General features: G+C 40.5%; 48 protein-coding genes and 1 other annotated feature (1 of these 49 running past the window's edge). Of the genes, 5 read left to right on the forward strand and 43 right to left on the reverse strand.

The window, feature by feature from the left end:
• Nucleotides 1-218: 218 nt before the first annotated feature.
• The 5 genes from M1G14_RS06245 to xerS all read left to right on the forward strand — a co-directional run bounded on the left by M1G14_RS06245 (nucleotide 219) and on the right by xerS (nucleotide 7341).
• On the forward strand, nucleotides 219-1766 hold the full coding sequence (locus tag M1G14_RS06245) for a hypothetical protein (RefSeq protein ID WP_006151426.1): 1548 nt from the start codon (nucleotides 219-221) through the stop codon (nucleotides 1764-1766).
• Nucleotides 1763-3433, forward strand: a complete 1671-nt coding sequence (locus M1G14_RS06250) for a hypothetical protein (protein ID WP_049498825.1) — start codon at nucleotides 1763-1765, stop codon at nucleotides 3431-3433. The genes M1G14_RS06245 and M1G14_RS06250 overlap by 4 nt, the downstream gene beginning before the upstream one ends.
• Nucleotides 3426-4139 carry a hypothetical protein gene (locus M1G14_RS06255; protein ID WP_118228166.1) on the forward strand — a complete coding sequence of 238 codons (714 nt, stop codon included), beginning with the start codon at nucleotides 3426-3428 and terminating at the stop codon, nucleotides 4137-4139. Before M1G14_RS06250 ends, M1G14_RS06255 begins: the two co-directional genes overlap by 8 nt.
• Nucleotides 4140-4147: 8 nt before the next feature.
• Nucleotides 4148-5995, forward strand: coding sequence for a zinc-ribbon domain-containing protein (locus M1G14_RS06260; RefSeq protein ID WP_075228591.1), 1848 nt, complete (start codon nucleotides 4148-4150; stop codon nucleotides 5993-5995).
• 275 nt (nucleotides 5996-6270) lie between these two features.
• On the forward strand, nucleotides 6271-7341 hold the full coding sequence (gene xerS / locus M1G14_RS06265; RefSeq protein ID WP_070465915.1) for a tyrosine recombinase XerS: 1071 nt from the start codon (nucleotides 6271-6273) through the stop codon (nucleotides 7339-7341).
• Nucleotides 7342-7426: 85 nt separating this feature from the next.
• Here the strand turns inward: xerS and M1G14_RS06270 are convergent, their stop codons facing one another.
• From M1G14_RS06270 to M1G14_RS06475, 43 genes are all read right to left on the reverse strand, one after another.
• Nucleotides 7427-8068 carry a hypothetical protein gene (locus M1G14_RS06270; RefSeq protein WP_070465916.1) on the reverse strand — a complete coding sequence of 214 codons (642 nt, stop codon included), beginning with the start codon at nucleotides 8066-8068 and terminating at the stop codon, nucleotides 7427-7429.
• Nucleotides 8069-8277: 209 nt separating this feature from the next.
• Nucleotides 8278-8904, reverse strand: a complete 627-nt coding sequence (locus M1G14_RS06275) for a putative bacteriocin export ABC transporter (RefSeq protein WP_070465918.1) — start codon at nucleotides 8902-8904, stop codon at nucleotides 8278-8280.
• A 1-nt stretch (nucleotide 8905) separates the two neighbouring features.
• On the reverse strand, nucleotides 8906-10915 hold the full coding sequence (locus M1G14_RS06280; RefSeq protein WP_247926400.1) for a DUF1430 domain-containing protein: 2010 nt from the start codon (nucleotides 10913-10915) through the stop codon (nucleotides 8906-8908).
• 219 nt (nucleotides 10916-11134) lie between these two features.
• On the reverse strand, nucleotides 11135-12124 hold the full coding sequence (gene lplA / locus M1G14_RS06285; RefSeq protein ID WP_247926401.1) for a lipoate--protein ligase: 990 nt from the start codon (nucleotides 12122-12124) through the stop codon (nucleotides 11135-11137).
• Between the two features lie 68 nt (nucleotides 12125-12192).
• Nucleotides 12193-13896, reverse strand: coding sequence for a dihydrolipoyl dehydrogenase (lpdA, locus tag M1G14_RS06290; protein WP_049507787.1), 1704 nt, complete (start codon nucleotides 13894-13896; stop codon nucleotides 12193-12195).
• A 41-nt stretch (nucleotides 13897-13937) separates the two neighbouring features.
• Nucleotides 13938-14981 (reverse strand): dihydrolipoamide acetyltransferase, encoded by a 1044-nt coding sequence (locus tag M1G14_RS06295; protein WP_048789010.1) that lies wholly within the window; start codon nucleotides 14979-14981, stop codon nucleotides 13938-13940.
• Nucleotides 14982-15237: 256 nt separating this feature from the next.
• Complete coding sequence (locus M1G14_RS06300) at nucleotides 15238-16230, reverse strand: alpha-ketoacid dehydrogenase subunit beta (RefSeq protein ID WP_247926402.1); 993 nt, start codon at nucleotides 16228-16230, stop codon at nucleotides 15238-15240.
• Nucleotides 16231-16246: 16 nt separating this feature from the next.
• A complete protein-coding gene (locus tag M1G14_RS06305) occupies nucleotides 16247-17215 on the reverse strand; it encodes a thiamine pyrophosphate-dependent dehydrogenase E1 component subunit alpha (protein WP_049507842.1) in 969 nt (322 codons plus the stop codon).
• Nucleotides 17216-17435: 220 nt separating this feature from the next.
• Nucleotides 17436-18602 (reverse strand): ATP-grasp domain-containing protein, encoded by a 1167-nt coding sequence (locus M1G14_RS06310; RefSeq protein ID WP_049507790.1) that lies wholly within the window; start codon nucleotides 18600-18602, stop codon nucleotides 17436-17438.
• A 21-nt stretch (nucleotides 18603-18623) separates the two neighbouring features.
• Nucleotides 18624-19364 carry an esterase family protein gene (locus tag M1G14_RS06315; RefSeq protein WP_049507792.1) on the reverse strand — a complete coding sequence of 247 codons (741 nt, stop codon included), beginning with the start codon at nucleotides 19362-19364 and terminating at the stop codon, nucleotides 18624-18626.
• A 39-nt stretch (nucleotides 19365-19403) separates the two neighbouring features.
• On the reverse strand, nucleotides 19404-20231 hold the full coding sequence (locus M1G14_RS06320) for an alpha/beta hydrolase (protein WP_049492865.1): 828 nt from the start codon (nucleotides 20229-20231) through the stop codon (nucleotides 19404-19406).
• Nucleotides 20232-20324: 93 nt separating this feature from the next.
• Complete coding sequence (gene trmFO, locus M1G14_RS06325; RefSeq protein WP_247926403.1) at nucleotides 20325-21659, reverse strand: methylenetetrahydrofolate--tRNA-(uracil(54)-C(5))-methyltransferase (FADH(2)-oxidizing) TrmFO; 1335 nt, start codon at nucleotides 21657-21659, stop codon at nucleotides 20325-20327.
• Nucleotides 21660-21813: 154 nt separating this feature from the next.
• Complete coding sequence (locus M1G14_RS06330; protein ID WP_247926404.1) at nucleotides 21814-22518, reverse strand: DUF3307 domain-containing protein; 705 nt, start codon at nucleotides 22516-22518, stop codon at nucleotides 21814-21816.
• Complete coding sequence (locus M1G14_RS06335) at nucleotides 22502-23179, reverse strand: SatD family protein (protein ID WP_247926405.1); 678 nt, start codon at nucleotides 23177-23179, stop codon at nucleotides 22502-22504. Before M1G14_RS06335 ends, M1G14_RS06330 begins: the two co-directional genes overlap by 17 nt.
• Before the next feature lie 106 nt (nucleotides 23180-23285).
• Nucleotides 23286-25373 (reverse strand): type I DNA topoisomerase, encoded by a 2088-nt coding sequence (gene topA, locus M1G14_RS06340; protein WP_049507798.1) that lies wholly within the window; start codon nucleotides 25371-25373, stop codon nucleotides 23286-23288.
• An 86-nt stretch (nucleotides 25374-25459) separates the two neighbouring features.
• On the reverse strand, nucleotides 25460-26308 hold the full coding sequence (gene dprA, locus M1G14_RS06345) for a DNA-processing protein DprA (protein WP_049483558.1): 849 nt from the start codon (nucleotides 26306-26308) through the stop codon (nucleotides 25460-25462).
• A gap of 60 nt (nucleotides 26309-26368) precedes the next feature.
• Nucleotides 26369-27298, reverse strand: coding sequence for an ROK family protein (locus M1G14_RS06350; RefSeq protein WP_049483557.1), 930 nt, complete (start codon nucleotides 27296-27298; stop codon nucleotides 26369-26371).
• A gap of 3 nt (nucleotides 27299-27301) precedes the next feature.
• Nucleotides 27302-28069 carry a ribonuclease HII gene (locus M1G14_RS06355; protein WP_021153235.1) on the reverse strand — a complete coding sequence of 256 codons (768 nt, stop codon included), beginning with the start codon at nucleotides 28067-28069 and terminating at the stop codon, nucleotides 27302-27304.
• On the reverse strand, nucleotides 28056-28907 hold the full coding sequence (ylqF, locus tag M1G14_RS06360) for a ribosome biogenesis GTPase YlqF (RefSeq protein WP_155199620.1): 852 nt from the start codon (nucleotides 28905-28907) through the stop codon (nucleotides 28056-28058). The genes M1G14_RS06355 and ylqF overlap by 14 nt, the downstream gene beginning before the upstream one ends.
• 115 nt (nucleotides 28908-29022) lie before the next feature.
• Nucleotides 29023-29361: an ATP cone domain-containing protein gene (locus tag M1G14_RS06365; RefSeq protein ID WP_006597242.1), complete on the reverse strand. Its 339-nt coding sequence runs from the start codon at nucleotides 29359-29361 to the stop codon at nucleotides 29023-29025.
• A 71-nt stretch (nucleotides 29362-29432) separates the two neighbouring features.
• Nucleotides 29433-30368 (reverse strand): 4-hydroxy-tetrahydrodipicolinate synthase, encoded by a 936-nt coding sequence (gene dapA / locus M1G14_RS06370; protein ID WP_031573180.1) that lies wholly within the window; start codon nucleotides 30366-30368, stop codon nucleotides 29433-29435.
• A gap of 140 nt (nucleotides 30369-30508) precedes the next feature.
• Nucleotides 30509-31585 (reverse strand): aspartate-semialdehyde dehydrogenase, encoded by a 1077-nt coding sequence (locus tag M1G14_RS06375; protein WP_031573177.1) that lies wholly within the window; start codon nucleotides 31583-31585, stop codon nucleotides 30509-30511.
• 145 nt (nucleotides 31586-31730) lie between these two features.
• Nucleotides 31731-32285 carry a LemA family protein gene (locus M1G14_RS06380; RefSeq protein WP_247926406.1) on the reverse strand — a complete coding sequence of 185 codons (555 nt, stop codon included), beginning with the start codon at nucleotides 32283-32285 and terminating at the stop codon, nucleotides 31731-31733.
• A complete protein-coding gene (locus tag M1G14_RS06385; RefSeq protein ID WP_045759476.1) occupies nucleotides 32282-33283 on the reverse strand; it encodes a DUF3137 domain-containing protein in 1002 nt (333 codons plus the stop codon). The genes M1G14_RS06380 and M1G14_RS06385 overlap by 4 nt, the downstream gene beginning before the upstream one ends.
• 283 nt (nucleotides 33284-33566) lie before the next feature.
• Nucleotides 33567-34226 (reverse strand): DNA alkylation repair protein, encoded by a 660-nt coding sequence (locus tag M1G14_RS06390; protein ID WP_247926407.1) that lies wholly within the window; start codon nucleotides 34224-34226, stop codon nucleotides 33567-33569.
• A 15-nt stretch (nucleotides 34227-34241) separates the two neighbouring features.
• A complete protein-coding gene (cls, locus tag M1G14_RS06395) occupies nucleotides 34242-35816 on the reverse strand; it encodes a cardiolipin synthase (protein ID WP_247926408.1) in 1575 nt (524 codons plus the stop codon).
• A 129-nt stretch (nucleotides 35817-35945) separates the two neighbouring features.
• Nucleotides 35946-36455 carry a GNAT family N-acetyltransferase gene (locus M1G14_RS06400; RefSeq protein ID WP_031573164.1) on the reverse strand — a complete coding sequence of 170 codons (510 nt, stop codon included), beginning with the start codon at nucleotides 36453-36455 and terminating at the stop codon, nucleotides 35946-35948.
• 145 nt (nucleotides 36456-36600) lie between these two features.
• Nucleotides 36601-38379 carry an ABC transporter ATP-binding protein gene (locus M1G14_RS06405; protein WP_247926409.1) on the reverse strand — a complete coding sequence of 593 codons (1779 nt, stop codon included), beginning with the start codon at nucleotides 38377-38379 and terminating at the stop codon, nucleotides 36601-36603.
• A gap of 13 nt (nucleotides 38380-38392) precedes the next feature.
• Complete coding sequence (locus tag M1G14_RS06410; protein WP_247926410.1) at nucleotides 38393-40129, reverse strand: ABC transporter ATP-binding protein; 1737 nt, start codon at nucleotides 40127-40129, stop codon at nucleotides 38393-38395.
• Between the two features lie 332 nt (nucleotides 40130-40461).
• On the reverse strand, nucleotides 40462-40911 hold the full coding sequence (locus M1G14_RS06415) for a hypothetical protein (RefSeq protein WP_247926411.1): 450 nt from the start codon (nucleotides 40909-40911) through the stop codon (nucleotides 40462-40464).
• Nucleotides 40912-41019: 108 nt separating this feature from the next.
• Entirely contained in the window at nucleotides 41020-41472 is a 453-nt protein-coding gene (locus M1G14_RS06420; RefSeq protein WP_021153252.1) for a hypothetical protein, read from the reverse strand.
• Between the two features lie 149 nt (nucleotides 41473-41621).
• Entirely contained in the window at nucleotides 41622-42065 is a 444-nt protein-coding gene (locus M1G14_RS06425; protein WP_049522719.1) for a hypothetical protein, read from the reverse strand.
• Between the two features lie 159 nt (nucleotides 42066-42224).
• Nucleotides 42225-42593, reverse strand: a complete 369-nt coding sequence (rplL, locus tag M1G14_RS06430; protein WP_003001622.1) for a 50S ribosomal protein L7/L12 — start codon at nucleotides 42591-42593, stop codon at nucleotides 42225-42227.
• A gap of 75 nt (nucleotides 42594-42668) precedes the next feature.
• Complete coding sequence (gene rplJ, locus M1G14_RS06435; protein ID WP_003001722.1) at nucleotides 42669-43169, reverse strand: 50S ribosomal protein L10; 501 nt, start codon at nucleotides 43167-43169, stop codon at nucleotides 42669-42671.
• A gap of 38 nt (nucleotides 43170-43207) precedes the next feature.
• Nucleotides 43208-43342, reverse strand: a sequence feature (ribosomal protein L10 leader region).
• Between the two features lie 61 nt (nucleotides 43343-43403).
• Nucleotides 43404-44201 carry a formate/nitrite transporter family protein gene (locus M1G14_RS06440; RefSeq protein WP_049522720.1) on the reverse strand — a complete coding sequence of 266 codons (798 nt, stop codon included), beginning with the start codon at nucleotides 44199-44201 and terminating at the stop codon, nucleotides 43404-43406.
• A gap of 159 nt (nucleotides 44202-44360) precedes the next feature.
• A complete protein-coding gene (locus tag M1G14_RS06445) occupies nucleotides 44361-45065 on the reverse strand; it encodes a glucosaminidase domain-containing protein (RefSeq protein ID WP_049522721.1) in 705 nt (234 codons plus the stop codon).
• 148 nt (nucleotides 45066-45213) lie between these two features.
• The gene (gene yihA / locus M1G14_RS06450) at nucleotides 45214-45816 is read right to left on the reverse strand and encodes a ribosome biogenesis GTP-binding protein YihA/YsxC (RefSeq protein WP_003016353.1); all 603 of its coding nucleotides are present in this window, start codon (nucleotides 45814-45816) and stop codon (nucleotides 45214-45216) included.
• 11 nt (nucleotides 45817-45827) lie between these two features.
• The gene (gene clpX, locus M1G14_RS06455) at nucleotides 45828-47060 is read right to left on the reverse strand and encodes an ATP-dependent Clp protease ATP-binding subunit ClpX (protein WP_003001797.1); all 1233 of its coding nucleotides are present in this window, start codon (nucleotides 47058-47060) and stop codon (nucleotides 45828-45830) included.
• Nucleotides 47061-47268: 208 nt separating this feature from the next.
• Nucleotides 47269-47778 carry a dihydrofolate reductase gene (locus M1G14_RS06460; RefSeq protein WP_049522722.1) on the reverse strand — a complete coding sequence of 170 codons (510 nt, stop codon included), beginning with the start codon at nucleotides 47776-47778 and terminating at the stop codon, nucleotides 47269-47271.
• Between the two features lie 147 nt (nucleotides 47779-47925).
• Nucleotides 47926-55287: a GEVED domain-containing protein gene (locus M1G14_RS06465; protein ID WP_487007258.1), complete on the reverse strand. Its 7362-nt coding sequence runs from the start codon at nucleotides 55285-55287 to the stop codon at nucleotides 47926-47928.
• Nucleotides 55288-55962, reverse strand: coding sequence for a YSIRK-type signal peptide-containing protein (locus M1G14_RS10985; protein ID WP_425608335.1), 675 nt, complete (start codon nucleotides 55960-55962; stop codon nucleotides 55288-55290).
• A 203-nt stretch (nucleotides 55963-56165) separates the two neighbouring features.
• Nucleotides 56166-57005, reverse strand: coding sequence for a thymidylate synthase (locus tag M1G14_RS06470; protein ID WP_247926412.1), 840 nt, complete (start codon nucleotides 57003-57005; stop codon nucleotides 56166-56168).
• A 90-nt stretch (nucleotides 57006-57095) separates the two neighbouring features.
• Nucleotides 57096-57671, reverse strand: partial view of an ROK family glucokinase gene (locus tag M1G14_RS06475; RefSeq protein WP_247926413.1) — the 3' portion only. 384 nt of this gene lie beyond the right edge of the window; the window shows 576 of its 960 coding nt (coding positions 385-960); its start codon lies beyond the right edge, outside the window; the stop codon is at nucleotides 57096-57098.

The raw sequence follows: 57671 nt of genomic DNA on the forward strand, positions 1-57671 counted from the left end.
ACATACAAAAAGAGAAGACCTATCAGGTCCTCTCTAGATGTTAGCTTTTCGTCACCCACTACAGTTGACAAAGAACCTTATTAATAGAAAAAATAACCAATTATCTTCTTGGACCAACTGGTTTAGCAGGAATTCAGCCTATATTTAAACAAAAATTCCCATTAACTTACAAATATTTTCAGCAATACTCAGAAGATAGCAACTTATCTAAGGAAAACATGTTTTATGTTCAAGATTTTCTTGCTTTTTATCTTAAAAGAGATTTATTTCTCTGTAATGATAATGAGATTGAATTGTTGGTTGAAGAAGCAGTATATGCACTTGAAAAGCAAAAAGGCGAAGTTTTTATTGATTTTTTAAAGTGGTTAATGAATAAAATGAGATGTAACTATCACAAAAGATATGAATTTACACCTCGATACACATTAGAACAGGAGACTAACGCTTATGAGTTAGACGAATATTTAGAATTACTGTATTTTCTTTTTAATGACAATTACATTAGAAAAGAAGATATGCTTTATAAAGCAGCAATCTCAAAAGACTACGCAGATACCTGGCTATTTCTAGCACTTCATTTTATATGTGCGCTACGTGGAACAGATTTAGAACAACTTGGACATCCACAACTTCCTAGAACACCGAAAGAAGTTCTAAAATCAGTTAGAAGTGGTAATTGGAGTAGCAGTGAGGCAAGAAGAACTCTTTTAAGTATTACAACTCGTTTAACTTATTTAAATATTACTCCAAACAAAACAAAGCGAACTAAAAATATTAGTCAGATTAAATTTCAGGTCCCTGAGAGTTGTCAGGTATTGATTGGAACGTTGTTGGCTATCTGTGAAGCTCATTATCAGTTGAATAAAGATAATAATGATGAACCTTTAATTCGACAAATAAAAGAATATAAACGAATTAATCGATATATGGGGAAAGAAATTGGAGACTTATTTCTTGAAAGGAATTTTAGTTCTAGATCTGCAAATAAATCCTATCTTCAAACTGTTGCCATGTTAGCAGATGATGTTTTGCAAGAAAAATCTGAGTTAAATATTAAAGGCTATTTTTTAGCCGCATTAGCCCGTAGCCATAAAGGTTCATTCGATGAATTTGCACAAACTACAACAACGTACCTAAAAGATGCCCAACTAAGCCAGCTTAAACCAGAAATGGTTGCGAGAGAACTATTTGAACGAGGTGTTTTATCTATGATTCCATCAATGATCCTGACGATTGTAACTAGAGGAAAGTATAAAGAATTAAGTCCTAGTCAACAGACTCAGATGATTAAACAGTTAGATTTGACACCAAATGAGATTGAAAAAACATTGGCTTTAAGCATTCAGGCAGAAGTGAAATCGCAAAAGGCATTAAAGATTTTGGTAGAAGAAGAAGCAGAGCCTAATCAACTTCTTACTATTTGTCATCGTATAGGAAACGGTGAAGCCTTCTCAAAACAAGGTGAAAGCATGTGTCTTTTATCTGCGCTTGGAAAGATTTGTCCATATGACGATAGGCAACATTGCATCGGTTGTCATTATGAATTACAAACGAAATCTACTTTATTGTTATTAGTAGGAGAATTCAATCGTTTGAACAAACAATACTCTAGAGTTCGAACTGATTTAGAAAAAGGTAAAATTCGGAGTATTTTAGAAGAACAAATAAAACCTTGTTTAACTGAAATGTTGCAAGCTTTATGCGAGCAATATGGAGATGACGTGTTACATGATTACGAAGAAATAATAAAGGAGTTAATAAATTGAACAATCAAGCTAAACTTTTTAAAATTGAAAATTATTTTGAAACTTTTGACCGTGATTGTGTTCTGCGAGCAAAAGAAGTTTTCGATGACTATTTTGATAAAGGAATTATTCTAAGTTACGATTTTGATCATAAGAAATGGGAAACTACAAATGAATATGCCAATATTAGCCTGTTTTTTAACATTTCTGAATTTCAATATAGGAGATTTTATCAATCAATTTTTCAGTTGCCTTATAAGGAATTTATCGATTACTTAAAAAGTTTTATTGTTTTCTCAATGAAACAACATGTTTTAAAAACTTTACAGCTATTTCTAATGGATATTAAACAAATTATTAAAAATACAACCAAAGATACGTTTTTAGATTTAGAAAATATTTCTGTAAAATTTCCTGGTTTATGTATTGACTTTTTCTCAAATCTTCCCTGTTCAGATGATAGTCAACTAAATCAACTATTGGAGCAATTAGATAATAAATTAACTATCAACCTTCAAAAAAAGCAGAGGTCAAAACAGCAAAGACAATTAGCGCAATTTCAATCCTATTTTACTTTTAATGACATTTTAAATGATTATTGGTCTCAAACATTATCTAAGAAAGAACGTCTATTTTATTATCCATTGTATCTCTGGTGGCAGATTACAGCAATTTTACCTTTAAGGCCAAGAGAATTTCTTTTAATACAAAGAAACTGTTTAACCGAGAAAGATGGAAAATATTTTCTTACATTAAGGAGAAATATAATCAAAGGAAGGGATCGACTTGTTGCACATAAAATTTCTGAAGATTATACTTTGAATACTTATGAAATTACTAATTCATTAGCTTCTGAAATAAAGACTTACCTCAAACTTACGGAAAATGATAATTCTACTAAATTAGATACATTATTTGTGACTGATCCTCATTATAACCGTTGGGGTCGTCGAACAGGTGTTAATAACCGATTTTTAACTTACACTAATCTCAATACTATTTTGAGGTATTTTTTTAATGAGATTATTTCTCAAAAATACGGTTATCAAGTTAATTATTTTAGTTTTCCAGCTAGATTAGATGAAAACGAGATTAATTTGATTCATATTGGGGATACGAGACACATTGCAATGATCAATTTAATTGCAGAAGGGGCTAGTCCTGTTACAGCTATGCTTTTAGCTGGTCATGAAGATGTGACAACTTCATCTCACTATTTTTCAAATTTAAGCCAATTTATTGAATGTCGTAGTTATCAAATGTATCGTAAACTAACGAGTAAGAATACGAATTACACCATAAGTAAGAGACAGCCATTTTATACAGCACAAGGACAATACATCACTTTAGAAAATAAAGGACGGTGTTACTCACCCCGCTTTGCGAAAGGTGATTATTCAGATTGTCTGAAAGTTATTAGTGAGCATGCAGAACTAGGTGCTTGTACGAGCTGCCCTTTTTACCGTAAAGCAGGTAAAGATTATTTTTCAATGGATAAAACATTTAAAAAGTCAGTTGATGAAAAAGCTATGGTTGTAGATGAAGCGATTAGAAAAGTTAGGCAAGGGAAAGGTCATATTGAAGATATTGGAGAAGCTTTGTTGAAATTAAAAACAGTTAGCAATACCTATCAAGATTACTTAAATGCTAAACAACTATCTTTAGAGGAGAATAAGTCTAATGGCTAGAAAGAAATCAATTTCTGATGATGAATTGATTCATTTGTTTGAACAGTATTTAATTTCCCAGTGTTCCTGTGATTTAAGCTTGGTAAAAATCCCTCGGTTTGGTGACTATGTTAGGAATAATGGCTATCAAAATGTTGCGGATACAACCATTAGACGTAATAAAAGATTCAGGGATTTTTTAAAAGAAAGTGAAATTAAATACCAAGATGAAAATTATGAAGCTGTAATTACTTATAAGACCATAGATCCTGACAATTTTATGGCAAAAAATCGTGCTCCAGGTGCTATGAAAAGAGCATTGGTGGAAATTAGCCAATACTACAAGAAAATAGCAAACATTGCGGCCAGCTATAAACAAGAAGCAGATAAGTTACGTAGTTTAAATTCTGAACTACAGTCAACTAATGAAGATTTAAAACAGAAGCTACAAAGAGAAAATGAGTTAAGTGATGAGAATCAAAAACTATTACAAATAATCAAAACAAGTGTCTATCCAGAAATTGCGAATGAGCTTTTAAAAGAAGAAGGATTGTTAAAATATTCTCAAAAGGTTATCAGTGAGGATTTCCTAGCAGACAATATCATCACCGCTGATTCAGAAATAGATTTTCATTCTGGTGGTCTTATTGAACAAGAAAATCCTCAAAAATTAACTAAAGTGGTTTCTATTAAAAACTTACTAGACAGCAAAACTAATTATAAATGAGGAAAGAAATGAACAAGAAAGTTAAAGATAATCCAGCTATTTACATGTACTGGGATCAAAAACGAAATGTTCTTGACCCCAAAAAATTATCGTCAAATAGTTTAAAATATGCCTATTGGTCTTGCCCTTATTGTCAACACCATTGGGAAGCGAAAATCATTGATGTGCAGCTTGACAGTTATGAATATCTTAGGTGTTGCCCCCATTGTGGATTAGGTGAACGTTCCATTGATGAAAATGAGAGCGTCCTTCAGGTTTATCCCGATTTCAGAAATTATATAAACTACAGCATTGAGCAAGATGAAGAATTAGATGAGAAACTTCTTACCTTGCCGTTCAATAGTAAAAGAAAATTCAATTTTAAATGTCCGACGTGTCAATTAAGTTGGAAAGATTCTGCGACAAATAAGAGGTTATTTCAACTAACAAGTGGGGATTTATTTCATTTTGGCTGCAATGAAACTTCCTATCATTGCGATTACAAATCAATTTATCCAAATTTAGCTAAAATCTATAGCGAACATTTAAACAAATTTAAATTTAACGAACTGAAGCTGAGTTACAATATAACAGTACCTATCCATTGGGAATGTGATAAGTGTCATTGCAAATTTGAATTATCTATTGATAGATTATTGAACCGAATTAAAAGAAGTGGTCATTACTGTTTGGAGTGTCATTCTTCATTTGAAGAGTTATTGGATAAAGATTTTGATGTTTCTCCTCTATCTTTTTTAAATTCTTCCATGCTCAAGGAGTGGTCTAAAAGGAACAATATTACACCTAATCAAGTTGATGTATTATCTAATGTTCATGTGTTATGGGAATGTACGAATTGTCACGGAGAGTATTCATGCTCACTATTTGAAAAAACAGATAGGTCTTGTCCATTTTGTTCAAATAGAGAAAAACTTCAGGATTTTAATACACTAAATGAAACACATCCCTATTTGAGGGAATTTTGGGACCTCAGTAATGAAAGGGATTTTTCCGAATATTGGTTTAAGTCAAATAATGTAGTTAGTTGGGTTTGTCCTTGTTGTAAAATCAACTTTCAATGTAGCCCAGCCGAAATGATCAGTCGAACCGATTTAGAAAATCAAAACTTTCAAACATGTCCCAATCAATGTGACTGGAGGACTGAGGTATTTAAAAATAATATTTTCCTTAAAGAACCAAAACTCATCAAAGAATGGAGCGATAAAAATAAAATTCCTATTCATTTATCTCAGACAACAATAGAAACGAAAAAATATTGGTGGGATTGTTCAAAGTGTCATGGGACATATTTATGTTCTATCCCAATTCGAAGAGAAGTTTCTCAGTGTTGTCCTTTCTGTAACAACGATAAGCCTCTGAATGGGTATAATACATTTGATTATTTGTACCCTGAACTAGCAAAATTGTGGGCACCAAATAATAAAGTCTCAATAGATAGTTTTGTTCCATTATTAACTGAAAAAAGGTTTTATTTATGGCGCTGCAAAGAATGTAACTTCGAATTTCATGAGCGCTTCAGCATTATATTAAATAAGTATTTAAATTCCGAGACAAAAGATCTTAAAGAAATGTGTCCATTTTGTGCAGAATTAAAAGAAAGACAAGATAATATCTCATTTGAAGATTTGATGAACGAGTGGGACTATCTTAACAATCTTATTCTAGGGGATCCAGAAAGAATCCCAAATAATACGCAATTAAGATTTTGGTGGATTTGTAAGAATAATCCAGAGCATCGTTATAGAATGGCTATTGTAGATAAGATTGCAAATGTAAAACGATCTATCGAGCCATGCATATTTTGTAAAGGGCGTAGACGAAAAAGAGAACATTTTGTTCCTTATAGGAAAATTTAAAAAACAGGTTCAAATTTGAACTTGTTTTTTATCATAGATTTTTATAAAGTACATTATTTTAAAAGATTGTATTTTTAGTTTTCAAGTAGATAGTGTACAGAATTTTAGTATGCGAAAGATTTAGTTTTCACGGGAATAAAGTACATTTTTTGCTCAAAAATTTTTTTCGGTTAACTGAAATAGCCCCTATAACATCTTTCCGAAAAACTATAATTTTCTTGAAAAATATATCTGGCTATGCTATACTACTAGTATAGCAAGATTTGGAGAAAAACATGAAACGCGAGATCTTATTAGAACGGATTGATAAACTCAAACAAGTCATGCCTTGGTACGTCTTAGAATATTACCAATCAAAACTGGCCGTTCCATACAGTTTTACAACCTTATACGAATACTTAAAGGAATACGATCGATTTTTCACCTGGGTCTTGGAATCTGGTATATCGGATGCTGACACTATGGCCAATATTCCCTTAGACGTTCTGGAGCACATGACCAAGAAAGACATGGAATCATTTATCCTTTACTTACGTGAACGTCCTCTGCTCAATGCCAATACGACGAAAAACGGGGTTTCTCAAACAACCATTAACCGTACCCTTTCGGCACTTTCTAGTCTATATAAATATTTGACTGAGGAAGTTGAAAATGAGCAAGGGGAACCTTATTTCTACCGCAATGTCATGAAGAAGGTTGCGACCAAGAAAAAGAAAGAAACCTTGGCGGCCCGAGCTGAAAATATCAAGCAAAAACTCTTTTTAGGTGACGAGACAGAAGGTTTCCTTAACTATATCGACCAGGAATACCCTCAAACACTCTCCAATCGCGCCTTATCTTCATTCAATAAGAATAAAGAGCGAGATTTAGCCATTATCGCACTCCTTCTTGCCTCTGGTGTCCGTTTATCTGAGGCCGTCAACCTCGATCTTCGAGACCTCAATCTTAAGATGATGGTGATTGACGTTACTCGAAAAGGTGGAAAACGAGACTCAGTCAATGTTGCTGCCTTTGCTAAGCCTTATTTAGAGCAATATCTTGCTATTCGAGACAAACGTTATAAGACAGAAAAGACTGATACAGCCCTCTTCTTAACCTTGTATCGAGGTGTTCCAAACCGGATTGATGCTTCTAGTGTTGAAAAGATGGTGGCCAAGTATTCTGAAGACTTCAAAGTCCGCGTAACCCCCCACAAACTGCGCCATACTCTTGCAACCCGTCTCTATGATGCAACCAAATCTCAAGTTTTGGTCAGCCACCAACTGGGACATGCTAGTACACAAGTTACCGACTTGTATACGCATATCGTTAATGATGAACAGAAAAATGCCTTGGATAGTTTATAAGACACATAATATAAATTATGTAATATTTTAGTGTTAGAAAAAGAGCGTAAGATTTTTTATGGTATCTTACGCTCTTTTATTCTTTCTATAAAAATTCGATCCAATAATTACGGTGTGGCTCAATAATGACTGGTTTTCCCCAGAATGATTTTAGATAGGCCAAGTTTGCAGGAGTGACCGGTCTTTTTTCACCATTGAACTTCTCTGCACTCTCTTCTGTTAGAAAGCATTTAACTGCTTCATATGGTGTGCCATCGCTCGCTATTCGATCAATTCCTAAATACGCAATTTCATCACCGGCTTTTGGAAAATCTGTAAATAGTTTACCAATAAAATAAACCGTCTTATCTTTCATTAATTCATAAGCCTTACTATTTTCCAGTCTGTTATTCGCTGCAGCGTACATAATACAAAAACTGTCCACAATATCTTTCAAAGGCATTAATTCTTCTTTGCTGACTATAATTTCGTCGGGAGCAAGTCCACCAATGATTAAATTTTGATAATGAGGTTGCTGGATGACATTATCTAAAGCCATTCCTAATGGTAGCTTGACAGCTTGATAGCCTAATGGTTCTAGCTCTTGCTTTTTCTGGTCAAGGTGTTCTTGTGTAATACTGATATTCAAATCATATGGACTTGAAGGTTGTTGCTTTCTAAAAAAAGCCACTACTATACGATCTAACTGTTCAAATAGACCAAGTTTTTCAACTGGAATTTTCATCATCGAATATGATCCCCTTTTTGTTCAGATTTCCTCTATATTCTACTCTCATTATTTTTGAATATCAAGAAAAGAAGCCGTGTCATGAACTAACTTTTGATGATAAATCTTAAAAATTTTTGTTTGACATGTTTCTCTTCATCAGCTCTTACCTCATGAATAGCTAACTATAAAAGATAATACAGAAGATCCTACCATTCTTCAGCCATGGACTAGTTGAGTTTTATCACTTCGTCAGCTTTTTCCCAAATTACTGGATTATGGGTTGCGATAATGATTATACGCTCTTGATTCTTTAACATTAAGAGCAAGTCCATCACCTCTTGTGAGGTTTCTGGATCCAGTGCTGCAGTTAGTTCATCTGCCAAAATTAAAGGTGGATCTTTTAAAATGACTTTAGCTAATGCGACACGTTGCGCCTCTCCCCCAGATAATTCATAAATCTTTTGATCCAGAGCAAGGTAAGCCAATCCTACTTTTTTGAGCACTTCTTCTTCTTGCTGCTTCTTCTCTTTTTTCGTTAATTTTTGCCCAATCAATCCCAAATCTAAATTTGTAGCGATAGTCTCGTTTTCAAGCAGGCCAAAGTTTTGAAAGAGATAACCTAATTCACGCTTAAAGAAGTGATGCTGTTTGATTTGTTTCAGTTCTTGCCCTTTATAGCTTATACTCCCTTTTTCATAAGGCTCTATCTTCGCCAAGATATTAAGCAAGGTTGTTTTACCACACCCACTATTTCCGATCAGAGCATAGACCTTACCTTCTGTAAATTGCAAGCTCAAATCTTGAAAGACCGTTCGTTGGCCAAATGATTTGGTTAAATGTTCTATGCTAATCATATTAGGCTCCTTTCAGTACAGTGGCTAACAAGTGGTCTTCTTTATGAGACCGGTACAGGAGAATGAACCAAGCATTAGTAATAAATAGCAAGAGAGTGACAAGAGCAATCCACCATTCCGAAGTGAGAATGAATACCAGGAGGCTTCCTAATAGTAAGAGGCCACTTTCTGAGAGCAAAATCATTTGGTGAATGTTTACAAATCCCAGACCTGCAATCTTCTTCAAGAAGATTTGTTTTCTAAACTCTTCAAAATATAGGAAATTCATAGTGTTAAAAAGAAGAACAGAGGTTGCTATACCAAAGACTCCTCCTGCAATCGCCATGAGATTTTCTATTTGTATGTTTTGGGCCATTTGCTGGTAAACGTCCACTGCATAGTCGTACTGACTAACACTTTTTTCAAGATTATACTCAGCGATTAGCTTCTTACTATTCTGAAGTCCATTAAAATAAAGGTAGGGATTTAGATGGGTGAAATATGGATTCACATAGCCTCCAAAACTTTCAGGTTGAATAACCACTAAAACAGGATCTGTAAAGAATTGTTTATAGCTGATTGGTGTGTTGTTGTAGATAAAGCGTTTTTGATGATTCGGAATATACGTTACATGCGCCTTCATTGATAAGGTGATATTTCCTTGATCATCTCGAGGAGATAGATAATCTTCATATCGTTTGATCATCTCATCTTCTCGACCTTTTAATTTTTCCGGAAGCAAGAGACCAAATTCTCCTGCTTGTAAGTGATTTAAGTAATCTTTTTCTTCAGGAGATACTGGAACATCTTGGATTTCTAGGTAATTTGGAGTTACATAGAGAGTTCGTGCAAGTGGATCGTAATCTGTGATTGAAAACTCTTTACCTGTACTAGGATCCGTCATAACTCCTTTTGAACTAAAAAATACGAGATTATGATAAGCTAAAAGACCACCATTTTCAATACCAGACTCGATGAGCTTGGACCATTTCTCCACATCCTCCTTCAGACCCTCTTTACTGATATTCTGATAGAAATATTCTCGATTTGTACCAATTTGGACCCAGTTCGACTGTTTAGACCAAGCCTCACTTCCCTCTTGGTAAGTTTGCCAGACGGATCCATAAATACTGATTCGATGAACTGCAAGACCAATTAGTGTGACAGCGAGAAATTGACAAATAAAGAGGAAAACCAAAATGCGCTTTAATGGAACTTTCCCTTTTAGAAGGGTGACTAAATGCATTGTTTGAATACTATATGCAAAGAGGAAGGATAAGATAGCAGATAAAATAAGTAACATCCCATTGTAAATGATACTACTCGAAATGATGATGGAATAGGAAAAGGGTGTCAATTGAAAAAAATAAATCAGAACCGCACCCATTATACTTGTGACAATACATCCAAAAAGCAACTCTATACTATCATCTTTTAAGGAATGTCCAAAAAGTTGCAAGCGTCTCATTCCTGAGATATATCGAATCCCAGAGCTTCTCATTTCAAGTGTTTTCTGGATAATCGTCAAAGCGCTAAAACTAATGATAAAAATAACCAAGGCAAGTGATTGTGAACCGGAGCCAAAAAAGGCAATAAAGGTCTGCAGAGGATTTGGTTTCTCTATAAAAGTTTGTGAGAAACCAAGAGTATGAAGCGTTTGATCCAGCTTTTCAGTTTCTAATTCACCTGATAATACATAATAATTCGTTAGCAGGCTTTCTTTGGCAGCCAGTTCTTTCTTCTCTTTTTTAATTCCAGAAGGAAGTTTTCCCTCTCCGAAGATATCATAGGTGAAAACAACTTGCCCTTTAGAATCTGTTCTTTGTATCTGACCGGCAATTATACTATGATTTTCCCTTGCCAAACGGTCTAAACTGGAAGATAAGTCTTCATATGTGACGCTCTTTTCTTGTCTCTGCACACTTACTACCGGAAGACTGCGGTGGATAAGCGTATTTGGAGAAATAAAGGCAATCCAAATCAAAAAGCTAGAGATGAAAAGGTTTGATAAAATAATAAAGACACGTTTCATATCATCACACTTTCTAAAGCAGAAAAGGAAAGTAATACCTAGCTAGTCAATTAATTTCGTTGTTTAATAATTACTGAGTTTTACAAATTACAGTTACATTCTTTGTAAGCGAATACACTTTTCCACCTTTACTATACCACAAAATCCTTAGTAAAACAATAATTTCTATGTGAAACTAGTTTCAAAAAAGAGATCCGCTTCTGCGAATCTCTTTTGACTTTATTCCACCACAGCTTCAGCAATTTCTTCTGCAGTGATTCCTGCGAAGTAACGGCCTAGGTTAATGGTTTGTAGGGCTTTAAGAACATCTTCGCGTTCGTATTTTACACCACGAAGGACATCTTCTACTGCTGCAACATCTTCGATACCAAAGAAGTCTCCATAAATCTTGATGTCTTGGATCTTTGACTCGATAACGTTAGCAAAGATTTCAACCTTACCGCTTGGGAATTTTGTTCCACGACGGACGTTATACTCTGGTGATTTACCATAGTTCCAATCCCATGTCCCAAACTTAGTATCTTTAATACGGTTGATTTCAGCCAATTCTTCATCTGAAAATACATATTCTGTCATTTCAGGATATTCTTTTTTCATGTAGTCCAAAAGTAGGTCACGGAACTCTTCAACAGTGATCTTTTCTGGCAACTCATCGATGATATTGGTCACACGAGCACGGACTGATTTAACCCCTTTAGACTCAAACTTATCTTTAGACACTTTAAGTGCGTTAGCTAGGACTGACAAATCCACGTCAAAGAGAAGACAACCGTGGTGCATGATGCGTCCGTTGATGTAGGCTTGGGCATTTCCACAGAATTTCTTACCATCAATCTCTAAGTCATTACGACCCGTGAATTCAGCCTTAACCCCAAGTTGAGCCAAGGTGTTGATCACGGGAGTCGATAAGCTCTTGAAATCAAAGGCCTTGTTTTCATCTTCTTTTGAAATGATGGTGTAGTTGAGGTTGTTCAAATCGTGATAAACAGCCCCACCACCACTGATCCGGCGAATCACTTCAATCCCATGCTCCCGAACGTAGTCACGGTTGATTTCTTCGATGGTATTTTGGTGGCGACCAACGATAATAGATGGTTTATTAATCCAAAGTAGGAAGATTTGATCTTCATCTAAAAGGTGTTTAAAGGCATATTCTTCCAAAGCAATATTAAAAGCAGTATCATTTGAATAATTAATAATGTATTTCATAAGATTCCTTTATATACGATAGAGACTGGTCCAGCATTTGCTGTCCAGCCATTCTATCATTTCAAATATTATTTCTTCTTAGGTGAGTGAACAGCCAAGCCGAGTACATCCGCAAAGGCTTCGTACATCACTTCTGAGAAGGTTGGGTGACCATGAATAGTCTTGAGCATTTCTTCCACAGTGATTTCCATCTCAATGATAGTAGAAGCTTCGTTGATCAATTCAGCAGCAGCTGGACCAATGATATGCACTCCAAGAACTTCACCGTATTTCTTGTCTGCAATGACTTTAACGAATCCTTGAGCCGCATCTGATGCAATGGCACGACCGTTCGCCGCAAAGTTAAACTTACCGATTTGAACATCATATTTCTCACGAGCTTGTTCTTCTGTCAAACCAACAGCTGCAACTTCTGGAAGTGTGTAGATGGCCGCAGGAGTCAAGTTCAATTTGGCAACAGCATGATTTCCTTTAAGAGCATTTTCGGCCGCTACTTCACCCATACGGAAGGCAGCGTGAGCCAACATCTTAGTACCGTTGATGTCACCTGGTGCATAGATACCTGGAACAGACGTTTCCATGTATTCATTAACCTTGATCCGTCCACGATCCAATTCAAATTCAACATCTCCGATACCTTCAAGGTCTGGAACACGACCGATTGAGAGAAGAGCTTTGTTGGCGATGATATCATCTTTGCCTTCAACCTTGATACGGAGTTTACCATCTTCTTCAATGATTTCTTGCAATTTCGTATCCGTCAAGATGGTCATACCTTTACGTTCAAGGATCAAGCGAAGGTTCTTAGATACTTCCGCATCCATAGCTGGAACAATACGGTCCATCATTTCGATAACCGTAACCTTAGAACCGAAGGTCATGAAGGCTTGTCCAAGTTCGATTCCGACAACCCCGCCACCAATGATCACGAGGCTTTCTGGAACTTCATTCATTTCAAGGATGTCGTCACTTGTCATGACTAGTGGAGATTCCATTCCTGGAACGTTAACCTTGCTGACTTTGGAACCACCAGCAAGGATGATTTTCTTCGTTTCAAGCAATTCAGAACCATTGACTAGGACGTTCTTATCCTTAGTGATAGTACCGATACCCTTATGAACATCCACTCCGTAGCTGCGAAGAAGCCCTGCAACGCCACCAACCAAGGTATTTACGACCTTGTTCTTGGTTTCAAGTACCTTATCCATATCTACTGAGAAACTTGGATTTTCAATGATAATACCACGGTTGGCTGCATGTCCGATATTTTCGATAATTTCAGCGTTGTGGAGGTAAGTCTTAGTTGGGATACATCCGCGGTTCAAGCACGTTCCACCAAGTTCAGATTTCTCAACAAGAGCAACCTTACCACCTAGTTGAGCTGCCTTAATAGCAGATACGTAACCAGCAGGACCCCCACCGATCACTACGATATCATAAGCATCATCGCTCTTATTGTCATCGTTTGAAGCACTTGCTGCAGCTGGTGCTGGACTCGCTTCTGGTGCTGCTCCAGCGGTTGGGATGTTTTCCCCTTCTTCACCAAGATAACCGATTACTTCTGTTACAGGAACCGTTTCTCCGTCCCCTTTCAAGATAGCGATCAAGTAGCCGTCTTCTTCCGCTTCCAACTCCATGCTGACTTTGTCTGTCATGATTTCAAGGAGCACTTCTCCTTCTTTTACAAATTCGCCGACTTTTTTATTCCACTGAACGATTTGTCCTTCGGTCATATCTACGCCGGCTTTTGGCATAATTACTTCTAAGGCCATTTTATTTCCCTCTTTTTCTTGTTTCTATTCTCTCTCGTTGATTAGACCAACATTGAAATCGGGTCTTCAATCAAGGCTTTCAAGTCTTTCATGAATTTGGCACCGGCCATTCCATCGACGACGCGGTGGTCAATGGTCAAGCCCAAGCTCATGATTGGACGAATAACGATTTCACCATTCACAACCACTGGTTTTTCAACCGTTGCACTAACTCCAAGGATGGCAGAGTTTGGTTGGTTGATAATCGGTCCAAATGATTGAACGCCAAACATTCCTAAGTTACTGATGGTAAAAGTTGAGTTTTGCAATTCACTTGGCGCAAGCTTACCATCCAAAGTACGTCCGATAACGTCCTTGAAGGCTACCACCAACTCTGACAAGGTCATCTTTTCAGCATTGTAGACAACTGGAGTCATCAAGCCATTGTCCATCCCAACTGCCATCGCTAAGTTGACATAATTGTGAGTGATGATGGTTTTGCCATCTTCTGTCAATGACGCATTGATGTATGGGTGTTTCATCAAGGTCTTAACCACTGCTAGAGAAAGCAAATCTGTTACAGTGACTTTCTTGCCAGTGGCCTCCATAATTGGATCCAATACCTTCTTACGAAGGGCCAACATTTGAGACATATCAACGTCATAGTTCAAAGTAAAGGTTGGTGCTGTCAAGTAAGATTCCACCATCCGTTGAGCAATCACCTTCCGCATTGGTGTCATCGGAATCCGCTCGATCTCACCATAAGGTGTCACATTATCAGGAACTTCTTCGACTTTTTCAATTTGAGCAGGTGACTTAATGGTCTCATTCTCAATATTTTCAGGAAGGAAAGCAAGGACGTCCTTCTTCATAATCTTACCACGATGACCAGTTCCTTGGATTTCTTGCCAAGCAATATTGTGTTCTAAAGCAATTCGTTTTGCAAGTGGTGAAATGCGAACCACATTTGTGTCTTTATAGGTTTCCACGTCTTCTTTGTGGACACGACCGTTTGCGCCTGAACCAGAAACATCATAGAGGTTGATCCCAAGATCATCCGCTAATTTTCTAGCCGCAGGAGTCGCTCTTAGCTTATCATCAGCCATGACCTCTCCTATTCTATTATAAGATATTAAGGACGTAGAGGACAAAGAAAAAATAGGAGATTGACGCTGTGTTCGATGAACACAAGGAAATCTATCTTTTTTTCACGGTCCTCCGTCCGGATTCAGTTACAATGATGCAAGAGCTTTTAGCCCGTGCTCTAATCTAAGATATTAAGGACGCAGAGAACTTTGTACCTTAAAAGATACAAAGTTTCCTCGTCTAATTCATTGGTTGTTACATAATTTATGTTATGTATTATTCTTTATTATACGTTTTACGAATGGCTTCTTTGATGCTTTCAACTGTTGGAATCATTGCATTCTCAAGGTTTTGTGCGTAAGGCATTGGCACATCTTCCCCCGCACAACGGCGGATTGGTGCATCCAAGTAATCAAATGCTTCTGATTCAGAAATAATAGCTGAAATTTCACCAATATAGCCACTTGTTTTGTGGGCATCATTGACAAGGACTACTTTTCCTGTTTTCTTGACAGAATTAATGATGATCTCTTTATCGAGTGGGACCAAGGTCCGTGGGTCTACTACTTCTACTGAGATGCCTTCTTCTGCCAATTCTTCAGCAGCTTGCATCACGCGACGAAGCATTTTCCCGTAGGTTACAACAGTGACATCTGTACCTTCGCGTTTGATTTCTCCGACACCAAGCGGAATCGTGTAGTCCGGATCAACAGGCACTTCCCCTTTTTGGTTGAATTCTGATTTGTATTCCAGAATGATAACGGGGTTGTTATCACGGATAGATGACTTGAGAAGTCCCTTCATATCCGCTGGCGTACCAGGAGCAACAATTTTCAAACCAGGAATATGAGTAAACCATGATTCCAAAGATTGGGAGTGTTGAGCTGCAGATCCAACTCCATTCCCAGCAGCACAGCGAATGGTCATCGGTACTTGACCTTTCCCGCCAAACATGTAGCGAGTCTTAGCAGCTTGGTTGACAATAGCATCCATGGCAATTACTGAGAAATCCATGAAGGTCATATCAACGATTGGGCGAAGTCCAGTCATGGCTGCACCAGCTGCTGCACCTGAAATTGCAGCCTCAGAAATCGGACAGTCACGGACACGTTCTGGACCAAACTCTTCCAGCATCCCTACAGAAGTCCCGAAGTCTCCACCGAACACTCCGACATCTTCTCCCATCAACAATACATTTTCGTCGCGACGCATTTCCTCATACATAGCAAGGATAATGGTATCGCGGAAAGACATTAATTTAGTTTCCATAATTCTCTACTCCCCCTTAGTCTGCGTAAATATCTTCGAAAGCTGATTCGAGTGGAGGGAATGGGCTTTCTTCCGCAAATTTCACTGAAGCTTCAACTGCTTCTTTTACTTCTTCTTGGATCTGATCCAATTCTTCTGCGCTCGCAATCTCATTTTCAAGGAGATACTTGCGAAGGTTTTCGATTGGATCTTTCTTCTTCCACTCTTCGACTTCTTCACGGGTCCGGTATTTACCAGGGTCTGAAGATGAGTGACCAAGCCAACGATAGGTGACACTCTCGATCAAGACAGGGCCTTTACCAGAGCGGACGTGATCGACTGCCTTCTTAAATCCTTCATAGACATCAATAACGTTGTTCCCATCAGGAATAAACATTCCAGGAATGCCGTAAGCAGCACTACGCTCGTGGATATGCTGGATATTGGTCATTTTCTTGATATCAGCAGAGATTCCGTAACCGTTATTGATACAGTAGAAAATAACTGGCAGATTCCAGATAGAAGCCATATTGACCGCTTCGTGGAAGACACCTTCGTTGGTTGCGCCGTCCCCAAAGAAGCAGACGACAATCTTACCAGTCTTTTTCATTTGTTGAGTAAGGGCAGCACCTACTGCAATTCCCATACCACCACCAACGATCCCGTTAGCACCAAGGTTACCAGCATCGAGGTCAGCGATATGCATGGAGCCACCCTTCCCTTTACAAGTACCCGTATATTTCCCCAGGATTTCAGCCATCATGCCATTCAAATCGATTCCTTTAGCAATGGCTTGTCCGTGTCCACGGTGGTTAGATGTCAGCAAATCATCGTCGTTTAAAGCCAACATAGCTCCAACGTTAGCCGCTTCTTCCCCAACAGAAAAGTGCGTCATACCAGGCACTTTCCCTTTTTTTACTAACTGTGCAATTTTTAAGTCCATGCGACGGATTTCTTCCATTTTACGGAACATTTCCAATAAGAGACTTTTATCTAATGTTGCCATCATTTCGCCTTTCTTAGCATTTATTCATTCATTTTTATTCTAGCCAAATATGAAAGCACTGTCAAAAATAATGCTCAAATGATTTCACAAACTATATACCTTGGAGGGAGGTTTTATAAGCATTTTCAACTTCAAATAAACCATTTCACAAACTTTTCTTTCATAAGATTACATTAAAATATAAAAAAACCGATAGGATCCTATCCTACCGGTCGTTATCTTATGATTGGCGTTGGCCAAAGTCATGAATCATTTGTTCCAATTCTTCACGACTAGGTGTAGTAAGCATATAGAGGTAATCTCCCTGAAGTTCCGCAAAGGCCGCTGGCATGTCTTTCTTGACACGGAATTGATCATGGTATTTAGCCAAAACTTCTTCCTCTGACAGAGCATAAGCTGCATTGGCACGACGAGAGGTTGCCAAGCAATAAAGAGGCTCAAACTCAGAAGCTGGGAAAGGTTCTCCTGCTACAATGGCGGCATAGCCACGGTACAAATCAATCGAGTGAGCGTAGTTGTAGACATCGATGGTAAAGCCACCTGCAGGGCGATTATTGTACTCTATCGCAATATAGTCATCCCCATCGCGGAAGAACTCAATGTGGAAGAAACGTTCCTTCATGCCAAAAGCTTTGACAATGGCTTCCCCGTATTGACGCAATATTGGATCCATCTCTTTGAGGACATAATAAGAATTGTCCATCTTGTAGAGCATCAAATCGAGTGGCGTATAGGCATAGTCAAAAGTAGTCGAGAAGACAATATTACCATCGCGATCGACCAGACCATCAAAGGTACAAATCTCACTAGAAGTGACGAATTTCTCAAAGAAATACTCCGTATGTCCATCCCATTCTGCCTTGAAATGATCTACATCTTCTGGTGTTTCAAGTTTAAAGGTCGCCGCTGCTCCTACTCCATTGTCAGGTTTGGCAATCAATGGCAACCCAATCTTCTTCACGGCCTTATCAATGTCTTTTTCTGTTTTAACCACAGCACCCGGAACGACTGGGACTCCAGCCTTCTTGAAGAGTTTCTTCATTTCGGATTTGAACTTGGTTTTCTTCAGATCTTTTGGCTTAGCCCCGAAGACATTGAATTGCTCCCGAAGCGCCGCATCCAATTCCAACCAGTATTCATTGTGGGATTCGATACGGTCGATTGGACCATGTTTGTAAAAGAGAAAGGCTACCGCACGCTTCACTTCATCCAGATTTTCCAAATTTTCAACACGGAAATATTCTGTTAAGCTGTTGCGCAAAGGCTCATCTAACTGTTCATATGGCTCTTGACCAATTCCCAAGACAGTAATCCCTTTATTAGCCAATTCAATTGTAAATTGTTGGAAGTTTTGTGGGTAATATGGTGAAATAACGATATAATTCATTGAGGTCTCCTCCCTTTTTACTTAAAGATGCATTTGGCCTAGGAAGTATGGCATTTGTTTGCGCCACCATTCCCAATCGTGGGCAACATCATGTCCCCATTCAGCGAACCATGCAGGAATATTTTTGTGATCAAAGGCTTCTTTCAGTTTGTAGAAAGATGGAAGTCCATCTTGTTCCCAAGCTCCTAAACCAGTACAAATAACGATTTCGGCCTGACGGTAACGATCGATAAACCAGCCATCATTTTGGTTCCAAATATAATCAGATGGAGAATTTTGGTAAATGGCTTCATCGCCTCCAAAATCACCAACAAAGAAACGAGCGTCATAGACACCACTCAAGGCAATCACTTTGTTGAAGACATCTGGATGTTGCAAGAAGAAATTGAGCGCGTGGTAGGCTCCCATAGAGCAACCAGTTGTCATCATCGGATTAAACCAGCCTGTTTTGTGTTTGATAAAAGGAATGGCTTCTTCAATCACATAGCGTTCATAAGCTCGGTGCATTTCTGCTCGATCGTGAGGATTCTTCCAATTACAAAGCCAGCTATCACTATCCACACTCGAAAGGGTAAAGAATTGAACCCGTCCTTCTTCGATAAACTGAGCACAAGCATCAATCATACCAAAGTCATAGTACTCGTTATGGCTTCCACCTGATGAAGCAAAGACTACAACAGGAATCCCTGCGTGTCCATAGCGATTCAAATACATTTCACGGTTGAGTTGGCCACTCCAGTGGCTTAAATGTTCAATATTCATAAGTTCCCTCTTTCTCTATAATTCTTTATTTACAGGCTATTAATCCCATTTTTCTGCCAAAAAACGAAGGCATTCTGGTAAATGTTCAGCCCAAGCTTCTTCATGGTGAATAGCACCGGATTGAATCCGAATGGCAATATGATTGAGATCGACTCCTTGTTGAATGACATCGTGATAGTAACGAAGGGATGAGTCAATATAGGCTTGCTTGATATTCCCCGCCATCAGCGTTTTATCTGTATCATCCGCCTCTTCAGTCCCCACATAGATGTAGATCCGTTGGTCTGAATATAATTTTTTGCGTTCAATATAATGATTGAAGGCATCTTGGTGCAGCCAGTTAGCGGATGAAAAGATACCTAAACAACCAATTTGATCTTGGTACTCTAAGCCCAAGAATTGGGTAATATTCCCACCCAAGGAAGAACCAATCATGGCCGTATGTTCTCGATCAGCAAGAGTCCGATATTCTTGGTCAATGAAAGGTTTCACCACCTCCATAACAAATTCGCCGTACTCAACTCCCTTGCCACCAAATTGCATGCCAGGAATATTAGATTCCTTGTACTTCCAGGCAGAGTATTCGTTCATGCGTTGGAAACCATCATTATCGATCGCAACGACAATCATGCGACTAATATCTGGATTCCGCTTAATGGCTGGAATGACTTTCCAGGAATGACCCGCATAAGCTTCCTTGCTGTACAAAACGTTTTGTCCATCGTGGAAATAAACCACAGGGTAACGTCTATCTGTATCCGTTTCATAATTCTTAGGTAATAAGACTCGCACACGACGGAGTTTTCCGGTATAAGGCACTTTCAACTCGTGTGTCTTCATATCTAAATAAAAATAGGATTTGTTCATTGTCAGAAAACTCTCTATATTCTAAATTTTATTCATTATACCATTTTTAGAAGAAAAAGTCTGGATTTTCTCAAAACTTTTTCCTTTCTTGGGTTATTTTTCCATAAACTGAGCCAAATCTTGTAAAGAACGTTCGGCAATTTTCTCATAACGTTCCTTTTTATCCCGAATGCGTGGTCCTTCTAGCTCTTTGATAATCCCGAAGTTGACATTCATGGGTTGGAAATGCTTGCTATCTGCATGGGTGATATAGTGAGCCAGGCTTCCGATAGCTGTCGTTTTAGGGAAAATCGCTGCTTCTTCTCCTTTGAAAAGGCGAGCGGCATTGATTCCAGCTACCAAACCTGAGGCCGCTGACTCAACATAGCCTTCTACACCTGTCATTTGACCTGCAAAGAAGAGATTTGGTTGTTTCTTCGAGCGGTAGGTTTGTTCCAGCAGATTTGGAGAATCCATGTAGGAATTGCGGTGCATGACGCCGTATCTGACAAACTCCGCATGTTCCAAACCTGGAATCATTTGGAAGACCCGTTTTTGTTCGCCCCATTTAAGGTGAGTTTGGAAGCCGACGATATTGTAGAGGCTGGCAGCCGCATTGTCTTGGCGCAACTGAACGACTGCGTAGGGTGTCTTAAACTCCCCATCACGTGGCCCTTTGTAATCATCTGGATACTCGAGTCCAACTGGTTTCATAGGGCCATAGAGCATGGTTTTGATACCACGTTTGGCCATGACTTCAATGGGCATACAGCCTTCGAAATACTTTTCTTTTTCAAAAGAGTTGAGCGGGGCTTCTTCAGCATTGACCAAGGCCTCGTGGAAGTCCATAAACTCTTGCTTGGTCATTGGGCAGTTGAGATAAGCTGCTTCTCCCTTGTCATAGCGTGACTTGAGATAGACCTTGTTCATATCGACAGTATTGACATCGATGATTGGAGCTGCTGCATCATAAAAATAGAAACCATCACCACCATTGAGCGCGTGGATCTTTTCTGCCAAGGCATCGCTGGTTAGAGGCCCTGTTGCGACCACTGTGATGGCATCTGTCGGCAATTCCGTAATTTCATCGCGAATCACTTCAATGAGAGGGTGTTGGGACACCTTCTCCGTCACCCGGCTAGCAAAGCCTTCTCGGTCCACAGCCAGCGCTCCACCGGCTGGTACACGAGTCGCTTCCGCTGCTTCAAGGATGACAGAACCCAGACGACGCATTTCTTCTTTGAGGAGACCGACAGCATTGGTGAGAGAATCCCCACGAAGAGAGTTGGAACACACTAACTCAGCAAAGTTGTCTGTTTTGTGTTGCGGAGTGGATTTGACGCCACGCATTTCATAAAGCTTGACCGGAATTCCCTGTTGGGCAATCTGGTAAGCTGCTTCCGAGCCTGCAAGGCCCGCACCGATCACATTGATATAAGATTGAGACATGACACTAATACCTCTTTGGGTATCAAACCACCTCACTGAACTGTTAGACACCCACAAATCTTTCTAATTTTCTACTTGGTCCATTATACCAAAAAGCCAAGTAAAAAGACAGGGAGGCTTTTCCTTCCTGTCTTAGACTTTACTATTTATTTTCTTATAGACACAACCAAGCTGCTAAGAGGGCAGATAGGATACTGAACAAGGACCCGATCAAGTAATACTCCGCAAAGGCTGGATCCTCCGAAATTTTATTGTAGCGAGCGATGGACTTGGCAGTAAAGACTAGGCCGATAGAAGCAAATTGCCCATAGATGAGACAGGCACCAATCACCAAACGCTCTAAAAAGCCAATCATGGAACCAGCCCCAGTGATCGTATCCATTTTCTTCTTGCTGGTGGGTTGATACTTGGCAAACAGAATTTTAAAGGCAATATTGCTTGGTTTCCCAACTAGGAGAACATAAAAAATTAGATTTAAAGTGTCCAGAGGCAGATAGGTCGAACCATTCTTCGCTTCTAAAAGGACTAGACAGCTAATGATGCTGACATGCAAGACTTGATCCAAGGCAAAGGTCCAGGCGGTTGGTAATTTCAATTGCTTCTGCACGATCGGTTTTAAGAAATCTATTCCAGCATGAGTTAGTAGAATGACCAAACAAATCCACCACAAGTCTATATGACAGAGAGAAACCACTATCAGAGGCAGTGCTACATATAGAATGTGAAGCCCGAGCACCTTCTTATCCTGATCCTTGCGATCCGCCATCTTTTGACTTTGAAAATAATAATCCGATAACAAATGACAAATCAACAAGAGGATCAAGTATGGATTCATTACGATACTAGACAATCCGCTCATGGGCCTCTCCTTTCTCTAAGTTTTGAATACAAGCTAGTGTTGCTGCTCGTCCCCGTAAATAAACACGAATACTGCTACTCTTTAAGCGCTTGGACAGGGCGCTTGGGTTGATGGCTAGCGCTTGGGCCAATTCCTGTTGGCTAAAGCTTTCACTATAGACAGATCTCTTTAGCAGATTGAGCAGAATCTCATCCTGACTCTCTCGCCAACCCGAACGTATGGCTTCTCCGGAAGCGATGAGCGCATTCACCACTAAGTCCTGGCTGTCATTACCGCTCAAAAAATAAATCTGGGTGTTGCCATAATCATTTTTCTGATGAACCAGATTAATAGCTGCACGAGCATTCCAATAGGCTGGTCCATCTGCACCGATACTTTGCAGGGGATCGATATCCGTTACAATCTCCCCAAGGCCAATACCGAAACGAAGTTGAGTCGGTTTTAGTTCTGAACGCAGGGTATCAATGATTTGAAAAATCGGAGCATCCACTTTTAAAAGCGCCTGAAACTCATCGCCCAAAGTTAAGGTAAAAGCCGATGCTAGGCAGTCTTTAAAAAGCTCATTGATCTTTTGAAGCGTTTTTTCTAACTGTTTTTGCAGGTCAAAACGTTCTTGTACGATTTTGGAATCAATCACATCTGCAATCAAAGCAAGATACATAAGCCCACCTCCTTATGTCTATTATAACGAAAAAAATAAAAAATGTCTATTATAACAGACATTTATAAAAATTTCCGTTATAATAGACATTGAATCGTTTGAAAGCTTATTTCACTTTTTCTTCTTCGTAGTCGCCATTGCTACATACGACTTGTTTGCCGCCACCACGAACTTTTTTCTCAACTAAGTAGTGGCCACATTTTGGACAATCCCGACCGATCGGCTTATCCCAAGAGGTAAATTCACACTCTGGGTAGCGATTGCATCCATAGAAGATACGGTTCCGCTTGGTTTTGCGTTCGATGATTTGTCCCTGATGACACTCAGGACACTCCACGCCGATTTCTTTGACAATGGCCTGGGTATGACGACAATCTGGGAAATTGCTACAAGCATAGAACTTTCCAAAACGTCCTAATTTAATCACCATCGGGCTACCACAGACTTCACAATCAAAACCAGCTGGTTCGTCTTTAATTTGGATTTTTTCCATCTCTTCTTCAGCCTTTGCGACCTCTTTAGAAAATGGTTTGTAGAAAGCATCGATGACTTTTTGCCACTCTTCTTTTCCAAGTTCGACATCATCGAGTTTACCTTCCATCTCTGCTGTGAAGGTCACGTTGACAATATCTGGGAAGAATTCAACGATCAGTTTATTAACGATTTCCCCTAACTCTGTTGGTTCAAAGCGTTTGGCTACCAGCTTCACATAATAGCGTTTTTGAATGGTCTCAATCGTCGGAGCATAGGTTGAAGGACGACCAACCCCATTTTCTTCTAAGGTCTTAATCAAGGTTGCTTCAGAATAACGAGCTGGTGGTTGAGTAAAGTGTTGCTCAGGCTTGCTATTGACTTGCTTAACGATATCGCCTTCTACCATATCCGGCAACATCTTGTTCTTATCTGAGTCGTTATAAATAGCCAAATAACCATCAAATTTCACCTGGCTTCCATTTGCCGTATACTGAACCCCATTTTGACCTAAACGGACATTCATGGTATCAAAGACAGCTGCAGTCATTTGACTAGCTACAAAGCGGTTCCAAATCAAGGTGTAGAGCTTGAGCTGGTCCTTGTCGAGGTACTTGGCAATGCTCTCAGGAGTATTGAAGACGCTGGATGGACGAATCGCTTCGTGGGCATCTTGGGCACCAGAAGCATTTTTCACGCGGCTTCCATGCTTGGAATATTTCTCACCGAAGCGATCCACGATAAAGTTCGCTGCCTCATTTTGCGCAACTGGACTGATCCGTGTAGAATCGGTACGCATATAGGTAATCAAACCTTGAACACCAGAGCCAATATTAATTCCTTCATACAACTGCTGGGCGACCATCATGGTCTTACGCGTACGGAAGTTGATCTTATTGGCAGCATCCATCTGCATGGAAGAGGTGGTGTAGGGAAGTGGCGCATTCCGACGACGTTCTTTCTTTTCCACCTTTTCAACGGTAAAATCTTTGCCATCTAAGCGTTCAAGAACAGCTTTCACCTCTTCATTGGTGTTGAGCTTCATCTTCTTGCCATCAATCCCATAGAAGCTGGCTTGGAATTGCTTGGTCCCTTTTTTGAAGACACCATCAATGGTCCAGTATTCTTCCGGCTTGAAATCATTAATTTCATTTTCACGATCAATGATTAATTTGAGGGCAACTGATTGCACCCGCCCTGCAGAAAGTCCTTTTTTAACCTTTTTCCAAAGAATAGGCGAGATAGAATACCCTACAATCCGGTCCAAGACCCGACGTGCTTGTTGGGCATCGACCAAGTCCATATTGATTTGGCGCGGTTCTTTAAAGGCATTTTTTACTGCATCCTTGGTGATTTCGTTAAAGACCACACGGTTCTTTTCTTTGGCATCCAAGTTCAAAATATGTGCTAAATGCCAAGAAATAGCTTCTCCCTCACGGTCCGGGTCACTTGCGAGAAAGACTTGCTTAGCTTTTTTAGCTTCTTTTTTCAAATCATTGATCAAGGGACCTTTCCCGCGAATATTGATATACTCCGGTTCATAGTTATTGTCGAAGTCGATCGACATGGTTGATTTTTTCAGGTCCCGAATATGACCAACACTAGCCATGACTTTGTAATTACGACCAAGGTATTTTTCGATTGTTTTGGCCTTAGCAGGAGACTCCACAATCACCAAATTTTTCTTGGTTGTACTACTTTTCCTTTTTGTTTTTGTTACCACGTTTTATCCCTCTGTATTGTATAAATCTCATTGAGTTTAATACATTTTAAGAAAGATGTCAACTAGGAACTTCTCCTATAGGAAAATCACAATTCGTATTTCAATTCATCAAGAATGTCCTGGCCTGAGGTGACAAGCTTTGCACCTTCTTGAATCAGATGATGGCAGCCTGCAGATTTTCCATCTAAAATATTTCCTGGAATAGCAAAAACGTCTCGGCCTTCTTCCATAGCACGCTCACAAGTAATCAAACTGCCTGAACGGAGTCGAGCTTCTGCCACAATCACAGCTTGACAGAGGCCTGCAATGATGCGATTTCGCTCAGGAAAATGAAACTTAAGTGGTTCCTGTCCTGGACCATACTCGCTCAAGATCAGATGGTGTTCCCCCATATGTGTCTGCAGTCTTTGATTGCTTTTAGGATAAAAGACATCCAGTCCCGTTCCTATCACTCCGATGGTCTTGCCACCATTTCGTATACTGGCATAATGAGCGGTCGCATCAATTCCTTTAGCAAGTCCACTAACAATGACCAGTTCATTTCCAAGTTCTTTAATAATCTTCTCTACAGAACGAACCCCTTCTCGCGTGGTCTCGCGAGCTCCAACAACTGCAATCTTCGGTTTGCTTAACAGTTGCAAATCCCCTTGGTAAAAAAGGAGTACAGGAGGATTGTAGATCTGTAGCAATTCCTCAGGGTATTCAGGATCAAAAATGGATAGAGATGGGAACCGTTCAAACTCCTTGTGTAAATGGTCTTCATCCAGTTGCCGGTATTTGTCTACAAAATGAATAATACTGCGACAGCGAGCGATCCTTGCTATCTCTTCTAAGCTTGGTAAGACTTGCTCTTTCCTACAGTAGTCCAAGACTCTCAAGACTTGCTCATTTGATAAACCGGCTTCTTTTAATTTAAAGATTTCAAATTTCTCCATGGTCACCTTCTACTTCCTCTCACTTATTTATTCGAAAAAGAAAAGAAAAAAGCTCTATTTCTAGAACTTTTTTTGATATGTCGAAGAATAAAAGTAAGATGCGGCACCAATCAAGTTGCTTTCATTATGGAAGCGAGCCGCTTGGATGGGCAAGGCCTCAAATTGTTTATGCCCTTTTTGAGAGAGCAGGTCATGGTATTGTCGACTGATCTCATCGATCAGTAGTGGTTGACTACTAATGCCCCCTCCAATCGTCACCCTCTCAACCAAGAGCAAAGATTGAAGATTAAAAATCAGAATAGCAATATCGTGGCAATAAGCCTGAAACAAGGATGTCAGCTCATCGTTGCCCCCTTGATCAAGAGCCTTGAAAACAGCTATACCATCTGCCTTTTCTAGGTTTAAGATGTGACTAGCCTTCTCAACAAATTGAACAGCTGAACCGGTGTTTTCCAAAAGATTGGAAATGCCTTGCAAAAAGAGTTCACGATGAAAGCGGCGATTTTCTGGTGTTCTTTCTGCCTTACCAATAGACCGAATGTATTCTGTCAGTTGCCATCCTCTCAATAGGTCACCATTAGAAAGAAGAGCGAGACCTACTCCTGTCCCCAAGACCAAGGTCGCACCACATGGACAATCTTTTAGATTACCAAGCCTTGCTTCTGCTAGACCAGCGGCTTCTCCATCATTGAGAACAGTGACGGGTACTTGAAATGTTTGTTCGAGTCTACTTGCTAGAGGAATGCCGCGCAAATATGGAATGAGACCACCTCGAAAGACAAAGCCAAGGCTCTTTTGGATCTCACCAGGGCATGAAATGGCGATCCCCTCGATTTCTTCCCTTACGGGTGTAATGATTTCTTCTAATCCTTGCCAAAACTCTTCAATCGTAAGTGGTGTTGGGATCTTGTCTGTATGAACCAATTGATAGTCCGCATCCATCAGACCATATTTTATAAAGGTTCCTCCGATATCGATGGTAAATAGCATGACCTAATCCTCACACATTGATTTGACGGGTTCAAATGAACGCCGATGGATAGGCGTCACTCCCAGTTGGTCGAGGCCAGCCAGATGCTTAGTAGTCCCATAACCAGCGTTCTGAGCAAAATCATAACCCGGATATTCGCGATCAAACTCTTCCATCATCTGATCCCGAGTCACCTTGGCTACGATAGATGCTGCAGCAATGGATAAGGAGTTGGCATCCCCTTTGATGATACTAGTTTGGGAAATAGGAAGATCTAACCTCATGGCATCAATCAAAAGATGTTGGGGTTGAGGATCTAGCTGACCAATGGCCTCCATCATGGCTAGCTTCGTAGCTTCATAGATATTAACCTGGTCAATCACTTGATTGTCCTTGACGCCGATTCCGATCGCAATGGCGTTTTGGAGCACAGCCTCATAGATTTCCTTGTGTTTGGATTTTGGAATCTTTTTACTATCGTTGAGTCCTGGAATTTTACAATTTTCCGGCAGAATGACGGCCGCTGCGACGACAGGGCCAGCCAAAGGACCACGTCCCACTTCATCCACTCCTGCAATGAGCTGAATCCCTTGAGTATAAAGTTCTTTTTCATAGGCTAGCATTTTTTCCAAACGCAAATCTTCGTCCACTTGTTTTTGGAGTTCGCGTTTTCGTTTGCTGATAGCCGCTTGAACGCCTGCTCGACCATCAAGGATCAACTCTTCAAAGAAGGGATGATCTAGCTCGTCAATCATTGCCAAACGCTCTTTAACTTCTTTAATTGTTGGCATCTATTTCACCTACACGATCCAGCGTATACCGTCCCAATTTTCCATCGCGAACATCTTTAACAAAGAGTTGGTAAAAACGGTCGTAATCCTCACGAAATCCTAATTTCTGGGTCATTTCCATAATGATTTCAGGAGCTTCTTGTTCTAGATCCATTTGTTTAAAACGTTCCTGCAAAACAGCTGGATAATGCTCTTTAAAATAGTTGAGGCCAAAGATGGTCACTTCATCCATTGGAAGCAACTGGTCCTTGATGGCGCCAGTTAAAGCAAGCTTTAAGGCCACTTCTTCATCTTCAAACTTGGGCCAGAGAATCCCTGGGGTATCCAAAATTTCGAGATCCTTATTGGTTTTCAACCATTGTTGCCCCTTGGTTACCCCCGGTTTATTTCCGACAACAGCAATCTTTTTCCCTGCTAAGCGGTTCATCAAAGTTGATTTCCCAGCATTAGGAATCCCGATGATCATGGTCCGAAGTGTTTCAATCTGAATCCCTCGTTCCTTCTGACGAGCAATTTTATCGGCCATCAAAGACTTAGCAGCATCTGTGACCTTCTTAACCGTAGATTGCTCTTTGGAGTTGATAGCCAAGGTTTTAATGCCTTGAGACTCAAAATAGTCCTGCCATTCTTTTGTTGCCACAGGATCTGCCAAGTCTACCTTGTTCAAAATCATTAATTTAGGCTTATCACCAACAATTTTCGTTAACATAGGATTTTGGCTTGATAGGGGTAAACGAGCATCTACCAGAACCGTCACAAAATCCACAAATTTTAAATTTTCTTGTACTTGTCTTCTAGCTTTGGACATGTGTCCAGGAAACCATTGTATAGTTGCCATGTTCTCCATTCCTTTCCAGTTCAATCTCTTCTATTATACCATGTTTTCTTGAATTCTCAGCCTTAAACGAGAATACAAAAAAATGAAGCTACCGAAGTAACTTCTATTTCATATTCTAGCGAATTTGCTCAAAATGCAAATGCACGGCGATATGATCACCATAGCCGCTCCGTTCCAAATCACGTTGCAAGCGATAAGAAATATAGTGTTCAGCAATGGTAATATAACCAGCACCAAGTAAACGGTGCTCAACCATTGACTGGATCATGCTGATCGTCGCACGTTCCACTTTAGCTTCTTCCAAATCCATCACAACTTTCTTGGTCACTTGCGCCAAGTTTTGGCGAAGATCATCCGTCAAGACATAAACTGTTTGTGCTGCCTTCAAAACAGCTTGATAGATTTTATCTGGGTCAAATTCTACAACTTCACCACTACGTTTAATGACTTCCATCTTATTCTCCTTGATCATCAATATACTTCTATTATCTTAATAAATAGGGGATTTGTCAAGAATCTAAGACATCAATAATCCGGACGAAGAACTCCCGTAATGATTTCTTTGGTCGCGTGGTAATCCCCATCCACTACAACCTTGATAATGCGCTTCGCTTCCTCAGCAGGAGCTGGCACTAATGGTAAACGAGTTGGCCCCGCTTCAAAGCCCATATAGTTTAAAACAGCTTTGACAGGAGCTGGACTCGGATAAGAAAAGAGAGCATTGACTTTAGGGATAAATTGACGTTGGATGGCTGCAGCTTTTTTTATATCGTTGTGCTCAATGGCTTGGAACATCTCATACATTTCATCTCCATTTGTATGAGAGGCTACTGAGATCACCCCATCAGCTCCAAGGTTCATAGCATGGAAAGCATCTCCATCTTCCCCTGTATAGACGAGAAATTCTTCGGGCTTGTGTTCAATCAAGTAGGCCATATTAGCCAGGGTTGTACACTCTTTTACCCCAATGATATTTGGGTGTTCTGCCAAACGAAGCATGGTTTCTGGTGTCATTTCGACAACCACTCGCCCTGGAATATTGTAGATAATAATCGGAAGATTAGATGCATCCGCAATCGCTTTAAAGTGTTGATACATTCCTTCTTGGGATGGTTTGTTGTAGTAAGGGACGATAGCCAATCCTGCTGCAAAGCCACCAAAAGCATCCACTTCTTTAACGAACTCAATCGAGTCGCGGGTTTCATTGGTTCCGACACCAGCGATCAAAGGAACTCGACCATTGACAATCTTTTGAACAGCCGCAAAGAGTTGCAATTCCTCATCGTGGGTCAGAGTTGGACTTTCCGCAGTCGTTCCAGCTAAGAGAATCCCGTCTGTATGATGAGCCAAGAGGTGCTCGATCAAGTCAGGAAGAGCATCAAAATTAATGCTCCCATCTTCATGGAAGGGGGTGATAAATGCAGTGATGATTTTACAATCTTTTAAATCATTATAAGACATAGAAAAACCTTTCTCTATATAAGAAAGAGGCTGGGGTCTGCTTGCCTTTGCCTCATGATCTGTTCATAAAAACAAGTTGATTCGTTAGAAAGCTGAGGAAGAAATCAAACTCTTCGAGTTGCTGATTTCTGTTTCGCTCCCTACTTCAACTCAAATTTCAACTCAGCTGTTGGACGTACAAGTCCACGTTCGTGAAGAGTTTCTGCGATTTGGACTGAGTTCCAAGCAGCTCCTTTAAGAAGGTTATCTGAAACAACCCACATGTGGATTCCTTTTTCAGCATCCAAGTCTTTACGAATCCGTCCAACGAAGGTATCGCGTGATCCGACCGCATTAACGGCTTGTGGGTAGACTTGGTGAGCAACATCGTCTTCAAGAACTGCACCTGGGAATTCTGCAATAGCAGCTTTCACTTCATCAATTGGTGCCACTTCTTTTGTTTCAATGTAGACTGACTCTGAGTGAGCTGACAAGACTGGAATCCGCACACAAGTTGCTGACACGGCAATGCTATCGTCTTCCATAATTTTCTTAGTCTCGTTTGTCATCTTCATTTCTTCGTAAGTATAGTCATTTTCTGTGAAGACGTCAATTTGTGGAAGAGCGTTGAAAGCAATTGGGTAATGTTTTTTATCACCACCTGAAGGCAAGATTTCAGCTTTGACATCGCGTGGGTTGACCCCATCATTCAAGACTTCCTTCAACTCACGTTGGGTTTCAAGAATAGCTCCCATACCGGCACCTGAAACAGCTTGGTAAGTAGATACGATGATACGGTCCAAGCCCCATTTTTGACGAACTGGCTCAAGAGCGACCATCATTTGGATTGTTGAACAGTTTGGACAAGAGATGATTCCGTTGTGAGCATCAAGAGCATGTGCATTCACTTCAGGAACTACCAATGGGACATCCGGATTTTGACGGAAATAAGAAGTGTTATCAACCACTACTGCGCCTGCTTTCACCGCATAAGGTGCATATTTGGCAGATGTTGAACCACCAGCTGAGAAAAGAGCAATATCAACGCCTTCAAAAGCATCTTCAGTCGTTTCCTCAATGGTCACGTCTTGCCCTTTAAATTGCAAGACTTTTCCTGCAGAACGTGCTGACGCAAGGTAGCGAATTTTATCGATTGGAAGAGTAGATTCTTCCAACATTTTGATCATTTGAGCACCAACGGCACCTGTAGCACCGACAACAGCAACTGTGTATCCCATAGTAAATCCTCTTTCAAAATTTTCTAAAAATTGAGTATTTGTACTATTATACAATTTTTTGGCATAAATGAAAAGTACCAACAGTAGGAAAAAATCCTGATTCTAAGACCAGGATTCTTGATGGTTATTTATCATAAATAGCTCTTTAGTTCAGGTCATAGTTCAAGTCGCTTAAATCTTTCTTACCTTGTGTTTCTTCAGCAAGAAATGGAACTTGATGGATCCCCTTTAAACCTGCTACGATAGACGCCGGAAATGAAACAATTTCTTGATTAATGTGGCTGACATTACTGTTGACAATTCGCTTCGCTGCAGCAAGATCTTCATTTTCGTCAGCGATTTCCTTTTGCAAGGCTAAGAATTGATTAGAAGACAAGAGCTCTGGATAATTTTCACCAACTGCACGAATTTGTGTCAAGACATCGTTTTGATTGGTAATAACTTGGTTGGATTCTTGAATTGTTGCTCCTTGGCGTAAAGCAACTAAATCAGTGAAAATCTGTTGCTCATGTTTGGCATAGGCTTTGGCTACTTTTAGCATTTCCGAAATGGTATCATAGCGTTTTACAAGAACGATATCGACCGTTCTCTTTGATTCTTCAATGGTTACTAGATAGCGATTGAGGCGATTTCCTACACTAATAAACCAAATGGCCAATAGGACAAGAAATAATAGGATGATTCCAATAATGACGTTCATGATGCTTCTCCTTCAAAAATTGCTGTTATTTCTTTAATTAAAGCTAGTTCTCTGCATAATTTATGATATTCAGATACCAAAGATAGTTGATCAATATCTTCCGGTTTTTGGGGAGTCGGAAAGATATAGCGATCGGTATACAAAGAAATAAATAGTTTCTTGTCTTTCAAAAATACACACATGGCATTTTGAGAAATTTGTCGATCAAACCATTCCAACATCTTAGGGGTGAGAAATTTACGGGCAGACAGTTCGTCCGTGCAGTAGATATTGTAATTTTCGTTATTGCGAATATCCTCGGTTTCAATCTGCACTTCATCCCCTCTGGCTCCAGGATAAACCCCATTCACCTCCCTCTTAAAAAGAAAGGATTTCTTGGTCGGAACCACCCGAAGATGACCAGAGAAATTGATCGGTAGACATAAAGAGAACACTTGTCCAAGAAAATCTGTAACTTCCACATGTTCCGTCCTCGTATGTCCATTAGACGTCCGGTAACGAGTCTCCGTATGATGGGCATAGAGATTTGACACCGTTAGCTCTTTGTCATCATGAAACGATAGTTCTTTGAAACATAGAAAATCAGTCGATCGAGGACATAAATGCGAGAGAGCTTCAGAAGGGATGGAACCGTCCTCTTTGATCGAAGCCTTAGGAAAAACTTCCTTTAATACAGGCGACAGGATATCATCAAGATAGATCTCATCGTTCGAACGAATTCGATCCCCAAACAAGGCTTTTCGTTTTTTATATTGCGGCCAATAATACAAACCAACAACTAAAAGGATCAAAGGAATAGCTGCAAAACGCAATAAAATGAGAGACAGTATGGCGCAAATAATACCAAAAGATCGCAAAACATTCCACTGAAGATTGTTCTTCATCTGTTCTCGGATCAATCCGATGGCATCCTGAAATTGTTTGGAGTTTTCAAGCTCTTCAATTTTTTGCGAATAGTCTGTAGATGCTGAATCATTAGAATGATAGAAATCTCCCAATCAACTCCACTCCTTTCTGACCTAGGCACTTTACTATATTATAACACCAACATAACTTTGTAGCAACTGTATTATAATAGTTTTGGTATTTTGAAGGTACAAAAAAATCCTGATCCGAAGACCAGGATTTGAGGCACCTTTCGGTGAGAACAGCCGGTTCACACAACTGTTCAAGGTCCGCTCCTGCGTTACAATTGAATGTAGACCTCCTCAGCGCAAAAGGCTCCTAAGAGCCAATCGACTCATCGCATGAATCTAGTTTACCATGAACATCCACAAACTGTCAAGAAGGTAAGTACTTGCTTCCTTCCCGAATGCTTAATGGTGACAACTGATCTCGATAGCGGTCGATAAAGGCCCCTACCCAATCCGGATTGACCTTGGAATAGTTGCGTAAGCTCCAGCCAATTGCCTTATTTATAAAGAACTCGCTTTGACCTAGATTATTGAGGATCACTTTTTCTAACAAATCCGTATCTGTTTTTTCTTTCCTCATAAGCTGGTGATCAATGGCAATCCGCCTCAACCAAAAGTCCTGATCCATACTCCAATCCAGCATAACCTGCTTGGTTTGTGGATAGTGAAAAGTAATCTCTCCGATGATAAGGTCCAATTGATCTATACTGTCCCACCATGATTTGGTTTGAGCCAATTCCTTTAGCTTTGGCAAATCTTCAGGTCTAAGCTCCTTCTTCTTTTTATCCAGATAATCCATAGCAATATATTGAAACTCACGGTAAGGTTGCTGCCAACACTCTTCCACAAAAGCCCAATCAATTGGATTCTTTATGAAAAGCTTAAAAAAATCTCTTTCAATCTTTTTGAGAATTGGTTTTTGAACGCCAAGAAAGCTGAATTTATTTTTCATATAAGCTTCCATTGCTGAGACTTTCGCTGGATCAGCTTGGTTTTCTAACAATTTCAAAAGAATTTTTGTATCCATATGATTCCTCCTTTTTTACATCAAAGGTCCAATCAAAGAAAAAAGATAGCCACCCAGACGATGAACCATAGGTATTTTTGATAAACTTTCTAAAGTGACTTCCTCTGAGAGAGCCTGGGTTTTCTCAAAATCTTCTTCAATCTTTAGCACTTCCAGATTTTTGTAGAGATAAACCCCATCTTCAAAATTTTGATAAAGACTTCGGTAGTCTGTATTAATGGTTCCTACCACAGCTTGTTGGCTATCAGAAACATAAACTTTAGCATGGACAAAACCTGGGGTATAACGGAAAATACGGACGCCAGCATCCAAGAGCACTTTAAAATAGGTCGTCGCAATATCAAAGGCATATTGTTTATCTGGAATCCCTGGCATAATGATCCGAACATCTACTCCGCGTTTGGCCGCGAAAGTCATAGCTCTAACCAATTCGTCATCCAAGATCAAATAAGGGGTCATGATGTGAACATAATCGGTCGATGTATTCAGTAAATGAAGATAAACATCCTCAGCCACTTTGTGATAGGTCAATGGTGAATTGCCATAAGGGAGTACAAAGCCCTGACTCTTTCTTTGTTGAGGTTTTTCTTGTAGATAGCGCTCCATATCCCTTTTATCTTCTATTCCAGTCACTGTCCACATGGTCAAAAAGAGAGCTTTTAGCGTTTGAACTGCTGAACCATCTAATCGAAGGGCCGTATCCTTCCAATGACCAAAGCGTTCTCGTTTATTGACATACTCATCAGCGATATTAACGCCACCAGTATAAGCAAATTGACCATCAATCACTGTAATCTTTCGATGGTCTCGGTAATTGTAATAGGTTGATAGAATAGGCTTGACTGGTGAGAAGGCCTGAGCTTTAATGCCAACCTTGTGCAAGCGCTCGATATAATCGTAGGACAAGGTAGTCATCTCATTCATCCCATCAAACATGACACGAACATCCAGACCTGCCTTGGCCTTCTCCTCCAAAATGGCTAAAATCTCGCCCCACATGATCCCTTCGTCAATAATGAAATATTCCATAAAGATATAACGCTCCGCCTTTTTCAAATCCTCCAACAAGGCTGGTAGCATGTCATCTCCAAGTGGAAAATAGGTGACCTCTGTGTCTCTGTAGATAGGAAACTGGGCTGGACTATGCTCCAGAAAATAAGCTAATTTCTGTAATTGGCGATCACTTTGGGATAAATAATCAGCAACTTCTGGATCGGTGCTTAGATAGTCGGATACCTGCACTGTAGCATTCTCAAGTCGTTTCTTCAAGCGTCTTACACCCAAATCAGCTAACGAAAAATAGAGCAGAGCCGTCCCAAAAATTGGAAAGAGGGAAATGATAATTATCCAGGACAGCTTGGAACGAGAATCCATTGAACGATTGAGCAAGTAAAAGAAGGTAAAGACACTCAACAAGTGTTCCCATAAGATAACGGATGGGAAATGCTCTTGTAGGCTGAGATATGAAAAGACAAGAAAGGCCAATTCCAGTAAGAAGAACAGGAGAATGGGAACCTTTCGGTTAAGTAGAATTTTGGCCCATCTGGAGGGCTTTTGGGGTAACAGTCTAGCACTCTGTTCTTGAGTCATATAGGCTCCTTTCATGTAGGGGAGATCATCACAACTTTCCGGTCTCTTTCAGTAATTTTATTAGTATCATTTTAGCCTATGAAAAAGTCGGGGATAATTAGCTATTGCAATTTACAAATGTCGTGATTTCTACCGTATTTTCCTAACAGCACCGTCTATGGTCTTTTGCATCCAGACGATATCATGCCATTTGTTAAACTTATAGCCAATTTTTGGGAAGTGAGCGACTTGAACATAGCCCCGCTTTTCATGCATGGAAATGCTCGCTTCGTTCGGAACTGCGATACAAGCCAGAAAGCGTAAGTAGCCTCGTGCTTGCAACTCCTCTTCTAAGGCCGTATAAAGAGCCGTTCCAATCCCTTGTCCACGCGCTTCCTTTGCTACATAAATAGATAATTCAGTGGTCCAATCATAGGCAGCGCGTGCATAATAGGTCGAGGCATAGGCATACCCCACAACTTTCCCATCCACTTCTGCGACCAAATAAGGAAATTGGGTCAGCGTTTTTGCGATGCGGCTTTCAAATTCCTGGACAGTCGGCACATCAACCTCAAAGGTAATGGTTGTCTCTGTCACATAAGGTTGGTAAATCGCTCGGATAGCTGCTGCATCGCTGAGCTGAACGGGTCGAATCATCATGGTGGCCTCCTAATTAGATTATACCTAGTATACCGATAAGCCTTCTCACTGTCAATGAAGAGAGGCAATGATCTAATAGTTTCATTTTTTGCAAAAGGATTTATATAGAAAAGAGGTTGAGAAATCCAGTCTCAACCTCTTTAGCTTATTCCGCTTTTTTATTTGAAAATTGACTATTGTAGAGCTCATAGTAGAATCCTTTATCTGCTAACAAGGATTGGTGATTTCCTTGCTCGATGATTTGCCCATCTTTGAGGACAAGGATTTTATCTGCTTCTTGAATGGTAGACAGGCGGTGAGCAATGACAAAGCTAGTCCGCCCTTTCATCAAATTCTTCATGGCTTTTTGAATCAAGAGCTCTAAACGCGTATCGACAGAAGACGTCGCTTCATCCAAAATCAAGATTTTAGGATCCGCTAGGAGCGCACGCGCAATGGTTAGGAGTTGCTTTTGCCCTAGAGAAATATTGCTAGACTCCTGGTTCATTTCCATATTGTAACCACCAGGAAGCGTCCGGATAAAGTGATCGACATTGGCTGCCTTTGCGGCTTCCACAATTTCTTCATCCGTTGCCTCGAGATTACCAAAGCGAAGGTTTTCTTTGATGGTTCCTTCATATAACCAAGCATCCTGAAGCACCATTCCGAATTGTTTGCGGTAATCTTGGCGAGATAGATGGCGAATATCATGACCATCGACTGTAATCGATCCTGCAGTCACATCATAAAAGCGCATCAGCAAATTAATCAGGGTTGTTTTTCCTGCTCCGGTTGGTCCGACAATGGCCACCATTTCACCTGGTTTGACTTCTAGGTTGAAATCACGAATCAAGGGTTTGTCCGCTACGTATTGGAAATCAACGTTTTTAAAGCTGACTTGCCCTGTCAAATCTCCAGAGAGGGTTTCTGTCACATCTGCTACTTCATCTGGTTCATCCATGACTTGGAAAATCCGATCTAGAGACGACTTAGCACTTTGTAGCTGTCCTGCCAATTGGGTCAAGTTTTGAATCGGTTGGTTGATCTGCCAAACATATTGAACGAAGGCCTGCATATTCCCGACAGTCAAACGTCCTGCTATCACTTGCAAGCCACCAAACAAAGCGATAATGAGATAAGTCAAATCTGAAATCCCATTTAAAATCGGCATCATTAAGCCAGAAATGAAATTAGCCTTGAATCCTACTTTTTGAAGGTGATGGGTAATATCATGAAACTCTTCCTGGGAAGATTTCTCTCGGACATAGAGCTTAAGGACATTAAAACCTGTTAAATTTTCTTGAACGAAGCCGTTCATTGCCCCCAAAACATCTGCCTGCTCTTTAAAGTAAGGCTGAGATTTTTTCATGATAAATCGAGCACTGAAATAAGTGATCGGAATGGACAAGATCACCACCATCCCCAATTGGATATTTAAGTACAAGACCATGCTGATGACAAAAAGCAAGGTAAAGATAGCGTTGACGATTTGTAAAAAGGACTGTTGCAAGGCATTCGAGACAGTTTCGACATCGCTAGTAAAACGTCCGAGCAAATCTCCGAACTGATGCCGGTCAAAATAGGAAACCGGAATGTGGTTGATTTTATGAGACAAATCATTTCGCATGTCCTGAACGGTCTTTTGAACAGCATTGGTCATAAAATAGTTGGAATAATAAGATCCCAACTCATAGAGGACCCCACGGAATAGATAGAGCGTCATAATGATCGCGATATAGGAGGTGTTAAGACCAGCCCCTGGAAGGCCTTTTGCCATATCCATGAGATTTTTTGTCAACTCAGTAATCGCAAGCCCCAAAACAAAGGGTTCGACAACACTCATGACGACACTCAAGATTTTTAAGAAAATGGACAAGCAAACTTCCAAGCGATAGGCTCTCAAGTAAGTCCATAGTCTAGAAAAACTGTTTTGTTCTTGTTTCATCTGCTTCTCCTTTCTATTCCTCTGTTAATGATGGACTGTCAAGCTGGGAATTGGCAATTTCACGATAGATCTCATTGCTTTCCATCAATTCATCGTGAGTACCTCGACCGACGATTTCACCTTGGTCCAAGACAATAATTTGATCCGCATCCATAATGGTTCCCACACGTTGCGCTACGATCAAGACGGTCGCATCTCCTGTGACTTCTTTGAGACGCTTCCGCAAAGTGGCATCCGTCTTGTAGTCTAAGGCAGAGAAGGAATCATCAAAAATAAAGACATCTGGATCTTTGACAACGGCACGAGCGATAGACAAGCGTTGTTTTTGACCACCTGAAAGGTTGCTACCACCTTCTGCCAAATGCGTATCAAAGCGTTCCTCACGGCTGTCGATAAATTCCTTGGCTTGGGAAATTTCAGCCGCTTGTTCTAGCTCTTGTACAGAGGCATCTTCTTTCCCATAACGAAGGTTCTCAGCAATGGTTCCCGTAAAGAGCAAGGCCTTTTGTGGAATAAAACCAATCTTTTGGCGAAGGGCTTTCAGATTGTAGTCACGGACATCCACACCATCGACCAAAATCTTCCCTAGGGTGACATCATAGAATCGTGGAATCAACTGCACAAGTGAAGATTTCCCAGAACCGGTCGAGCCGATAAAGGCAATGGTTTCGCCAGGTTTGGCTTGAAAGGAAATGTTGTGAAGAACTGGACTCTCTGTCTCACCTGGATAAGCAAAGGTGACATTGTCAAATTTCAAATAGCCACGAGATGCTGTTTCTGTTACACCATTCTCATTTGGATCGATCGAAATGGGCATGTCCATGATTTCCTTGAGACGACGGCTAGAAACCGCAGTCCGAGGATACATAGTAAAGAGATTGGCTAAAAAGAGGAAAGATAAGAGCGCGTGGAAGCTATACTCAATAAAGGCAACCAGATCCCCAATTTTCAAACTACCGTCATGAAGAGGATCCAAAGCAAACCAGACAATCGCCACAATCATAGCAATGATGATCTGCACAAATAGGGGTTCTGTCAAACCAGTTAGTTTGAACAATTTATTAGAGTTTTCCGCATAGACCTCATTTTCAGCCGCAAATTTCTCTTCCTGGAATTCTTCACGAGCAAAGGCACGAATCACACGAAGTCCTGTCAAATTTTCACGCGCAAATTGGTTGAGATGGTCGAGAGTCTTTTGTTGCTTCTCAGAAAGTGGACGTGTCTTGACTGCTACATACCAGACGACGACAGCAAGGAATGGTACAGATACCGCTACAATCCATGCTAGAGAAGGACTGGTTGTCAGAATCAAAAGAACGCTGGAAACCATCATCAAAGGTGTGATGACGCCCATCTTCAACATAGAATCCGCAAACTGCATCAAAACAAAGGCATCCGAAGTCAAGCGAGTAACCAATGACGATACCCCAATTTGCTCATACTCGCGGTGTGAGTACTCCTGTAACTTGGCATAGAGGTCATTGCGCATATCACGGACCATGGTGGTCGTTAGCTGACCAACCGCGTAAGATAAGATAATCCGTCCCACAATTCCAAGCAAAATGATCGCAAACATAACCCAGCCCCAGAAATACAGCCGATCCACATCACGCGGGTTAATCCCCTCATCAATCATGCGAGCTAGAATCGTTGGCAAGCCTAAATTGACAATAACAAAAAGGACCGCCGAAAATAGATTCAGGGCTAGCCACTTGGGATACTTTTTCAAGTAAGACCAAATATAAAGCATAGATGATTCTCCTTTTCCATAAATAATAACCTTGATCACACAGAAAAGAGGGAGCGAGACGAAATCATTTTCAAAGAAAATCATTCCTGCCCCAGTCCCATCTGTATTCTTATTTATTATATCAAACCAGTCATAAAAGTAAAGCAAAGAGAGTGGGACAGAAATCGGTCATTCGTTAGAATTCGATTTCATCGTCCCACCTCCGCACAGTTGAGTAGGGCTGTAAAAGCTGATGAAATCAGCGTAGTAGAGCTCACTCAACCACTGCGTCTTATTCGACAATCCAAAAATAATTGAGAGGCTAGGACTTTTGTCCCAGCCTCTCAGTCGCTTTATTTCGTGCGTTTGAGTTTAGCGTTTTTAAGAATCATAAGATCCCCTTGGTTGCTATTACTTAATTTAGAAAGATCAAATGTCAAATAGTCACCATCGACCTTGTATGTAATCTTTTCTCCACTACCATCATTTGACGAGATTGATTTCTCTTTTTGATTGATTTTGACATCATAAGATCGCTCATTCTTTTGACCAGCGACTTCACCCGCGATGCTGAGGGTTCCTTTAGAATCTTTGATCTTAATAGAAACTTCAAAATTAATAACGTTTCCAATAGACTCTAATTGACTACCTGATAAGCCTTGCTCCTCAAGAATTTTCTTGAGTTCAGTTTTTGATGGTTTGTAGACATAAGTCCCATTATCACTTTTGGCACCACATGCCACCAAGAGGACTGCTGCAAAAACTGCAACGAAAGCTAAAAGAATACGTTTAATATTTTTCATAATCAATCTCCTAATGTATTTTATAATCAGATTTTACCACTATTTTAATACCGATTCAAGATGTTTTAAAGAAGAAAAAGAGCAGATACTCTCTGCCCTTCTCTTGTATTATTTTGTACGTTTGAATTTAGCGTTTTTGAACATTTCCAAAGCGGCTTCATGACCTGAACTCTTTTCACCAGATAAATCAAAAGTGAACACATCGCCTGAAACTTTGTATTTAACCTTCTCACCTTCACCTGTTTTAGATTGAAGAGTTTTCTTTTGTTGGTCAACTTTCATATCAAATGATTGGTCAGTCTTTTGTCCCATCATTTCACCTTTAATTTTAAGGCTACCTGTTTTGTCTTTAATGGTCACTGAAACTTCCAATTTAACATTGTCGATCAATGCATCTACACTTGAACTTGGAGCACCTTGTTCTTCAAGGATTTCCTTCACTTCAGTTTTTGATGGTTTGTAGACATAAGTCCCATTATCACTTTTGGCACCACATGCCACCAAGAGGACTGCTGCAAAAACTGCAACGAAAGCTAAAAGAATACGTTTAAAGTTTTTCATAACTTCTCCTTTTTAGTTAGATTCACCCTATTATATCAACAATTCAGACACACGGCAATGAAATATTACAAATGTAATACTCTTGTAATATATTTATCAACTAATATGTAACGATTAAATAGGCAGGATCCGTACCTACCTTCGCTAAATTATTTAACTTTTTTAAACTTAGCCATTTTTATAAAGTTTATAAAAATATCAGAACCACTCGAGTTTGATTCTTTCACATCCATAAAGGTTAGCATATGATTAGAAATTTTATACGACATCTTTGTCCCACTGTCATCATTCTTCATTACAAATATTTTGTGTTTTTGGTCAACCTTAAAATCATAGGATTGATTGGTATTTTGAACATTTGATTTTATTTGAACCTTCATAACGCCTTCTTTGTCCTTAATGATAATCGAAACCCTAAATTTATAATCATCTGTAATGATATAAGCAAGTTGACTTGGTAGCATCTCCCTCACTTCTTCTGTTGAGGGTTCGAATACATAAGTCCCATTATCACTTTTTGGACCACAGGCTACCAAGAGGACTGCTGCAAAAACAGCACCTAAAGCCAAAAAAATCTGTTTAAAATTTTTCATACCTTCTCCTTGTTTCAACGAATATCCCTATTATAGCAATAATTTTTTCGTATCTCAATGAAAGATTAGATAATACAGGGCTTGTAAAAGTCACAAAAGAAAGAATGCACGAAAAAACCGAGGCCTAAACCTCGGTTTTGATTTTGATTGGAAACTCGATTATTTAAGAGTAACTGAAGCTCCAGCTTCTTCCAATTTACCTTTGATTTCTTCAGCTTCAGCTGCAGCAACACCTTCTTTGATAACGCCAGGTGCACCATCAACAAGTTCTTTAGCTTCTTTAAGACCAAGACCAGTGATTTCACGTACAACTTTGATAACGCCGACTTTCTTGTCGCCTGCAGATGTCAATTCGATATCGAATGAATCTTTAGCAGCACCTGCGTCAGCAGCACCAGCTGCAGCAACAGCTACAGGAGCAGCTGCAGTTACACCAAATTCTTCTTCGATAGCTTTTACAAGGTCGTTCAATTCAAGGATTGAAGCTTCTTTAATTTCAGCAATAATGTTTTCAATGTTCAATGCCATTGTTAATTCCTCCAAATAAGTTTTAATTTTATGTTTTTATTTTTTTGTAGCTAGGCTACGCTGCGTAGCATAAGATTAAGCTGCGTCTTCTTTGTTGTCTGCAACCGCTTTGACTGCAAGAGCAACGTTGCGCACTGGCGCTTGAAGTACAGAAAGGAGCATAGAAAGAAGTCCTTCGCGGTTTGGAAGAGTTGCAAGTGCAAGAATCTCTTCTTTAGATGCGACAGCGCCTTCGATTGCACCACCTTTGATTTCAAGTGCTTCAGCGTCTTTTGCAAAATCGTTCAAGATTTTCGCAGGTGCGATAACATCTTCGTTAGAAAATGCTACTGCAGAAGGTCCAACGAATACAGATGCAAGATCTTCAAGACCAGCTTTTTCAGCTGCACGACGCAAGATTGAGTTTTTGATAACTTTAAACTCAACTTCGCTTCCGCGAAGGTTGCGACGGAGAACTGTATCTTGCTCAACTGTCAAACCGCGAGAATCTACAACGACGATTGATGCAGCAGCTTTCATTTTTTCAGCTACCACGTCAACAAGTTCCGCTTTTTTAGCAATAATTGCTTCACTCATTAGTGTGTTCACCTCCGTAATTATTTTGCTTGGGGAATTTTTCCAAAAGAAAAACGCGCCCAAACCTAGACACGAAAGTACAATACGCTTCTTTTAATTGATACGTTTTGTCCTCGGTAGGATCTTTATGAGTCGAGCTCCCCTACTGTCTTAGGCAGTTTTTTCAAACCGTAGATTAGTTTATCATATATAAAAAAAGAATGCAAGTACTTTTGCAAACTTTTTTTATATTTTTTAATCGTTATAGAGACTCTTGATATTATTCAACCAAGCATAGGCTAGTCCCATTAGGACTCCTCCTCCTACCCAGTTGGCGAAGAAGGTGACACCATAGTGACGTAAAATATTTAAAAACTCAAAATGTGGCAATTGGCTAGATACTGGATTAAAGCTTAATAATGAGAAGGAAGCAAAGTTTGCAGCCAAGTGTTCATTGGTCATAAAGACAAACATATAAATAGCTGAGAGGGCTAAGAGCACCTTAGCTGTTTCATCTTTGAAATATAGATAAGAAAGAATAGCAATATTGACGAAGATATTGGCAATAACCCCTTCAAAGAAAACCACTTGATTGCTACGTTGAAGTTTATTTTCTGCTACCGTGGCTAGGAAACCTTTTGGATCGATATGTGCAAAGGCAGTTGTTTGATTGAAAAGAAAAGCTACGATTAAAGCACCAATTAAATTAAAGAAGGTACAATAAAGAAGAATCTCCAACGCTTTCTTCCAGTTAATTTTCTTTAGATAGGTACCCGCCGTCAGATACATCATATTTGAGGTGGTTAATTCCGCATTTAAGAATAAGAGGTAAACCAAGCCCCAGGCAAAGATGAATGGAAATAGAAAACGACCAGATCCAGGTACGAAGGTATTCAACAGGTCTGCAGCAACTGCTCCGACCGCCGTACTTAAAGTAAGAAATCCTCCAGCAAAAATAGAACGGACTGCATAACGCGTTTTAGATTTCTGATAGAGATCTTCCTTCTTATTACACGCCGCTCCCACTTTTTGAATAAAATTAGATTCAGACATAATATTCTCCTTATATAATGTTTGTGAATAAAATCATTATATCATAGACAAAATAGTTTGAAAAGGTTTTCAGGAAAAATTCTTAAATTCACAATATATACGTTTTAAATCATATGCAAGGAGATAATTAAAAAACAGGCATTTGCCTGCTTTTCTTTTTTAATAGTTTAAACGGTTCGCCCAAGCGATATCCAAATTCAAGATTTCTTGTGAAGTAAACTGTTGGCGATATGGATTGTATACCGAACCTGTAATACCACCTTGAACATTTGGTGAATCGTATTGAGTCAAATTATAAGTTTCAATGATGTTATTAAGTTTTGCATAGTAGCTTGTGTCTGTCGCATAAACACCTGTCAAAGCTGCTGTTGCATCTTGATAACTAGAGGTGTTGCTCTTCCATGCACCTGCAAAATGTCCTTGTTTCAAAACAGCTACATAGTCTTGCAATGATTCATAGTAAGATGGGTAAGAACGAAAAGCGTCATTAATCGTATAGGCATTTCCAGCACCATCATCTTCCCAAGTTTGCATCACTGCAGATTGACCAGCATAACTTCCTTTAATACCGAAAAGGTTGTAATGCGGATAAGAAGACAAGCCAGACTGACCTGAACCACTTTCAAGGATGGCTTGTGCGATCATAACGGAAGCATAAAGGTCATTCTCTTGACCGAGCTGACGAGCTGACTCACCAATTTGTGAGATGAAAGCTTCAGTAGGGTCTGAATAAGCTTGGTAAGATCCATCATTAGCACCAACTGATGTGACGTGCTCGCTCATAGCAGCAGCAAAAGTCCCTGCTGCTAATACAGAAACGAACAAACCAAATAATTTCGTTTTATTCCGTATTTTCTTTTTCATAATACAATTTATCTCCAATTATTTTTTATCATCTTTTATCTTTATAGAAATTATACCATATAGATAGAAGAAAACAAAGCCACTTATATTACACTTGTATTACAATTGCGAGATAAATCCAAAACAAAAATGACATTTTCATGTCATTTCAATTTATTTCGTAAAATGCATTTTCTAAAATAGCATCCCATGACTTCTCTAGTCCTTCCCTGGTTACAGAAGAAAAGACAATAAAGGTGTCAGCTGGATCAAAATCGAGCTTTTTCTTGATGATCGATTCATGTTTATTCCATTTTCCACGCGGAATCTTATCTGCCTTAGTTGCTACCAAGATTACTGGGATTTCGTAGTATTTTAAGAACTCATACATTTGGACATCATCTGCTGAAGGTTCATGACGAAAATCGACTAGGCTAACGACTGCTTTTAAGTTCTCCCGGCTAGTGAGGTATTCTTCGATCATCCGCCCCCACTTCTCGCGCTCTTTTTTCGAGACTCGTGCATAGCCATAACCAGGTACGTCTACCAACCGGAGTTTATCATCGATATTGAAGAAATTGAGCAATTGGGTTTTTCCTGGTTTCCCAGATGTTCTGGCCAGGTTCTTTCGATTTAAGAGAGTATTAATAAAAGAAGACTTGCCGACATTGGATCGACCGGCAAGTGCAACTTCTGGAATCTCATCTTGAGGATAATGACTCTTATTTGCAGCGCTTAAGAGGATATCCGCATTATGTGTATTAATTTCCATATTTTATCTTTCTAGGCTGTTTCGAGAATTGGTTTTTCAGTTCCGTCTACAGCTTCTTTTGTAATTCGAACAAGTTTGACATCTTCTTGACTTGGAATTTCAAACATGACATCCATCATGGTTTCTTCGATAATCGAACGAAGTCCACGAGCTCCTGTTTTTCTTTCGATAGCCTTATTAGCAATCTCTTGAAGGGCTTCATCATCGAATTCCAATTCAACGTTATCATAAGAGAGCAAGGTTTGGTATTGTTTTACCAAGGCATTGCGTGGCTCTTTTAGAATACGGACAAGGTCGTCAACTGTCAATTGCTCAAGGGCCGCAAAGACTGGAAGACGTCCGATCAATTCTGGGATAATCCCGAATTTTTGAATATCTTCTGCCACGATTTCTTGCATGTAAGAGCTTGATTCATCAATAGCTTTATTGTTCTTACCGAAACCGATGACTTTTTCACCGAGACGTTGCTTAACAATTTCTTCGATCCCATCAAAAGCTCCACCTACGATGAAGAGAATATTTTTGGTATCCACTTGAATCATCTCTTGTTGTGGGTGTTTGCGTCCCCCTTGAGGTGGGACACTAGCGACGGTTCCTTCGATGATCTTCAAGAGAGCTTGTTGCACTCCTTCACCAGAAACGTCACGTGTGATAGAGACATTTTCACTTTTCTTAGCGATCTTATCGATTTCATCGACATAGATAATGCCTCGTTCAGCACGTTCGATATTGAAATCAGCTGCCTGAAGAAGTTTCAAGAGAATGTTTTCAACGTCTTCTCCCACATAACCAGCTTCTGTCAAGGCTGTTGCATCTGCAATGGCAAATGGGACATTCAAGCTACGTGCTAAGGTTTGGGCCAAGAAAGTCTTACCTGAACCAGTAGGGCCGATCATGAGGATGTTTGATTTTTGCAATTCAACATCTGTCTCGTCTTCACGCGTATCGTGGAAGTTGATGCGTTTGTAGTGGTTGTATACCGCTACAGCAAGGGCACGTTTGGCACGATCTTGACCGATGACATAGTGGTTCAAGATATTGAGCAATTCGATTGGTTTTGGAACTTCACTAAGGTCTGCAAGAACCTCTTCTGCTAGCTCCTCGCGGATAATTTCTTGTGCTAACTCGACACATTCATTACAGATAAACGCATTGTTTCCTGCAATGATTTTTTGGACTTCATCTTGACTCTTTCCGCAAAATGAACAATAAACCATCATATCATTATTTTGATTCGTTGGCATGTATTTCCTCTTTCTGTCATTTTCTGTTTCTATTTAGTTTAAAATAAGGTCATGTAAAAGGCGTGAATAGAATTCACAAGATTGGTAAAAGCATTTAGTAAGAATAAAATAGCGAGGCCAAACCGTTTTTTACGAAAGGTTTGTAAGGCGCAAATCAAACAGATGACACATAGGACAGCTGTAAAAAAACCAAAGACACTTCGCTCCATTAGTCTAAATCCTTTCTCTTATAATAGTTGACCGTAAAATCATATGGGTTCTTCTCATCTTTTGGATGATGGACTTGACGGACTCTTTCATAGCGGTTCTCTTCAAATCTCGGTGCCAATGTATCGCCATCAATATCCGCATGAATCATGGTCTGGATCAATTCTTCTAACTGGTCAGAGAAGAGCTTTAAAATCTGACTGCCTCCAATAATGTAAAGATTCTTCTCTTGGTTCTGATACCACTCCAAGACTTCTTCTTTGCTGTGCATGACAAGTACAGCGTCATTTTCAGGATCGTAGGCTTGATCTTGCGTTAAGATAATACTAGTCCGACCTGGTAGAACCCGTTTTTTCATACCATCAAAGGTCACTCTTCCCATGAGAATGGCTTGCCCCATGGTTGTTTCTTTGAAATGCTGAAGCTCAGCTGGCAGATGCCAAGGCATGACTTGGTCCTTTCCAATAATGCCATTTTCAGTCTGAGCCCAGATACCAATTATCTTTTTCATTCTCTCATCCTTTACACTGATACTTCTATTTTATCAAATTTTCTTATAAAAGACTGATTTCAACTATCTAGTTTGGAGGATATTTTTTCAAATACAAACAGAAAAAACCGCGAGATTTTCGCGGTTTTTTTTTAGCCACAAGTTAGCTTAGTCTTCTTTTTTGCGTTTTGCAAATCCAAATAATGACAGACCTGCTAAAGCGCTAAAGATTGCAAGACCAGCAGTAGAAGATTCTTTTGTTCCTGTGTTTGGAAGTTGTGCAGTAGGATTTTGTGGATCGATATACTTCACTTCTTCTTTCGTTTCTGGAACAACAGGAATCGTTGGTTCTTCTGGTTTTGGTTGTGGAGTAGGTTGTGGTTGTGGTTCTGGTGTTGGTTGCGGTTGGGGAGTAGGCTGTGGCTGTGGCTCTGGTGTCGGAGTTGGATCCGGCATTGGAGTTGGTGTCACAGTCTTCTTGTAGATATGTTGAATGTTTCCATCTTTATCTACAACAGTCTTCACGAAGTCATAACCTGGGATATCTTTCTTCGGTTGTTCCCCATCTTCTGTTGGGTTACCTGGGATTGGGTCCCCATTTTCGTCTACATATGAAGTTGTAACTTTTTCATAGACGTGTTCAGTATCACCATTAGGCAATTTCTTCGTTTCCACAAAGCGGTAACCTGGAATTTCAGCTTTTGGCTCTTCTCCATCAACTGCAGGATATCCTGGGATTTCCTTACCTTCTTTATCAACAAACTTAGTGATTGGAAGGACAGTTGGTGTGTAAGTTGCAGAAGCTTTTGTTCCGTTCACATCTTCACGAACCACTGTTACAGCTGGTGCTGTTCCAGTGAATTGAGGTTCTGGTGTGAAGGTTACAGTTCCATCTGCTGCTACTGTGTATGTACCAACACCTGGAATTGTCTTCGTAGTTGAACCATCTTCAAAGGTTGCTGGAACTCCGTCATTCATTGGTACACGGCTATCGCCTTCTGTGAAGGTTGGTTTGCCTGTTTGAGTGGCACCCTTCTTACCAATTGAAGTAGCTGGTTCTGCAGTTGGTGTAACTGGTGTTACAGTTGGTGTGTAAGTAGCGGTAATTGGTGTACCGTTCTTATCAACACGTTTCACTGTTACGCCTGTACCGGTTCCTGTGAATGATTTTTCTGGTACGAAGGTTACGGTTCCGTCTGGAGAAACGGTGTAAGTTCCTTCACCTGGAATAACTTTAGTAGTTGATCCATCTTCAAAGGTTGCAGGTACATCATCATCCATTGGCACACTTGGGTTACCAGGCGTGAAGCTTGGTTTACCTGTTTGAGTTTGACCTTGGATATCTGTTGATGTAGCAGGATCAGCTGTTGGTGTCACAGGTGTAACAGTTGGTGTGTACTTAGCTGTAACTGGTGTACCGTTCTTGTCAACACGTTTAACAGTCACGCCTGTTCCTGTTCCTGTGAATGATTTTTCTGGTACGAAGGTAACTGTTCCATCTGGAGCTACTGTGTATGTTCCTTCACCTGGAATAGTCTTAGTTGTTGAACCATCTTCAAATGTTGCTGGCACATCATCATCCATCGGTACATCTGGGTTACCTGGTGTGAATGTTGGTTTGCCTGTTTGTGTCTTACCTTGGATGTCAGTAGATGTTGCTGGCTCAGCGGTTGGAGTTACTGGTGTTACAGTTGGTGTGTAAGTTGCAGTAACTGGAGTACCGTTCTTATCAACACGTTTCACTGTTACGCCTGTACCTGTTCCTGTGAATGATTTTTCTGGAACAAAGGTTACGGTTCCATCCGGAGCAACTGTGTAAGTTCCTTCACCTGGAATAACTTTAGTTGTTGAGCCATCTTCAAAGGTAGCTGGTACATCATCATCCATTGGGATTGCAGGGTTACCAGGTGTAAAGCTTGGTGTACCTGTTTGAGTTTGACCTTGGATGTCAGTAGATGTTGCAGGATCAGCAGTTGGTACAACTGGAGTGATCTTCGGTGTGTAAGTTGTCTCAGCAACAGTTCCGTTTGTATCTTTACCTTGAACCTTAACTGGAACAACATCACCTGAGTATGATTTATCTGTTGGTGTGAAGGTCACAACACCTGTTTCTTTATCAACGGTGAAGGTACCGATCACATCACCTGCTGGTGATTTCGCATCTACAGATGCTGCTGGCTGACCATTTTCGTCAAGAAGAGTAATGGTATCCTTGTCGATTGGTGCAACTGGGTCACCTTCAGTGAAGGTAACAGTTCCTGTTTGAACCACACCTTGAGGTGCTTCTGATTCAGCTGGAGTTGCTGTTGGTGTTACTGGTGTCACAGTTGGTGTGTACTTAGCAGTAACTTGAGTACCGTTCTTATCGACACGTTTAACCGTTACGCCTGTACCTTCTCCTGTGAATGATTTTTCTGGTACAAAGGTTACAGTTCCATCTGGAGCAACAGTGTAAGTTCCTTCACCTGGAATGGTCTTCGTAGTTGAGCCATCTTCAAATGTTGCAGGAGTATCATCATCCATTGGAAGATTTGGATTACCTGGTGTGAAGGTTGGTGTACCTGTTTGCGTTTGACCTTGTTTGTCAGTAGATGTTGTATCTTCTGCAGTTGGTGTAACTGGTGTTACGGTTGGTGTATAAGTTGCAGAGGCTTTAGTTCCATTCTTATCTTCACGAACAACCGTCACTGCTGGAGCAGTCCCGACGAATGATTTCTCTGGAACGAAGGTAACAGTTCCATCTGCTGCTACTGTGTAAGTACCAACACCGTCTACAGTCTTCGTAGTTGAGCCATCGTCAAATGTTGCTGGAACATCATCGTTCATTGGCACACGGCTATCGCCTTCAGTAAATTCAGGCTTACCTGTTTGAGTTTGACCTTGCTTACCAGTTGAAGTAGCATCTTCAGCTGTTGGTGTTACAGGCGTTACAGTTGGTGTGTAAGTTGCAGAGGCTTTAGTGCCATTCATATCTTCACGCACAACTGTTACCGCTGGTGCAGTTCCAACAAATGATTTTTCTGGTACAAATGTAACTGTTCCGTCTGCTGCTACTGTGTAAGTACCAACACCGTCTACAGTCTTAGTCGTTGAGCCATCGTCAAATGTTGCTGGAACATCTTCATTGATTTCTACTGTTTTCTCAACGCCATCAACCGTTACAGTTCCACCCTTGAATTCAGGTTTACCAGTTTGTGTAGCACCTTGAATATCTGTTGTTTCAGCTGGTGTAGCTGTTGGAGTTACTGGAACAATTTCAGGTGTGTAGGTTGTATCTACCTTGATACCGTTTGAGCTTTCAGCTTGAACCTTAACAGGCGTTACTTTACCAGTATAAGATTTGTCAGTTGGTGTGAAGGTTACTTGTCCAGTTGCTGGATCAATTGAGTAAGTACCGATTTCAGTTGTTCCATCAGCAGCATAAGCTGGTGTGCTTGATACTTCATTACCATCCTTATCCAAAAGCGTGTAGCTATTATCTTTAATCGTAATCGCTTTATCTTGACCATTAACTTGAACAGTTGCACCTTCAAAGGTTGGTGTTCCTGTTTGTGTCGCACCTTGGATATCTTTAGATGTAGCTGGATTAGCTGTTGGAACAGCTGCTACAACTGTTGGTGTGTAACTTGCATCTGAAGTGATAGTTGAAGTCTTACTGTCTGCATTGGTAATTGTTGCAGTCGCTTGGACTTTCACGCCAGTTGCAGTTCCGACGAAGTCTTTTTCAGGTGTGAAGGTTACTGCTCCTGTAGTAGGATCGATTGTATAAGTTCCTTCACCTGCTACTGTTACAGTTGTTTCATCCGTCGGTTGACCTGTTGCAGGGTCAATCAATTTCTTGCTTGTGATTTGAGCAGTCTCATCATCACTCAAAGCAAATGTAGGTGTCTCTGTTTGAGGAACATTTTGAATGTCTTCAGAAACTTTATTTGTTGGAGTAAGAGTGACTGGGTTAACCGTTGGTGTGTAAGTCGCAGATGCTTTGGTTCCATTCTTGTCTTCACGAACAACGGTTACGGCTGGTGCAGTACCAGTAAAGCTTGGTTCTGGAACAAATGTAACAGTTCCGTCTGGAGCTACTGTATAAGTACCAACGCCATCGACTGTCTTAGAAGTAGATCCATCATCGAAGGTTGCTGCAACATCATCGTTCATTGGTACACGGCTGTCGCCTTCAGTGAATACAGGTTTACCAGTTTGTGTAGCACCTTGGATGTCTTTTGTTTCAGCTGGTGTTGCTTCAGGTGTTACTGGCAATACTGTTGGTGTGTAGGTTGCTGAAGCTTTTGTTCCATTCTTATCTTCGCGGACAACTGTCACAGCTGGTGCAGTTCCGACAAATGATTTTTCTGGTACAAATGTAACAGTACCGTCTGCTGCTACTGTGTAAGTACCAACACCTTCAACGGTCTTGGTTGTTGAACCATCTTCGAAAGTTGCTGGAACATTTTCATTGATGGCTACTGTCTTCTCAACGCCATCAACCGTTACAGTTCCACCCTTGAATTCAGGTTTACCTGTTTGAGTAGCACCTTGGATATCTTCTGTTTCAACTGGGGTTGCTGTTGGGGTTACTGGAACGATTTCTGGTGTGTAAGTTGTATCCACCTTGATACCGTTTGAGCTTTCAGCTTGAACCTTGGCTGGTGTGACTGCACCAGTGTATGATTTATCAGTCGGTGTGAAGGTTACTTGACCAGTTGCTGGGTCGATTGTGAAGTTACCGATCACTGTTGTACCGTCTGCCGCATAAGCTGGTGTCGTTGAAACTTCGTTACCATCTTTATCTAGCAATGTGTAGCTATTGTCTTTAATGGTAATAGCTTTATCTTCACCATTTACTTGAACAGTTGTTCCTGCAAAGGTTGGTGTACCGGTTTGAGTTGCACCTTGAACATCTTTAGAAGTTGTAGGGTTTGCTGTTGGAACAGCCGCTACAACAGTTGGTGTGTAAGTTGCATCAGATGTGATGGTTGCTGTCTTACCGTTCGCATTGGTAATCGTTGCAGTCGCTTGAACTGTCACACCAGTTGCAGTACCAACGAAGTCTTTTTCAGGTGTGAAGGTCACCGCTCCTGTAGTTGGATCGATTGTATATGTACCTTCCCCTGCTACTGTCACCGTTGTTTCGTCAGTCGGTTGACCAGTTGCTGGATCCACCAATTTCTTGCTAGTGATTTCAGCAGTCTTGTCGTTACTCAAATCAAATGTTGGTGTTTGAGTTTGAGGAACATTTTGAACATCCGCAGAAACCTTGTCTGTAGGAGTCACTGTGATAGGTGTTACAGTTGGTGTGTACTTAGCGGTTGCTGTCTTAAGGTATTCATCACGGACGGTACCGTCTTTATCTCTTCCGACAGGTGCTGTTACGGATACGGTAACACCTTGAGCTGTACCTGTGAATCCTGGTTCTGGAACAAAGGTTACTTTACCAGTAGCATCGTCAATGCTGTATGTTCCTTCGCCTGCTACTGTTACAGAGGTTGCATTGGTTACTTGACCAGTCGCTGGATCCACCAATTTAGCAGGGTATTCCAAGCTTGGAGTGACAGAGATCTTTTCGCCATTAGCGTTTGTTGTCGTTGTGTTAAAGGTTGGTGTACCTGTTTGAGTCGCACCTTGGACATCTGTCGAAGTCTTATCTACCCCTTCAATATCCGTTGGTGTAACAGTTGGGATATAAAGACCATCCATGGTATTCAAAACAGTATCTACATTGGCTTCATCAGCTGGGAATTTTGTTGACCAACCAGTATCGTAGCCATTGCTGTCTGTACGACGAATAGAGATACCATCCGCTGTTCCAAGGAAGTGATCTTCAGGAATGAACTCAACATCCACAGAAGTTCCGTTTGGAGTGATCTTGTACTTCCCTTGACCAGCTACAGCATAGTAGCCATCTGCGCCAGGTGTAACGACTTGCCCTGTACGGTTATCTATCATTTGTGGAGCTACTATTTCATCAATTTTTGCTGGCTCAGTTAGGCTATAGCCTTGCAAACCACGAGCGGTAAAGGCTACAGTTGCAGTTTGCTTCGCCCCTTGAAGACCAGTTGTTTCTTTGAATTCCCCTTTAGGTGGGTGGGTGATTTGAGTCTTGAAGTCCTCAACTTCCCCTGAAAAGGCCATTCCTGTCGGACTCTCGATTTGATCAGCATCCTTAGCAATTCGTAACCGTACCCCTAATTCCTTAACACTAGGATCAATATAGGTTTTACTCTTTGTAAAGCTTAACGTAGCCGTTCCATCTTGAGTAATAGTTGTTAAATCAGACCGTTCATCTTCATCGAAGGTTCCGTTTTGGTTGAAATCTATCCAACCATAGATGTTAGCTTTTGCTGCTCCACCCGTATGAGCTTCCACTGAAATGGTGTAATTACCTGGACGTGTCCGGTCCATCTTGATCAGCTCATTAGTTTTTCCTTTGAGATCATTTGGAAGTAATTGGTCGATGCCTTCATCCGCAGTGGTCGCCTTGTCATCACCCGTCCAATCAAGGGTATTGTTTTCATCCATATCAGGACTCAAGTGACCGAGATAAGGTTGGTTCACTTTCTTACCAGTAATTCCATCTACAGTTGCGATCGAATGAATCGCCTTACCGTATGATTCAGGTGCATCTCCTTCATCAAGTGGGAAGAATCCTAGCATAGCAGACTGTTTACCACCTGAAGCAATGTAAAGACCAATTTCAGAAGCTCCCTTTGTCATAACAAGAGGAACATCAACATCATTTGCAGAAATATTTGGACCGAAAACTCCCGTTCCGAGACCTCCGGTTGTTAAATCAGCACTTCCAAAGTACTTCCAGGCAACCGCTTTTTTGTCTGGTCCAACTTGAGTTGATCTACGAAGTTGGTCAAGATTAGTTCTAGAGAAAATCATACCGTTTATATTGGTGGTAGAGTTTGAACCAAATAAATTGTCTGTATCTTGTGGAATGTAGGTTACATTATATCTTTTAGTCGATTTTTTCCATTCCCCTATATGTTTCCAACCTTCTCCATTGGTGGTAAACAGAACCAATTCACCAGGGTTAGCGGACTCACCATCTGCCATGACTACAGCAGGTTTGACAGCTTTTCCACGGAAGGTAGCGGAGACTTCAAATTGAATACCAATATTCCCACCATTTAATTCTGAACTAATAGTTGTACTCTTTGTTCCAGTATTAATTCCTTCTGATCTAATCTCAGTCCAATTATTTTGAGGCTCGGCAATAACCTTGGCTTCATGACCAGCATTCAATTCTGCAAGTGATTTTGGATCAGTAGTCCCACTCACATAACCATTTTTAGCATTAGGATCATAGGTTGCTTTTTCTGCTTCTGTAGCTCCACGTTCTTCCATCCGTTTTTTATAGATTTCAGTCGCTTGGAAGGGTTTTAAAGACTTGACTTTGATGGTAACTACATAGCCAGGCATGATTTCCTTAGTATAGGTAGCACCAACTTGGAGTGCAAGTTTGCCGTCTGATGTAGTCGTTGTTCCTGTCCAGTTGGCTGTTTCTCCAAAGTCTAACCAAGAGATTTAACTAGCAAGGTCTGAGGCTTTTACATTTGTTGTAAAGCCAGGTTTTGCTTCTTTTGGAGTTGAAGTTGCATCTACAACGTCATCGCCAATCAAGTTTGGATCATTGGCATCACCGAGGGCACGACGATTACGACGGCGAGAAGTGTTGGCTGTCTCTTCCGTTGTTACAGTATTATTTGCTGTTACACCTTGTCCAGCTGAAAGAGTTGGTGCTTCTTTTTTATCTGCAGATGTTGAAGCAGGTGCAGCATTATTTTCTGGCGTAGTTGCTTCTAATTTTGGTGTTGCAGCGGTTGATGTAGCTGTAGCAGTTGATGTTGCTGAAGCTGCTGTGCTTGTGCTACTTGCTTCACTAGTTGAAGCAGGTGCTGTTGATGTTGCTGCAGCAGTTGAAGTCTCTGGTGCAGTGATTGCTGCGTTTGCATCATAAGTAGATGTCGTTGCAGCTGTTGATGTTGCTGAAGTTGCTATAGCTGTTGACGCTTCAGGCGCTTCTGATGCTGTTGCAACTGCTGCTACACTTTCACTTGTCGTATTTGTATTTTCTTCTGCGGCTGCACTTGCTGCTGTACCAACCATAACAAGTGTTCCCAATAGTACTGAGCAAACCCCCACATTCAGTTTACGAATTGAGAATCTGCTAATACGATCATTAAATAAGTCTTTCCCCATCTAATGGACCTCCATATTTATCTATAAATTAACATTCTTTTTAAAATTGTTTAGTTTTTACAAACCTTATCTATTTTAACAAAATCCGAACGATTTTCAAAACATATTGACTCAAAAATGAGTAAAAATTTTTAGCTAAAATTGTTTTAATTCTAAAAGGATTTTACCAATTGATCAAGGTATCAAAAAACCTTGATTTATTACTAAATGGCAAGATCGAACTTCAATTGTGGCTTCACTGGATCATAATCGACCAGTTCAAAATCTTCTGGTTTGATGTCAAAGAAATTGGTTCCATCTGGTACATTCAAAACCAAGTGTGGCCGACAATCTGAAGGCTCCCGACGGAGTAACTCTTCAGCCTGTTCAAATTGATTGTCATAGATGTGAAGGTTATTAATGAAGTAAAAGAACTTCCCAACCTTCCAGCCAAAGTGCTTGGCAATCATCATCTGTAGGGCTACATATTGCATGGCATTGATATGGTGAGCTACCAACATATCATTCGAACGCTGGGTCAAGGTTGCATCTAGATAGATCTCTCCATCCACGCGCCGCACGTCAAACATGGTCTGAAAAGCACATGGCAAGAGTCCGTCGGTCTCCTCAAAGGCATCATAATCCCAGAGGGAAATAATATTGCGGCGATTCCAAGGATTAGCCTCTAATTGTTTGAGGATCTTATTCGTAATGTCATGCTTTTTGACAACAGCTCCATAGCGCTGACCGATCGTCCGGCTATCTTTCACTTCCCAGTCATTCCAGTAGTGGACATTGTACTTATCTTCTAAAAGATCCAAGCTATTCGACTGATCCTGGTAGATCCAGAGCATCTCTTTGATAGCGGATTTTATAGCGATGGGACGAAGGGTTGTAATAGGGAACTCGCCTTTTGCAAGATCAAACTCCATAAAGGCTCCCGTGATGTACTTGGAGTTGGCCGTTCTACCATCCTTGTACTTAGGGCGCGCCTGCTCTGACCAGACTCCTTCTTCCATGATTTTTCGAATGTTTTCTTTAAAAATTGTATCTGCTTTTGTCATATACTCTCCTTGAATCCAGTTTTGTCTTCATTATATCACAGGAGGCAGAAAAAAAGGAGATCCCAGCACGAGCCAGATCTCCATTTCATCTTATTGTAATACAAGGGATGCAGCACCGATGACACCGGCGTCATTTCCCAAAGTAGCAAGTGCCAATTGAGTAGATTCACGCACTTGTGGGAATGAGTTTTCTTCAAAGACCTTGCGCACACCATCCAAGAGGAAGTCTCCAGCAGCGGAAACCCCACCACCGATAACGATCTTAGATGGGTTCAAGGTTGAACCGATGTTAGCAGCAGCAAGTCCAAGGTAACGTGAGAAGTTCTTGTAGACGATCAAAGCAAGAGCATCGCCTTCTTTTGCCAGGTCAAAGACCGTTTTAGCCGTTACTTCTTCTCCGTTGTCGATCAAGACTTTCAATTGAGAGTCCCCTTCGTACTCATCGGCATAACGACGAGTCAAATTGACGATACCTGTTGCAGATGCAACCGTTTCAAGACAGCCTTTTTTACCACAGGTACATTGGATTGGATCATCAAAGTCAACAGTGATGTGACCAAGCTCACCAGCAGCTCCACGTACACCGTGCAAGAGACGACCTTCAGCGACGATCCCACCGCCGACACCAGTACCAAGGGTCATGAAGACTACATCCGGTTGGTTTTC

Origin of the sequence: Streptococcus parasanguinis, assembly GCF_023109675.1 — a bacterium.
Taxonomy (GTDB): domain Bacteria; phylum Bacillota; class Bacilli; order Lactobacillales; family Streptococcaceae; genus Streptococcus; species Streptococcus parasanguinis_I.

Coding starts and splice junctions, on each gene's coding strand:
- M1G14_RS06335 (WP_247926405.1), bottom strand. CDS start 23,179: ATGTATCTTGCTTTGATTGCAGATGTGATTGATTCCAAAATCGTACAA.
- M1G14_RS06375 (WP_031573177.1), bottom strand. CDS start 31,585: ATGGGATACACAGTTGCTGTTGTCGGTGCTACAGGTGCCGTTGGTGCT.
- M1G14_RS10985 (WP_425608335.1), bottom strand. CDS start 55,962: ATGGGGAAAGACTTATTTAATGATCGTATTAGCAGATTCTCAATTCGT.
- M1G14_RS06445 (WP_049522721.1), bottom strand. CDS start 45,065: ATGAAAAAGAAAATACGGAATAAAACGAAATTATTTGGTTTGTTCGTT.
- M1G14_RS06460 (WP_049522722.1), bottom strand. CDS start 47,778: ATGAAAAAGATAATTGGTATCTGGGCTCAGACTGAAAATGGCATTATT.
- xerS (WP_070465915.1), top strand. CDS start 6,271: ATGAAACGCGAGATCTTATTAGAACGGATTGATAAACTCAAACAAGTC.
- M1G14_RS06275 (WP_070465918.1), bottom strand. CDS start 8,904: ATGATTAGCATAGAACATTTAACCAAATCATTTGGCCAACGAACGGTC.
- yihA (WP_003016353.1), bottom strand. CDS start 45,816: ATGGAAATTAATACACATAATGCGGATATCCTCTTAAGCGCTGCAAAT.
- trmFO (WP_247926403.1), bottom strand. CDS start 21,659: ATGTCTCAATCTTATATCAATGTGATCGGTGCGGGCCTTGCAGGCTCG.
- lpdA (WP_049507787.1), bottom strand. CDS start 13,896: ATGGCCTTAGAAGTAATTATGCCAAAAGCCGGCGTAGATATGACCGAA.
- M1G14_RS06470 (WP_247926412.1), bottom strand. CDS start 57,005: ATGACAAAAGCAGATACAATTTTTAAAGAAAACATTCGAAAAATCATG.
- M1G14_RS06320 (WP_049492865.1), bottom strand. CDS start 20,231: ATGAACAAATCCTATTTTTATTTAGATATGAAGACACACGAGTTGAAA.
- rplJ (WP_003001722.1), bottom strand. CDS start 43,169: ATGAGTGAAGCAATTATTGCTAAAAAAGCGGAACTTGTTGACGTGGTA.
- M1G14_RS06300 (WP_247926402.1), bottom strand. CDS start 16,230: ATGGAAACTAAATTAATGTCTTTCCGCGATACCATTATCCTTGCTATG.
- M1G14_RS06315 (WP_049507792.1), bottom strand. CDS start 19,364: ATGAATATTGAACATTTAAGCCACTGGAGTGGCCAACTCAACCGTGAA.
- M1G14_RS06245 (WP_006151426.1), top strand. CDS start 219: ATGTTTTATGTTCAAGATTTTCTTGCTTTTTATCTTAAAAGAGATTTA.
- M1G14_RS06380 (WP_247926406.1), bottom strand. CDS start 32,285: ATGAACGTCATTATTGGAATCATCCTATTATTTCTTGTCCTATTGGCC.
- M1G14_RS06410 (WP_247926410.1), bottom strand. CDS start 40,129: ATGCTTTATATTTGGTCTTACTTGAAAAAGTATCCCAAGTGGCTAGCC.
- M1G14_RS06295 (WP_048789010.1), bottom strand. CDS start 14,981: ATGGCTGATGATAAGCTAAGAGCGACTCCTGCGGCTAGAAAATTAGCG.
- M1G14_RS06270 (WP_070465916.1), bottom strand. CDS start 8,068: ATGATGAAAATTCCAGTTGAAAAACTTGGTCTATTTGAACAGTTAGAT.
- M1G14_RS06355 (WP_021153235.1), bottom strand. CDS start 28,069: ATGCCAACAATTAAAGAAGTTAAAGAGCGTTTGGCAATGATTGACGAG.
- M1G14_RS06400 (WP_031573164.1), bottom strand. CDS start 36,455: ATGATGATTCGACCCGTTCAGCTCAGCGATGCAGCAGCTATCCGAGCG.
- dprA (WP_049483558.1), bottom strand. CDS start 26,308: ATGGAGAAATTTGAAATCTTTAAATTAAAAGAAGCCGGTTTATCAAAT.
- cls (WP_247926408.1), bottom strand. CDS start 35,816: ATGACTCAAGAACAGAGTGCTAGACTGTTACCCCAAAAGCCCTCCAGA.
- M1G14_RS06440 (WP_049522720.1), bottom strand. CDS start 44,201: ATGTCTGAATCTAATTTTATTCAAAAAGTGGGAGCGGCGTGTAATAAG.
- dapA (WP_031573180.1), bottom strand. CDS start 30,368: ATGTCTTATAATGATTTAAAAGATTGTAAAATCATCACTGCATTTATC.
- M1G14_RS06260 (WP_075228591.1), top strand. CDS start 4,148: ATGAACAAGAAAGTTAAAGATAATCCAGCTATTTACATGTACTGGGAT.
- M1G14_RS06405 (WP_247926409.1), bottom strand. CDS start 38,379: ATGAAACAAGAACAAAACAGTTTTTCTAGACTATGGACTTACTTGAGA.
- M1G14_RS06365 (WP_006597242.1), bottom strand. CDS start 29,361: ATGGAAGTCATTAAACGTAGTGGTGAAGTTGTAGAATTTGACCCAGAT.
- M1G14_RS06420 (WP_021153252.1), bottom strand. CDS start 41,472: ATGAAAAACTTTAAACGTATTCTTTTAGCTTTCGTTGCAGTTTTTGCA.
- rplL (WP_003001622.1), bottom strand. CDS start 42,593: ATGGCATTGAACATTGAAAACATTATTGCTGAAATTAAAGAAGCTTCA.
- clpX (WP_003001797.1), bottom strand. CDS start 47,060: ATGCCAACGAATCAAAATAATGATATGATGGTTTATTGTTCATTTTGC.
- M1G14_RS06425 (WP_049522719.1), bottom strand. CDS start 42,065: ATGAAAAATTTTAAACAGATTTTTTTGGCTTTAGGTGCTGTTTTTGCA.
- M1G14_RS06330 (WP_247926404.1), bottom strand. CDS start 22,518: ATGAGCGGATTGTCTAGTATCGTAATGAATCCATACTTGATCCTCTTG.
- lplA (WP_247926401.1), bottom strand. CDS start 12,124: ATGAAATACATTATTAATTATTCAAATGATACTGCTTTTAATATTGCT.
- M1G14_RS06305 (WP_049507842.1), bottom strand. CDS start 17,215: ATGGCAACATTAGATAAAAGTCTCTTATTGGAAATGTTCCGTAAAATG.
- M1G14_RS06310 (WP_049507790.1), bottom strand. CDS start 18,602: ATGAATTATATCGTTATTTCACCATATTACCCACAAAACTTCCAACAA.
- M1G14_RS06350 (WP_049483557.1), bottom strand. CDS start 27,298: ATGCTATTTACCATCGATATCGGAGGAACCTTTATAAAATATGGTCTG.
- ylqF (WP_155199620.1), bottom strand. CDS start 28,907: ATGGCAACTATACAATGGTTTCCTGGACACATGTCCAAAGCTAGAAGA.
- M1G14_RS06390 (WP_247926407.1), bottom strand. CDS start 34,226: ATGGATACAAAAATTCTTTTGAAATTGTTAGAAAACCAAGCTGATCCA.
- M1G14_RS06255 (WP_118228166.1), top strand. CDS start 3,426: ATGGCTAGAAAGAAATCAATTTCTGATGATGAATTGATTCATTTGTTT.
- M1G14_RS06280 (WP_247926400.1), bottom strand. CDS start 10,915: ATGAAACGTGTCTTTATTATTTTATCAAACCTTTTCATCTCTAGCTTT.
- M1G14_RS06415 (WP_247926411.1), bottom strand. CDS start 40,911: ATGAAAAATATTAAACGTATTCTTTTAGCTTTCGTTGCAGTTTTTGCA.